Source organism: Corynebacterium ulcerans (assembly GCF_900187135.1).
Classification (GTDB): domain Bacteria; phylum Actinomycetota; class Actinomycetes; order Mycobacteriales; family Mycobacteriaceae; genus Corynebacterium; species Corynebacterium ulcerans.
Genome location: NZ_LT906443.1, coordinates 288357 through 346027, shown reverse-complemented (window position 1 = coordinate 346027; position 57671 = coordinate 288357). Strand labels below are relative to the sequence as shown.

48 protein-coding genes (2 of these 48 cut by a window edge) are annotated in these 57671 nt (G+C 52.4%); 38 read left to right on the top strand and 10 right to left on the bottom strand.

Annotated elements, in window-relative coordinates; genetic code table 11:
- The 29 genes from CKV68_RS01490 to secG all read left to right on the top strand — a co-directional run.
- Positions 1–626, top strand: the 3' portion of a protein-coding gene (locus CKV68_RS01490; protein WP_013911608.1) for an aspartate carbamoyltransferase catalytic subunit. 316 nt of this gene lie to the left of the window's left edge; only the last 626 of its 942 coding nucleotides appear in the window; its start codon lies off the left edge, out of view; it ends in the stop codon at positions 624–626.
- Positions 627–643: 17 nt separating this feature from the next.
- Positions 644–2002, top strand: coding sequence for a dihydroorotase (locus CKV68_RS01485; protein WP_013911607.1), 1359 nt, complete (start codon positions 644–646; stop codon positions 2000–2002).
- A gap of 101 nt (positions 2003–2103) precedes the next feature.
- Entirely contained in the window at positions 2104–3336 is a 1233-nt protein-coding gene (gene carA / locus CKV68_RS01480; RefSeq protein WP_095075464.1) for a glutamine-hydrolyzing carbamoyl-phosphate synthase small subunit, read from the top strand.
- Positions 3337–3357: 21 nt separating this feature from the next.
- Positions 3358–6720: a carbamoyl-phosphate synthase large subunit gene (gene carB / locus CKV68_RS01475; protein ID WP_013911605.1), complete on the top strand. Its 3363-nt coding sequence runs from the start codon at positions 3358–3360 to the stop codon at positions 6718–6720.
- A 21-nt stretch (positions 6721–6741) separates the two neighbouring features.
- The gene (gene pyrF / locus CKV68_RS01470; RefSeq protein ID WP_038619955.1) at positions 6742–7566 is read left to right on the top strand and encodes an orotidine-5'-phosphate decarboxylase; all 825 of its coding nucleotides are present in this window, start codon (positions 6742–6744) and stop codon (positions 7564–7566) included.
- A gap of 352 nt (positions 7567–7918) precedes the next feature.
- Positions 7919–8242 (top strand): integration host factor, actinobacterial type, encoded by a 324-nt coding sequence (gene mihF / locus CKV68_RS01465; RefSeq protein WP_013911603.1) that lies wholly within the window; start codon positions 7919–7921, stop codon positions 8240–8242.
- Positions 8243–8245: 3 nt separating this feature from the next.
- The gene (gene gmk / locus CKV68_RS01460) at positions 8246–8821 is read left to right on the top strand and encodes a guanylate kinase (RefSeq protein WP_014525831.1); all 576 of its coding nucleotides are present in this window, start codon (positions 8246–8248) and stop codon (positions 8819–8821) included.
- Between the two features lie 121 nt (positions 8822–8942).
- Complete coding sequence (rpoZ, locus tag CKV68_RS01455) at positions 8943–9221, top strand: DNA-directed RNA polymerase subunit omega (RefSeq protein WP_013911601.1); 279 nt, start codon at positions 8943–8945, stop codon at positions 9219–9221.
- Positions 9222–9326: 105 nt separating this feature from the next.
- Positions 9327–10565: a bifunctional phosphopantothenoylcysteine decarboxylase/phosphopantothenate--cysteine ligase CoaBC gene (gene coaBC / locus CKV68_RS01450; protein WP_095076212.1), complete on the top strand. Its 1239-nt coding sequence runs from the start codon at positions 9327–9329 to the stop codon at positions 10563–10565.
- 183 nt (positions 10566–10748) lie between these two features.
- A complete protein-coding gene (metK, locus tag CKV68_RS01445; protein WP_014525829.1) occupies positions 10749–11978 on the top strand; it encodes a methionine adenosyltransferase in 1230 nt (409 codons plus the stop codon).
- Between the two features lie 66 nt (positions 11979–12044).
- Positions 12045–14090 carry a primosomal protein N' gene (locus tag CKV68_RS01440; RefSeq protein WP_095075463.1) on the top strand — a complete coding sequence of 682 codons (2046 nt, stop codon included), beginning with the start codon at positions 12045–12047 and terminating at the stop codon, positions 14088–14090.
- A gap of 127 nt (positions 14091–14217) precedes the next feature.
- On the top strand, positions 14218–14727 hold the full coding sequence (def, locus tag CKV68_RS01435; RefSeq protein ID WP_013911596.1) for a peptide deformylase: 510 nt from the start codon (positions 14218–14220) through the stop codon (positions 14725–14727).
- A 42-nt stretch (positions 14728–14769) separates the two neighbouring features.
- Positions 14770–15711 (top strand): methionyl-tRNA formyltransferase, encoded by a 942-nt coding sequence (gene fmt / locus CKV68_RS01430; protein ID WP_014525827.1) that lies wholly within the window; start codon positions 14770–14772, stop codon positions 15709–15711.
- The gene (locus tag CKV68_RS01425; protein WP_014836447.1) at positions 15708–17222 is read left to right on the top strand and encodes an RsmB/NOP family class I SAM-dependent RNA methyltransferase; all 1515 of its coding nucleotides are present in this window, start codon (positions 15708–15710) and stop codon (positions 17220–17222) included. The genes fmt and CKV68_RS01425 overlap by 4 nt, the downstream gene beginning before the upstream one ends.
- 83 nt (positions 17223–17305) lie before the next feature.
- Positions 17306–17980 carry a ribulose-phosphate 3-epimerase gene (gene rpe, locus CKV68_RS01420; RefSeq protein ID WP_013911593.1) on the top strand — a complete coding sequence of 225 codons (675 nt, stop codon included), beginning with the start codon at positions 17306–17308 and terminating at the stop codon, positions 17978–17980.
- A gap of 13 nt (positions 17981–17993) precedes the next feature.
- The gene (gene ribD / locus CKV68_RS01415; protein WP_038622741.1) at positions 17994–19055 is read left to right on the top strand and encodes a bifunctional diaminohydroxyphosphoribosylaminopyrimidine deaminase/5-amino-6-(5-phosphoribosylamino)uracil reductase RibD; all 1062 of its coding nucleotides are present in this window, start codon (positions 17994–17996) and stop codon (positions 19053–19055) included.
- Between the two features lie 136 nt (positions 19056–19191).
- Entirely contained in the window at positions 19192–19833 is a 642-nt protein-coding gene (locus tag CKV68_RS01410) for a riboflavin synthase (RefSeq protein WP_095075462.1), read from the top strand.
- Between the two features lie 16 nt (positions 19834–19849).
- Positions 19850–21196, top strand: coding sequence for a bifunctional 3,4-dihydroxy-2-butanone-4-phosphate synthase/GTP cyclohydrolase II (locus CKV68_RS01405; RefSeq protein ID WP_329786522.1), 1347 nt, complete (start codon positions 19850–19852; stop codon positions 21194–21196).
- A 12-nt stretch (positions 21197–21208) separates the two neighbouring features.
- Positions 21209–21682: a 6,7-dimethyl-8-ribityllumazine synthase gene (ribH, locus tag CKV68_RS01400; RefSeq protein ID WP_013911589.1), complete on the top strand. Its 474-nt coding sequence runs from the start codon at positions 21209–21211 to the stop codon at positions 21680–21682.
- A 204-nt stretch (positions 21683–21886) separates the two neighbouring features.
- Entirely contained in the window at positions 21887–22453 is a 567-nt protein-coding gene (locus CKV68_RS01395; protein WP_013911588.1) for a PH domain-containing protein, read from the top strand.
- Positions 22454–22461: 8 nt separating this feature from the next.
- Positions 22462–24489 (top strand): excinuclease ABC subunit UvrC, encoded by a 2028-nt coding sequence (gene uvrC, locus CKV68_RS01390; protein ID WP_095075461.1) that lies wholly within the window; start codon positions 22462–22464, stop codon positions 24487–24489.
- Between the two features lie 123 nt (positions 24490–24612).
- Complete coding sequence (rapZ, locus tag CKV68_RS01385) at positions 24613–25476, top strand: RNase adapter RapZ (RefSeq protein ID WP_171483483.1); 864 nt, start codon at positions 24613–24615, stop codon at positions 25474–25476.
- Between the two features lie 13 nt (positions 25477–25489).
- Positions 25490–26518, top strand: a complete 1029-nt coding sequence (locus tag CKV68_RS01380) for a gluconeogenesis factor YvcK family protein (RefSeq protein WP_014525821.1) — start codon at positions 25490–25492, stop codon at positions 26516–26518.
- Between the two features lie 111 nt (positions 26519–26629).
- Positions 26630–27619: a DNA-binding protein WhiA gene (gene whiA / locus CKV68_RS01375; RefSeq protein WP_013911584.1), complete on the top strand. Its 990-nt coding sequence runs from the start codon at positions 26630–26632 to the stop codon at positions 27617–27619.
- Between the two features lie 384 nt (positions 27620–28003).
- The gene (gene gap, locus CKV68_RS01370) at positions 28004–29008 is read left to right on the top strand and encodes a type I glyceraldehyde-3-phosphate dehydrogenase (protein WP_014525820.1); all 1005 of its coding nucleotides are present in this window, start codon (positions 28004–28006) and stop codon (positions 29006–29008) included.
- A gap of 166 nt (positions 29009–29174) precedes the next feature.
- Positions 29175–30389, top strand: coding sequence for a phosphoglycerate kinase (locus CKV68_RS01365; RefSeq protein ID WP_038619942.1), 1215 nt, complete (start codon positions 29175–29177; stop codon positions 30387–30389).
- Between the two features lie 113 nt (positions 30390–30502).
- Positions 30503–31282, top strand: a complete 780-nt coding sequence (gene tpiA / locus CKV68_RS01360; RefSeq protein ID WP_013911581.1) for a triose-phosphate isomerase — start codon at positions 30503–30505, stop codon at positions 31280–31282.
- Positions 31283–31398: 116 nt separating this feature from the next.
- On the top strand, positions 31399–34218 hold the full coding sequence (gene ppc / locus CKV68_RS01355) for a phosphoenolpyruvate carboxylase (protein ID WP_095075460.1): 2820 nt from the start codon (positions 31399–31401) through the stop codon (positions 34216–34218).
- A gap of 108 nt (positions 34219–34326) precedes the next feature.
- The gene (gene secG / locus CKV68_RS01350) at positions 34327–34563 is read left to right on the top strand and encodes a preprotein translocase subunit SecG (RefSeq protein WP_013911579.1); all 237 of its coding nucleotides are present in this window, start codon (positions 34327–34329) and stop codon (positions 34561–34563) included.
- 64 nt (positions 34564–34627) lie between these two features.
- On the opposite strand, the gene pgl is transcribed toward secG, so the two are convergent.
- The 5 genes from pgl to tkt all read right to left on the bottom strand — a co-directional run bounded on the left by pgl (position 34628) and on the right by tkt (position 41440).
- Positions 34628–35338, bottom strand: a complete 711-nt coding sequence (gene pgl, locus CKV68_RS01345) for a 6-phosphogluconolactonase (protein WP_095075459.1) — start codon at positions 35336–35338, stop codon at positions 34628–34630.
- An 18-nt stretch (positions 35339–35356) separates the two neighbouring features.
- Positions 35357–36316 carry a glucose-6-phosphate dehydrogenase assembly protein OpcA gene (locus CKV68_RS01340; protein ID WP_014525815.1) on the bottom strand — a complete coding sequence of 320 codons (960 nt, stop codon included), beginning with the start codon at positions 36314–36316 and terminating at the stop codon, positions 35357–35359.
- A gap of 62 nt (positions 36317–36378) precedes the next feature.
- A complete protein-coding gene (zwf, locus tag CKV68_RS01335) occupies positions 36379–37944 on the bottom strand; it encodes a glucose-6-phosphate dehydrogenase (RefSeq protein WP_231910470.1) in 1566 nt (521 codons plus the stop codon).
- Between the two features lie 204 nt (positions 37945–38148).
- On the bottom strand, positions 38149–39231 hold the full coding sequence (tal, locus tag CKV68_RS01330; RefSeq protein WP_095075458.1) for a transaldolase: 1083 nt from the start codon (positions 39229–39231) through the stop codon (positions 38149–38151).
- Between the two features lie 115 nt (positions 39232–39346).
- The gene (gene tkt, locus CKV68_RS01325) at positions 39347–41440 is read right to left on the bottom strand and encodes a transketolase (RefSeq protein WP_095075457.1); all 2094 of its coding nucleotides are present in this window, start codon (positions 41438–41440) and stop codon (positions 39347–39349) included.
- 362 nt (positions 41441–41802) lie between these two features.
- Here tkt and CKV68_RS01320 point away from each other — a divergent pair, with 362 nt between their 5' ends.
- On the top strand, positions 41803–42735 hold the full coding sequence (locus tag CKV68_RS01320; RefSeq protein ID WP_095075456.1) for a heme o synthase: 933 nt from the start codon (positions 41803–41805) through the stop codon (positions 42733–42735).
- A gap of 140 nt (positions 42736–42875) precedes the next feature.
- On the opposite strand, the gene CKV68_RS01315 is transcribed toward CKV68_RS01320, so the two are convergent.
- From CKV68_RS01315 to mptB, 4 genes are all read right to left on the bottom strand, one after another.
- On the bottom strand, positions 42876–43874 hold the full coding sequence (locus CKV68_RS01315) for a COX15/CtaA family protein (RefSeq protein ID WP_038622736.1): 999 nt from the start codon (positions 43872–43874) through the stop codon (positions 42876–42878).
- Between the two features lie 96 nt (positions 43875–43970).
- On the bottom strand, positions 43971–44771 hold the full coding sequence (locus CKV68_RS01310) for an ABC transporter permease (protein WP_095075455.1): 801 nt from the start codon (positions 44769–44771) through the stop codon (positions 43971–43973).
- 1 nt (position 44772) lies between these two features.
- The gene (locus CKV68_RS01305) at positions 44773–45729 is read right to left on the bottom strand and encodes an ABC transporter ATP-binding protein (RefSeq protein ID WP_014525810.1); all 957 of its coding nucleotides are present in this window, start codon (positions 45727–45729) and stop codon (positions 44773–44775) included.
- 18 nt (positions 45730–45747) lie between these two features.
- Positions 45748–47586, bottom strand: coding sequence for a polyprenol phosphomannose-dependent alpha 1,6 mannosyltransferase MptB (mptB, locus tag CKV68_RS01300; RefSeq protein WP_095075454.1), 1839 nt, complete (start codon positions 47584–47586; stop codon positions 45748–45750).
- A 344-nt stretch (positions 47587–47930) separates the two neighbouring features.
- On the opposite strand from mptB, the gene CKV68_RS01295 reads away from it, so the two are divergent.
- From CKV68_RS01295 to CKV68_RS01260, 8 genes are all read left to right on the top strand, one after another.
- Positions 47931–48704, top strand: coding sequence for a helix-turn-helix transcriptional regulator (locus CKV68_RS01295; protein WP_095075453.1), 774 nt, complete (start codon positions 47931–47933; stop codon positions 48702–48704).
- A complete protein-coding gene (sufB, locus tag CKV68_RS01290) occupies positions 48701–50155 on the top strand; it encodes a Fe-S cluster assembly protein SufB (protein WP_013911567.1) in 1455 nt (484 codons plus the stop codon). The genes CKV68_RS01295 and sufB overlap by 4 nt, the downstream gene beginning before the upstream one ends.
- Positions 50156–50160: 5 nt before the next feature.
- Positions 50161–51342: a Fe-S cluster assembly protein SufD gene (gene sufD / locus CKV68_RS01285; RefSeq protein ID WP_095075452.1), complete on the top strand. Its 1182-nt coding sequence runs from the start codon at positions 50161–50163 to the stop codon at positions 51340–51342.
- Positions 51343–51455: 113 nt separating this feature from the next.
- Complete coding sequence (sufC, locus tag CKV68_RS01280; protein WP_013911565.1) at positions 51456–52214, top strand: Fe-S cluster assembly ATPase SufC; 759 nt, start codon at positions 51456–51458, stop codon at positions 52212–52214.
- Entirely contained in the window at positions 52211–53500 is a 1290-nt protein-coding gene (locus CKV68_RS01275; RefSeq protein ID WP_095075451.1) for a cysteine desulfurase, read from the top strand. Before sufC ends, CKV68_RS01275 begins: the two co-directional genes overlap by 4 nt.
- Positions 53497–53946 carry a Fe-S cluster assembly sulfur transfer protein SufU gene (gene sufU / locus CKV68_RS01270; RefSeq protein WP_014525806.1) on the top strand — a complete coding sequence of 150 codons (450 nt, stop codon included), beginning with the start codon at positions 53497–53499 and terminating at the stop codon, positions 53944–53946. Before CKV68_RS01275 ends, sufU begins: the two co-directional genes overlap by 4 nt.
- The gene (locus CKV68_RS01265; RefSeq protein WP_038618532.1) at positions 53943–54422 is read left to right on the top strand and encodes a metal-sulfur cluster assembly factor; all 480 of its coding nucleotides are present in this window, start codon (positions 53943–53945) and stop codon (positions 54420–54422) included. The genes sufU and CKV68_RS01265 overlap by 4 nt, the downstream gene beginning before the upstream one ends.
- A 110-nt stretch (positions 54423–54532) precedes the next feature.
- Entirely contained in the window at positions 54533–56164 is a 1632-nt protein-coding gene (locus CKV68_RS01260; protein WP_095075450.1) for an ABC-F family ATP-binding cassette domain-containing protein, read from the top strand.
- A 200-nt stretch (positions 56165–56364) separates the two neighbouring features.
- Here the strand turns inward: CKV68_RS01260 and CKV68_RS01255 are convergent, their stop codons facing one another.
- Positions 56365–57671, bottom strand: partial view of a DUF5979 domain-containing protein gene (locus tag CKV68_RS01255; protein WP_095075449.1) — the 3' portion only. 1081 nt of this gene lie beyond the right edge of the window; the window shows 1307 of its 2388 coding nt (coding positions 1082–2388); its start codon lies off the right edge, out of view — the gene reads right to left on this strand; the stop codon is at positions 56365–56367.

Here is a 57671-nt window from a genome sequence, read left to right as displayed (position 1 = left end):
ACCCTTCTTCCGGTGCAGCCCAACAATTGGCGCAGTGGGTTGCGCCGGAGGGACAAGGACCCAGCGTTATTAATGCCGGCGACGGTTCTCACCAGCACCCCACGCAGGCGCTTCTCGACGCCCTCACGATTCGGCAGCGACTCGGAAACATTGAAGGGCGCAAAATTGTCATTGTGGGGGATTGCCTTCACTCACGTGTTGTTCGTTCCAACGTAGACCTGCTCACTTGCTTGGGGGCAGAAGTGGTGCTTGTTGCACCTCCGACGCTACTGCCCTCGGGCATAGAGCAATGGCCTGTTCGTTGCTCATACACCATGGACGACGAGATTAAAGACGCGGATGTGGTGATGATGCTTCGCGTGCAGCAGGAGCGTATGCATGGCGGATTTTTCCCATCGCATCGCGAATACGCAGCGTTGTATGGCATGTCTAAGGAACGTGAGTCACGGCTGCAAGATCACGCAATTGTTATGCACCCCGGACCGATGCTGCGAGGTATGGAAATTAACTACGCCGTCGCTGATGCCCCGCGCACAGCGGTGCTTCAGCAAGTAAATAACGGTGTGCACACTCGCATGGCAGTTCTGTTTACCCTCATTGCCGGTACGAATACCCCCGGTTTCTAAAAGGAGTTTGGCTCGAAGTGACTACCCCTAACGACTACCCAGAGACTGGACAACTTGCTCCTGCCCCAGAGCGTACTCTTCTACTCACCAATGTTCGCCCCTATGGTGAGGGCGAACCGACCAGCGTATTTATCTCTCATGGCACGATCACAGCTATAGGGGATGACGCACATAAGCACTCCGCAGATGACGTTGTCGATGGAGAAGGCAATATTCTTCTGCCAGGCCTTGTGGATATGCACGTTCATCTACGTGAACCAGGGCGCGAAGACACAGAAACGATTGCGACCGGTTCCGCAGCAGCAGCTAAAGGCGGCTTTACCGCAGTTTTTACTATGGCCAATACTCTTCCGGTGTTGGATCAGCCGATTATCGCCGAATCAGTATGGGCTAAGTCGCAACAGATCGGTTTATGCGACGTCCATCCTGTTGGCTCAATAACAAAAGGACTCCAAGGCAAAGAGCTCACTGAGTTTGGCATGATGGCAAATTCAGACGCCAAGGTTCGCATGTTCTCGGACGATGGAAAATGCGTTGATAACCCGCTTATCATGCGTAGGGCCGTGGAATACGCCAAGGGAATGGACGTTCTCCTGGCCCAACACTGCGAAGATCCTCGTCTGACCGATGGTGCTGTGGCCCATGAAGGAAAGATTGCTGCTGAGCTTGGTCTTGGTGGCTGGCCGCGCGTTGCAGAGGAATCCATTGTTGCCCGCGATGCTATCCTGGCTCGTGATTACGGCGGCAGAATGCATATCTGCCATGCCTCTACTGAAGGCACCGTGGAGCTGCTTAAATGGGCAAAATCTCAGGATATTCCGCTGACTGCGGAAGTAACCCCGCATCATCTTTTGCTTACCGACGAGCGCCTACGCACCTATGACGGCGTTAACCGAGTCAATCCGCCGCTGCGGGAAAATCGGGACACACTGGCACTGCGAGACGCGCTTTTGAATGGTTTTATCGATTGTGTTGCCACAGATCATGCACCGCACGGATCTGAAGATAAATGTTGCGAGTTTGAGCATGCCAAGCCAGGGATGCTAGGGCTTGAAACGTCGTTAGCGATCATTGCACAGATTTTTGTGGATAGTGGCCTTGCTGACTGGAGGTTCGTTGCAAAGGTTATGAGTGAGCGGCCTGCAGAGATTCTGCGTCTTCCTGGCCACGGGCGGCCAATCGCAGTGGGAGAACCAGCAAACTTGACTGTGGTCAATCCACACATGCCTTGGACTGCGCATGGTTGCGATATGGCTTCCAAAGCGGACAATACCCCCTTTGAAGGGATGGAGTTTAGCGCCAAGGTGACCACCACGATTCTGCGTGGCCGACTGACCTGCATTGATGGTCAACCTGCGGGCCCGCGATCCGTCTAGAACTTTAGCGTTCTCTGATTTGCTACCTCAGGTTCGGCAAAGCACGTAAATCTGAGGTAAGCAGGGGTACAGCATGCTCCCCCAAAATTTTTAAAGGGAAAATGACCACAACTTATTCACCCCAGCGCGATTATCGCGGTGCGGACATAAATACAGCTAAGAAAGGCGACACAGTGACGTCGACGTTCCAGAATCGATCCGAAGCCGTCCTTGTTCTTGCAGACGGACGCATCTTCCGAGGTCAATCCTTTGGCGCTTTAGGGACCACGCTTGGCGAAGCCGTATTTACTACTGCGATGACTGGTTACCAAGAGACCATGACCGATCCTTCCTATCATCGCCAGATCGTTGTATCCGCGGCACCTCACATTGGTAACACCGGATGGAATGATGAAGACAGCGAGTCTTATGGAGAAAAGATCTGGGTTGCAGGACTAGCGATCCGAGATCTTTCTCACCGTGTTTCCAACTGGAGGGCTTCTCGCAGCCTTGAAGAAGAGATGCAGGCTCAGAATATTGTCGGAATCTCCGGACTAGATACCAGGACCATCGTCCGACATCTCCGCAATTTTGGCTCGATCTCGGCAGGCATTTTCTCAGGGGAGGACGCTGCTCGGAGCCCTGAAGAACTCGTAGAGATTGTTAAAGGACAGCCGAGCATGGCTGGTGCTGATCTTGCCGGTGAAGTATCAACCGATGCACCGTATGTGGTCGAGGCAGAGGGGGAGACCACGTTTACAGTGGTCGCCTATGACATGGGCATTAAAACAAATACTCCTCGAAACTTTGCGGCGCGGGGCATACGGACAATCGTGGTTCCAGCCAACACCCCATATCAGGAGATTGAGGGATACAACCCTGATGGTGTGTTTATCTCCAATGGCCCTGGTGATCCTGCTACCGCAGACGTTATGGTGGGGATCGTCCAAGAAATTCTTGAGCGCAAAATCCCGCTATTCGGCATTTGCTTTGGCAACCAGATCCTTGGGCGGGCCTTAGGACTGAAGACCTACAAGATGAAATTCGGGCACCGAGGGATTAACGTTCCCGTCCTCAACCACCTCACCGGGAAAATCGACATCACAGCGCAAAACCATGGTTTCGCGCTAGAAGGCAAAGCCGGAGAGACATTTGAAACTCCGTTTGGTGATGCACACGTAACGCATACGTGCCTTAATGACGACACTGTAGAAGGCGTTGCCTTGGGCAACGGCCTTGCTTATTCCGTTCAGTATCACCCCGAAGCAGCCGCTGGTCCTCACGATGCAAACCCGCTGTTCGATCAGTTTGTTGAACTGATGTCCACCCACAACTCCGCTGTTACTGCGAACTAAAACCAGGAAGGTTTTTAAAATATGCCTAAGCGTACTGACATTAAACACGTCCTGGTTATCGGATCTGGCCCTATCGTTATCGGTCAAGCCTGCGAATTCGACTATTCGGGCACTCAGGCATGCCGGGTGCTTAAAGAAGAGGGTCTTCGTGTGACCCTAATCAACTCCAATCCGGCGACTATCATGACGGATCCAGAGTTTGCAGACCACACGTATGTTGAGCCTATCCAGCCGGAATACATTGAAAAGATCTTTGAAAAAGAGATGGCTGAAGGCCATCCGGTTGATGCCGTGCTTGCCACGCTAGGTGGTCAAACCGCACTGAATGCGGCTATTCAACTTGACCGTCGTGGATCCCTGAAAAAATATGATGTGGAGCTCATTGGCGCTGACATTGATGCGATCGAACGCGGCGAAGATCGACAGAAATTCAAAGATATCGTTGCTAAGGTCGGCGGAGAATCTGCTCGTTCTCGTGTGTGCCACAATATGGATGAAGTCTATGAGACAGTTGAAGAACTCGGTCTTCCAGTGGTGGTACGTCCTTCCTTTACCATGGGTGGGCTTGGCTCCGGCTTGGCATTTAACCAAGAAGACTTGGAACGCATCGCTGGTGGTGGCTTAGCAGCTTCCCCCGAGGCGAATGTCTTGATCGAGGAATCGATTTTAGGGTGGAAAGAATACGAGCTTGAATTGATGCGTGATGGCGCGGACAACGTGGTTATTGTCTGCTCCATTGAAAACGTCGACGCACTGGGTGTTCACACAGGAGACTCCGTAACGGTCGCGCCTGCGCTTACCCTCACAGACCGCGAGTATCAGAAGATGCGCGATCAAGGTATCGCCATCATTCGGGAAGTCGGCGTAGATACCGGCGGCTGCAACATCCAATTCGCGGTGAACCCGGCAGACGGTCGATTGATCACCATTGAGATGAATCCGCGTGTGTCTCGTTCCTCGGCTTTGGCTTCAAAGGCCACGGGCTTCCCGATCGCAAAGATTGCAGCGAAACTCGCTATTGGTTACACACTGGATGAAATCACTAATGACATCACAGGGGTCACTCCTGCAGCTTTTGAACCGACGCTAGACTACGTAGTGGTGAAGGCACCACGTTTTGCCTTTGAAAAGTTTGTGGGTTCTGATGACACCCTGACGACCACGATGAAATCAGTCGGCGAGGCTATGGCTCTGGGACGCAACTACATTGCGTCGTTAGGCAAAGTCATGCGTTCTTTGGAGAACAAGCAGGCAGGTTTTTGGACCACCAGCGATGAGGCTTTTGCAGGGGAGCGAGCACAAGACGTTGATGCAGTGCTGGAGGATCTGAAACGTCCTACGCAAGGACGAATTTATGACGCAGAACTTGCGCTTCGTCTGGGCGCTAGCATCGAGCAAGTCCATGAAGCCTCAGGGCTTGACCCATGGTTCCTCGCAGAGCTGCAAGCGCTTGTGGATTTCCGTGAGGAGCTAGTCGCTGCACCAGTTCTCGATGAGCCCTTGCTACGTCGTGCGAAGTTCCTGGGGCTGTCCGATAAACAGATTGCTGCTCTGCGTCCGGAGTTTGCGGGGGAAGACGGCGTGCGTCGTCTGCGCTGGTCTCTAGGCGTGCGTCCTGTTTTCAAAACAGTAGATACGTGTGCTGCGGAGTTCGAAGCTACTACTCCGTACCACTATTCCGCCTATGAATTGGACCCGAACGCTGAGTCCGAGGTTCGCCCGCAGGTAGAAAAAGAGAAAATGATTATCCTGGGTTCGGGTCCGAACCGGATTGGTCAGGGTATTGAGTTTGACTATTCCTGTGTCCATGCCGCACTTGAGCTCTCACGCGTGGGCTATGAAACAGTGATGATTAACTGCAACCCTGAGACTGTTTCTACTGATTATGACACTGCGGATCGTCTTTACTTTGAGCCGTTGACCTTTGAAGACGTCATGGAGGTCTACCACGCAGAGTCTCAATCCGGCACGGTAGCAGGAGTTATTGTCCAGCTAGGTGGGCAAACTCCGTTGGGACTAGCAGAGAAACTGAGAGATGCGGGGCTTCCTGTTATCGGCACCAGCCCAGAGGCAATCGACCTGGCCGAGGACCGTGGCGAGTTTGGAAATGTCCTTAAAGCCGCGCAGCTGCCTGCACCGGAATTTGGCACGGCTACCTCGTTTGAGGATGCCAAAGAGGTTGCCTCTCGGATTGGCTATCCAGTGCTTGTGCGTCCTTCCTATGTCCTAGGCGGCAGAGGAATGGAGATCGTATATGACGAAAAAGCGCTGCATAGTTATATTGATCGGGCCACAGAGATCACTAGCGATCACCCAGTTCTTGTGGATAGATTCCTGGATAACGCGATTGAGATCGATGTTGACGCGCTATGCGACGGCGAACATGTCTATCTCGCCGGCGTGATGGAGCACATCGAGGAAGCCGGAATCCACTCGGGCGATTCTGCTTGTGCGCTTCCACCTATGACCCTGGGCGCAGAAGATATTGAAACCGTAAGGCGCTCTACTGAGGCGCTTGCACATGGTATCGGTGTGCGAGGACTGATGAACGTCCAATACGCTCTCAAAGACGACATCCTGTATGTCATTGAGGCTAACCCTCGGGCATCGCGTACAGTCCCATTCGTTTCAAAGGCCACAGGAGTGCCACTTGCTAAGGCAGCAGCTCGCATTATGGCTGGGGCGACAATCCCTGAGCTGCAACAAGAAGGGATGATACCCACAGACTTTGATGGAGGCTCTTTACCGGAGCATTCTCCTATCGCAGTCAAGGAAGCTGTGCTGCCGTTTAACCGTTTCCGCCGGCCAGACGGAAGCATGCTTGACACGCTGCTGAGCCCAGAGATGAAATCCACTGGTGAGGTCATGGGGCTCGCAGATAACTTCGGTGCGGCCTACGCTAAGGCAGAACAAGCCGCCTTCGGGGCGTTACCTACCTCTGGCACGGTCTTTGTCTCGGTAGCTAACAGGGATAAAAGGACGCTCATTTTCCCGATTCAGCGCTTGGCGTCGTTAGGCTTTAAAGTGCTGGCAACATCCGGTACTGCGGGGATGCTGCGTCGTAATGGCATTGAGTGCGAGGTTGTTCTCAAGCAGACGCAGGCGAGGGAAGCTGCAGAGCAAGGCGATCTGGGTGGTCGTCGTTCGATCGTTGACATCATCAACGCGGGTGAAGTCGATCTCATCTTAAACACGCCTGCCGGCTCATCTGGTGCACGCCATGATGGCTACCAGATCCGTGCAGCGGCGGTTTCTGTGGGAGTTCCGCTGGTAACCACAGTTCAAGGTGTTACGGCTGCGGTGCAGGGCATCGAGGCGCTGCAACAAGGCGAGCTCAGCGTGCGTCCACTGCAAGAACTAGATCATTCATTGAGTGGAAAGTAAGACACAGTGGAACAACCACAGATAACTTTCGGTGAGCGGCTTCGGCGTGCTGGAATCGCTCACGGCAGGCTATGCGTAGGCATTGACCCACATGCAGCTTTGATGGAGCAGTGGGGACTGTCTTCGGATGTCCGGGGCTTAGCGACGTTTACGGAGATCTGCGTGGAGGCTTTTGCAGGAAATACTGCGCTGGTAAAACCGCAGGTTGCCTTCTATGAATCCTATGGTTCCTCGGGATTTGCCATTTTGGAAGATGCAATCGCGCATTTGCGCGACGCTGGCACCTTAGTGCTTGCCGACGCCAAGCGTGGAGACATTGGATCCACAATGGCGGGTTATGCCAGCGCATGGCTAAACGATGCGTCACCGCTGTGTTGCGATGCGGTGACGGTGTCTCCCTATCTGGGATACGGTTCGCTGAAACCAGTAGTGGACATTGCAGAGCAGAAAAACCGAGGGGTCTTTGTTTTAGCTGCGACATCTAACCCCGAAGCGCGTGCGTTGCAAGACCAGCAGGATGACCAAGGGCGAACGATATCTCAGCAGATCGTGGATTCAGTAGCTCAGACTAATTCTAGGCATGCTGAGACTGGTAGCGCCGGAAATATCGGAGTAGTGGTGGGAGCAACCCTTGCTAAGCCTCCACAGCTGTCTCAACTCGCTGGTCCTGTCCTGCTCCCCGGCGTGGGAGCACAGGGGGCGACAGCGGAGGATATATCGCGGATTACTGAGGGCATAAAGGACCTTGCTTTCCCAAATATCTCTCGTGCGATCCTTGCACAGGGCCCGTCGGTGGAAGCTCTTAAAGAAGCAACAGCTCTCGCCGTATTAGATTTTAGAGATTAATGTTTTCCCAGCTAGTGGGAGTTTGAGAGACTGCAGGTTGCCATTTGGTGACCTGCGGTTTTTCACCTTTTTAGGTTGATTACCTAGACTTTTGCAATCGGATGCTAGACTAAACCGGAAATCAACGCGGTGTCGCGGGTTTTAGTATGTTCCATCGCAGTGTGGTGGATGACTAAAGCTCATTGGATGCGGCACTGGGATTGAATTTTTCAGTGTGGCGCTTTCAAAGAAGCTGAGCAAAATTTTTTGAGAGTGTTTGTGCAGTGGAGACTTCAAGAAATGTGTATCGTTGATTGCCGGCGCATATAGCGTCACAAATCCCCAATAATAAATTTCGAATCGGAGGAACCCCGTGGCCCTTCCCAAGTTGACCGACGAGCAGCGTAAGGAAGCCCTCGCTAAGGCTGCTGAGGCCCGCAAGGCACGTGCAGAGCTGAAAGAACAGCTCAAGCGCGGTGACATCACGCTCAAAGAGGTACTGAATAAGGCATCTTCTGACGAGATTATCGGCAAGACCAAGGTTTCCGCTCTCCTCGAGTCTCTTCCTAAGGTAGGCAAAGTTAAGGCCAAGGAAATCATGGAGGAGCTGGAGATTGCTCAGACACGCCGCCTGCGTGGTCTTGGCGATCGTCAGCGTCGCGCTCTGCTTGAGCGCTTTGGCTTCTCCGAGGATTAATCAATGACAGGCGATAACCCAAAAGGTCGGCTAGTCGTTTTAGCTGGACCATCTGCTGTGGGGAAGTCCACGGTGGTTCATCGCCTTCGCGAGGAAGTACCGAACCTCTACTTCAGTGTTTCGATGACCACAAGGGCACCGCGTCCCGGTGAAGTTGATGGTGTGGATTACTTCTTCGTGACTCCCGAGGAGTTTCAGTCTCGTATCGACGGTGGAGATATGCTCGAATGGGCAGAAATCCATGGTGGATTGCAAAGGTCTGGAACTCCCGCGGGGCCTGTGGAAGACGCGTTGTCAGCCGGCCGTCCTGTGCTGGTTGAAGTCGATCTTGTTGGTGCTCGTAACGTCGCGGCGTTGAAGCCCGATGCAGAGACCGTTTTCCTAGCTCCGCCATCGTGGGAAGTCCTTGTGGATCGTCTTACTGGGCGGGGAACGGAGCCTGAAGACGTGATCAAGAGGCGGCTAGAGACTGCACGTCAGGAGCTAGCATCCCAGGATGAGTTTAAGCACGTTGTAACCAACGATAAGGTTAATGAGACGGTCGCTGAGATTCGGGATATCCTGCTCGGGTGTTGCTAATCTCCCGTTTCGGGTATGCAGCAGGAACCGTGGCAACGCCGCAGAATGAAACCTTGAGGTTTTATGCGGCCTAGTACAGCACAACTACCAAGCTTTTTAAGAAAAGGTGTCAGTGAGCAACGTGACCAACGTTACTGAGAACAACGATGGCGTTTATGATGCGCCAACCGGCATTACCGCTCCGCCGATCGACGATCTACTGAAGCGAGTATCGTCGAAGTACGCATTGGTGATTTTCGCGGCAAAGCGAGCTCGCCAGATCAATAGCTACTACCAGCAGGCGGACGAAGGCGTCTTCGAATTCGTTGGTCCTCTGGTCACGCCTGAGGCTCAGGAAAAGCCGCTGTCTATTGCACTTCGCGAGATTGAGCAGGGACTGCTCGATCACGAGGAAGGCTAATAACCACCGCGGTGTAACCGCTCTGGTTTGCTCTTACTTAGACCCCTTTACCTCCGGTTTCGGTGTAAAGGGGTCTTCTTCAATGAGAAAGGTCGGGTGCTTTCCGTGTCTAAACCTCGGAAGGTTGTAGTAGGTATCGCTGGGGGAGTCGCAGCGTATAAGGCTTGTCATGTGGTGCGAGCTTTTAAAGAGCTTGGTGATGAAGTACGAGTAGTACCTACCGCGAATGCATTAAAATTCATCGGCGCTGCGACACTGGAAGCATTGTCGGGGAACCCCGTTACCGCCAGCGTTTATGATCGCGTGGATGAAGTACAACATGTGAACGTCGGCAAGCAAGCAGATCTTATCGTTATAGCTCCTGCCACTGCGGATCTTCTCGCACGAATGGTTGCGGGCCGTGCCGACGATCTCCTCACGGCTACGCTGTTGGTTGCTACATGCCCTGTGGTTGTAGCGCCAGCTATGCACACGGAAATGTGGCTGCATCCAGCGACTCAAGAAAATGTTCGTACTCTCCGACGTCGAGGAATTAAAGTTCTTGACCCAGCGCATGGTCGCCTTACTGGGGCCGACTCGGGCCCTGGTCGGCTGCCCGACCCCCAGCAGATCGTCGATTTAGCATTAGCTGTGTATGAAGGCGCTGACCTGCCTCGGGACTTAGAAAACCGTAAAGTGGTGATCTCTGCCGGAGGAACGCAAGAACGGATTGATCCGGTGCGCTATATTACCAATAGCTCTTCAGGTCGCCAGGGATTCGCATGCGCGGAAATTGCCGCACAGCGAGGGGCGGAAGTTGTGGTAGTTGCAGGGCGTACTGATGAATTACCTGTGCCGTTGGGGGCGCGCGTGATTCGCGTTGCTTCTGCGCGGGATATGCATGAGGCGTGTATGGCTGAAGCTACGGATGCGGATATTGTGGTGATGTCTGCAGCTGTTGCGGATTATCGACCAGCGTCTGTGGCACCTTTGAAATTAAAGAAGGGCTCTGCTGATGCTGCGCTATCTCGTATAGAACTGGTGGAGAATCCCGATATTCTTAAATCCCTAGTAGAAGCACGGCACGATAGTCAGATCAAGGAATCAGCGGTTATCGTGGGGTTTGCTGCAGAAACAGGGGATTCCTCACATAGCGCACTCGATTTTGCTCGAGAAAAAATCTTGTGTAAAGGCTGCGACCTTTTGATGTGTAATGAGGTCGGGGAGGGGTTGGTCTTTGGGGAGACACGTAATCGAGGCTTCTTGCTGCATTCTTCTGGCGACTGTCAGGAAATTCCCGATGGCTCTAAACTACGTGTGGCTTCTAACATCCTGGATGCAGCAGTGAAAAATCTTGGTCAATGACGTGTGGCGGACTAGACCAGCCTGGTAACACCAGTAAGGTTCGTCTCATTCTTCGGGCTTGTCTTGTTAGACAGCTTGGTCTATATTATGTGTCGGATATAGGCGATTAGGAATCGTCTTGTGAGCGCACACCAGTTGTTATGGCGTAACGCCTTCAGCACTCTTAGGTAAGGACAAAACTTAGTGACTCAACACTCTCAGGCGAAGCTTCGCCTGTTTACCAGCGAATCGGTGACCGAAGGCCACCCAGACAAAATCTGTGACGCTGTTTCAGACACGATTTTGGATGCGTTGCTCACCGTCGACCCTCACGCACGTGTTGCGGTAGAAACCGTAACCACAACCGGTCTGGTCCACGTGGTTGGCGAGGTTCGGACATCGGGATACGTTGAGATTCCCAAGCTTGTCCGTGACAAACTGATCGAGATCGGATTCAATTCTTCCGAGGTCGGCTTTGACGGTCGTACCTGCGGAGTAAGCGTTTCCATCGGTGAGCAGTCCCAAGAAATTGGTGCAGGCGTAGATCAGTCGCATGAAGTGCGTTCTGGTTCTCAAACGGATGAGGATGATCAAGCAGGTGCTGGCGATCAGGGGCTGATGTTCGGTTATGCAACCAAGGAAACCGCCACTTTGATGCCGCTGCCCATTGATCTGGCACACCGGTTGTCCCGTCGTTTAACGCAGGTTCGTAAAGAAGGTATCGTGCCAAACCTGCGTCCTGACGGAAAAACACAGGTCACCTTTGCCTACGATGAGGCCGGGAAACCAGTACACCTGGACACCGTTGTGGTATCTACGCAGCACGATCCACAGGTCACCCAAGAATGGTTGCACGAGCAGATTCGTGAAAACGTTGTTGATTGGGTTCTCCGTGACGCCGGAATCGCTGGAAACCTAGCTGATAACGAGTACACGCTGTTGGTTAACCCCTCAGGCTCCTTCATTGTTGGCGGCCCTATGGGTGACGCTGGTTTGACTGGCCGCAAAATAATCGTGGACACGTATGGAGGAATGGCTCGGCATGGTGGCGGAGCTTTCTCCGGAAAAGATCCGAGCAAAGTTGACCGATCTGGCGCCTATGCAATGCGGTGGGTAGCCAAAAACATAGTGGCGGCTGGTCTTGCCGATCGAGCAGAAGTCCAAGTTGCTTATGCGATTGGTCGCGCTAAACCCGTGGGGCTCTATGTGGAGACCTTCGGTACCGCGCACGCGGAGCTTACTGATGAAAAGATTCAGCAGGCAGTGCTAGAGGTTTTCGACCTGAGGCCGGCCGCGATTATCCGCGATCTAGACCTATTGCGCCCCATCTATGCTGATACCGCAGCATATGGACACTTTGGTCGGGATGACCTAGATCTGCCTTGGGAAAAGACCGACCGAGTGGACGCTCTGCGCTCGGCTGTGGGCTTCTAGTTCTCTCATGTTTGTGTAGAGAACCTTCGAGTGGTTTACCCACTCCATCACAATCGTGGAGTCAGAATGTATGATTTCCACATGCCTAAGACCCGTGAACCTGCTCCGCATTTGCCAGTGGCACGGGTCTTACCTCTTTTGGGTATTGCTCACCTCGATCGTCCTTTTGAATACCTCATTGACTCGACACAAGACGCAATAGCTCAGCCGGGGGTGCGAGTGAGAGTCCGCTTCGGAGGGCGCTTAGTGGATGCTTTGCTGCTTGAGCGGACTTCGGATCAAGAGCACGAGGGCCAACTTAAATGGTTGGAACGCGTAATCTCTCCGGAAAAAGTCTTCACCCCAGAGATGCGGAAGCTTGTCGACGCCCTAGCTGTCCGTTACGCCGCGGTCACGTCGGATCTTATCCGTGCTGCTCTTCCCTCACGTCATGCAAAGGCTGAAGAATCTGATACGGCTCAGCCGTGGGAAGACTTTGGCGAGGTAGAAGAGCCAGATTTATCTGCATGGGCTACATATGTGCACGGTCAGTCTTTTGTGGATGCGATAATTTCTGGCAAAACTGCCCGTGCGGCGTGGCAAATTACTCCAGGGGACGATTGGTCAGCCGCCATATCAGCATTAGCAGCTAAGGTGGCCAAGGATGGCGGCGGAGTGCTCATCGTGGTTCCTGATCAACGTGACGTAGACAAGATGGAACAGGCGCTACGTAACCACGTTTCCGCGAAACACATCACTGTGCTTACATCTGCACTTGGACCGCAGGCCCGTTATCGTAGGTTTTTAAGCATTCTCCACGGCCAAGGTCGATTGGTAATAGGGACCCGCAGCGCGGCCTTTGCGCCAGTGGCCAATCTTGCTTTGGCAATCATAAAAGACGATGGGGATGAGAACCTTTCTGATCCTAGAGCTCCGTATGTTCATGCTCGCGAGGTTCTGACTACTCGGGTGAGCCAACAGCAGTGTTCATTGCTGATAGCAGGGCATTCGCGCACGGCAGAGACCCAGTTGTTGGTCGAATCCGGATGGGCGCATGATCTTGTGGCTTCTCGTGACCGAATTCGCGCCCAGATGCCAAGGATTCGCGCTATTGCCGATTCGAATAGCGCATTAGAACGCGACCCTTTGGCGTTTTCCGCACGGATGTCCTCTACCGCGTTTCAAGCATTACGAGCAGGACTTCAACGCGAAGAACCAGTGTTGATTCAAGTACCGCGCAAAGGATACGTTCCCACGCTTTCTTGTGGAACATGCCGTTCTCCTGCCAGGTGCAGACACTGTAATGGTCCTTTGGAGTTGCCCTCCGGCTCAGAGATGAATGGGATGGGGGCTTTACCCACATGTCGTTGGTGTGGCCGTCCGGATTCGCATTATCGCTGCCCACAATGTGGTTCAAGCAAGCTTCGTGCCGTCGTGCTGGGAGCTGAGCGAACTGCTGAAGAAATAGGTAGGGCTTTTCCCGGAGTAAAGGTGATTACCTCTGGTGGGCAAAGGGTTATCGACTGGGTACCAAACGAACCCGCTTTGGTCGTGTCCACTCCCGGCGCTGAGCCAAATGTTATGGCGGGGCGTTACGGTGCTGCTGTGTTTTTGGATGCTTGGGCTTTGATCGGCCGACAGGACCTTCGGGCAGGAGAAGATACGCTCGCTAAATGGGCGGCTGCGGCGACGTTGGTTGCCCCGCATGACGTGGGTGGAGAAGTTATCATTGCGGCGGATGCTAGTTTGCCGCAGGTTCAAGCCCTTATCCGATGGGATATGGTCGGTGCTGCCCATCGAGAACTGCTGGAGCGACGAGAAGTACACTTCCCACCTGCGGCGCATATGGCGGCTATCGATGGAGCGCGCACTGCGTTGGATGCTTTTCTTTCGTTTACTCATTTGCCGCCCCACGCTGAGATTTTAGGACCAGTCGATCTACCTCCAGGAAGTAAACTCCCTGGTGAATATGATGAACGTGAGTATGGTCCGCCTCAGCGAATCTTGATTAGGACCCCACTGGCCGGGCGTAACCAATTAGGTCAAGCCTTACGTGCTGGGCTAATTGAACGTGGGGCGCGTAAGGAAGAACTGCCGCTTCGCATTAAGGTAGATCCCATTAAGGTGGGATAAAGCTTACGCAGCCCTGCTACCTTAAGTAAAAGGATGCTGGCGAGCGTCGACAAGCTTCATTGCACCATGGCGCAGCTAGCAAAAATTTTATGTGAACCTACTGAACTTAAAAAGGAACTGTATTCTCTTGACCATTCGTGACATCAGATTTTTTGGCGATCCGGTCCTTACTACACGCGCAGATGAAGTAACCGTCTTTGACAAGGGTTTGGAAAACTTGGTCAACGATATGCTTGAAACAATGGACGCGGCAGGTGGTGTAGGACTTGCCGCCAACCAAGTGGGAGTGACCAAGAGAGTATTTGTTTACGATTGCTCGCATATAGAGGACGGTCTGCGAGGCCACATCATCAACCCAGTATGGGAGCCTATCGGGGAGAACACTCAACTAGGGCCAGAAGGGTGTTTGTCGATTCCTGATGTTCAGGAAGACACAGTTCGTTTTGAGACAGTGAAAGTCACAGGTCAAGACGTGTCCGGAAAAACTTTTTCTATGGTGGCCTCCGGTTTGATGTCACGCTGTATCCAGCATGAGACGGACCATCTCGACGGGATTTTGTTTCTTAAAAGACTTGATAAAGAACACCGTAAAGAGGCGATGGCAGCCATCAGGCAGTCTGAATGGTTCAACGCTTAACTGAGACAATTCAGTCGGATCAGCATACTCAAGAAGGATAAAATGCGTCTTATATTTGCGGGGACTCCAGAACCCGCAGTCGTTGCTCTGGAAAAATTACTCGCCAGTGATCACGAGGTGATCGCGGTCCTCACTCGCCCGGATGCGCCCAAAGGACGAGGGAGAACTCTACAGCCCTCTCCTGTTTCTGCGCTTGCACAACAACACGGGATAGAAATACTCACCCCAACCAGCATCAAGCCTGGAACCCCCGATGGGGAAGCTTTCCGCGCTCGGCTGGAAGAACTATCCCCGGACTGCGTCCCCGTAGTTGCCTATGGCAATTTGATCACGCAAGATCTGCTCGACGCAGTACCTCACGGGTGGGTTAACCTTCATTTTTCCTTGCTTCCCGCGTGGCGTGGAGCAGCGCCAGTGCAATCGGCCATTCGCAATGGAGACGCCGTCACCGGTGCTACAACATTCCGCATAGACCAAGGGCTAGACACCGGTGACATTCTGGGTACTTTGAAAGAACCCATCAACCCCACAGACACCTCAGATGATTTGCTCACTCGTCTGGCCTATGCCGGCGCGGACTTGTTGGTAAAAACGATGGACGACCTGGCAGCAGGGAAAGCAGAACCACGGCCACAAGTTGGCGAGCCCTCATACGCTCACAAGATTCTCACTGACGATGCACAAATAAAGTGGGATGCGACCGGCGCAGATATCGACCGACTCATCCGCTCAGTCACTCCTGGCCCTGGTGCATGGACAACGCTGGACGGCCAACGCTTTAAACTTGGCCCCGTCACGTATATACCCGCGGAGGAATGCTCAGCAGCGGCAGGGGAGATCGTGATCGAGAAAAATCGAGTTCTAGTAGGTACCCATCACGGATGCGTGAAGCTAGACATGATCCAGCCTCAGGGAAAGAAAAGGATGCAAGCATCGGATTGGGCCCGTGGTCTACACAATAAGGAAGGACTGAGGTTCGAATGAGCCAAGGAGGATTTAGATCTCGATCGCGATCTGCAGGAAAACCTAATCCTGATAGAACTGCGGGCAGAGAACCGAACGCACAACGCACCTACGGGCAAAAAAAGCGACCGCAGAGCAATCGCAGATCCGGGGGACGTGCTCAGGAAAACCGTGCCCCACAAGGCGGATTCCGGAAACTATCCGGAGTTGATACCGCGCGAAGCGTCGCTTTTCATGTTCTCCACCGCGTAAGCTCAGAGAACGCCTTTGCCAACCTCACTCTGCCCAAACTGCTGAACAAAGCCAACGTGCACGGCAGAGACGCTGCCTTTGCCACTGAACTGACTTATGGAACATTACGTACAGTAGGCGTACTTGACGCGTTGATCGGGGAGTGCTCATCACGGGGACTGAATACGATTCACCCTGAGCTCTTGGATGCGCTACGCCTTGGCGCTTACCAGCTGATGTACATGCGAGTGGAACCCCACGCGGCCGTAGACACAACAGTCCGTATCGTAGAAGCTCTAGGGCACGATAAAGCCAAAGGATTTGTTAACGGAATCCTGCGCACCATTTCTCGGAGCACACCCGCAGAATGGATGGATCGACTCGCACCGCAGAGCGAAGTCGCAAACATTGCATTCCGTACCGCGCATCCCGAATGGATAGCACACAGCTTCTCACGCGTCGTGGGACTGTCCAACCTGGAAGAAACACTTCGAGCAGACTCAGATCGACCGATCGTGCACTTGGTGGCTCGCCCCGGCGAGATTAGTGCATTAGAACTATCGCTCATCACCGGAGGAGAACAAGGCAAATACTCGCCTTATGCCGTCTACCTTGAAAGCGGTGATCCTGGCGAACTAGAACCCGTTCAACAACAACTAGCAGCCGTGCAAGATGAAGGAAGCCAACTCATCGCACGCGCCCTAGCAGAAGCACCCGTTGACGGAACTGATACTGGTCGCTGGCTGGACCTCTGTGCAGGACCCGGAGGCAAGGCAGCACTACTCGGCGCACTCGCGCGTATCGACGCCGCCCACGTAGACGCCATAGAGATCTCCGAGCACCGCGCGCGCCTTATCGAAAAGACCGTTGCCGGCCTGCCCGTCCGAGTAAAAGTCGCTGACGGACGCAACCCAGGCCTCAGCGATGGATACGACCGCGTCCTCGTCGACGCTCCCTGCTCAGGGCTTGGAGCTCTGCGTCGTCGCCCCGATGCTCGCTGGCGCAAACAGGAATCAGATATCACTGAGCTGGTCCCGCTCCAAAAGGAACTTCTCGCCTCAGCATGCACACTCGTCCGTCCTGGCGGTGTTGTGGTGTACTCAACCTGCTCACCAGATCTACGCGAGACCCGCGACATCGTTGACCATGCGCTCACTCATCTAGGAATGGTGGAAGAAGACGCAGCTGCTTTGGTGCCTGAGATGTCCCACACTGGAGAATATAAATCCGTTCAGATGTGGCCCCATCATCATGGAACCGATGCCATGTTCTTTGCTGTGCTGAAAAAACCAAGTGTATAAATCCATTTTTCACACCTGGATTGGCCGCCCCGAATAGTGCTTCTCATTTCTTGCTGCTTAGGTCGTAGCTAAGATACTGAGTTATGACTACAGAAGCGCGCCAACCCATTATCGCTCCGTCGATCCTTTCCGCTGACTTTTCCAAGTTAGGGGAAGAGATCGCAGAGGTGTCACACGCCGATTGGATCCATGTGGACATTATGGATGGCCATTTTGTCCCCAACCTCTCTTTTGGTGCGGACATCACCAAGGCCGCACATAAATCGACGGATCAACCTCTTGACGTCCATCTGATGATCGAAAACCCTGAGAAATGGGTAGATAACTACATCGATGCTGGCGCTAGCTGCGTGATCTTCCATGTAGAAGCCACCTCCAACCCCAGTGCACTGGCACAACACATCAGAGAACGAGGCGTTCGCGCCGGGTTCTCTTTGCGCCCTGGCACGGCTATTGAGCCGTATCTTCCACACCTGGAGGAGTTTGATCAGGTTTTGGTGATGAGCGTGGAACCTGGGTTCGGTGGGCAAAAATTTATGCCTGATCAGCTTGAGAAAGTTCGGACGTTGCGTCAAGAGATCGATACGCGAAATCTAGACGTCATTATCGAAATCGATGGCGGAATTTCCGCAGAGACCATAGCGCAGGCTGCGGAAGCCGGTTGCGATGCTTTTGTGGCTGGTTCGGCGGTATATAAGCACAGTGATCGCAATGCTGCGATTGATGAGCTTCGGGAATTGGCGCAGCGTGCACGATAACAAGAGAATTGGCTTGCCCTTTGGATTGAATAGTCAAGGGGCGGGCCTTTTTGCTGAACACAGAGATCTCACTACTTATGAGCTTTCTGCGTCAGTCATGGCTGGTTTATACGCAGCAGTTGAACAAGGAGAAAAAGCCCAGGGATCGACGAGTCCTAACCCACCAGTAGGGGCCGCCGTGGTTTCTTCGCAAGGAGACATCGTTGGAGTTGGATGTACCCAACCAGTAGGAGGTCCGCATGCTGAAGTCATGGCGCTTCAAGCGGCCGGCACTGCTGCTCGTGGTGCCACGATTATGGTGACACTGGAACCTTGCCAGCACCAAGGAAGAACTGGCCCTTGTACACAAGCTCTCCTTGACTCAGGAATCGCTGAGGTCATCTATTGCCTTAAAGACCCAGGTGGGAAAGAAGGCGGTGGGCACGAGTTTTTGCAGAAAAATGGAGTCCGCGTTACTTTTTTGGATTTGCCGATTCGGGCTCTACGCCCCTGGCTACAGGCTCAGCACTTACAACGCCCCTATGTAGTGGGGAAATCGGCTCATACGATAGACGGTTTTATTGCAGCAGCGGACGGCACCTCTCAGTGGATTACTGGTGAAGCAGCACGCGGTTATGCAACTAACCAACGGAAAATGTTTGACGCAATTGTCGTAGGAACCGGAACTGCTTTGGCGGATAACCCGAGGCTTACCGCGAGAGACCCTAAAGGGAAAGAGCTTCTATCTCAACCTCTTCGTGTTGTCGTCGGCTCGCGAACACTACCTGAGAACGCACACCTCAATGATCCGACTGTCTTGAAGTTTTTGGATCTGGATGAGGCTCTGCACAATCTGTGGGACAGAGGATGCAGGTATGTGCTTTTAGAAGGAGGCGCAGGGCTTATTGCCTCAGCATTTGAGAGCGGCGTTATTGATGAATTTCATGATTATTCCGCACCGCTATTCCTAGGGGCGGGTAGGAACGCTCTTGCTCGCAGCATTTCTCCCACTCTGAGTGATGCCACGCACATGCACACGCAACGGGTAGAGCTACTGGGAGAGGACGTCCTGCGGGTCTTGGTAAGACAGCAATAATTCAAGCTCCAGGAACAAGACGCTTTTCGCGGAGCCGTGTGGTTGGCGGCCTTTCTGGGGGGTAGTTCAGAATGCGTGGGGCGTCGATAAGCATTTCGTAGTACAACAATCGTGAATAAGAGAATGAAAGGGAAAAATGTTTAGCGGAATAGTAGAAGAAGTCGGTACTGTGGCAGCCCTGGAGGAGCTATCGGATTCCGTTGTTCTTTCCATTGCAGCGCATAAGGTGCTTGAAGGCACGTCGTTGGGGGACTCCATAGCGGTGAATGGGGTGTGTTTGACTGTTACTGATATCCAAAAAGGCTTTTTTAGCGCGGATGTCATGCAGGAATCACTCGTACGTTCGTCTTTAGGGGAGCTTACGGTAGGGGCACCGGTTAATCTGGAACGCGCATTACGTGCAGATGGGCGTCTCCACGGCCATATCGTCCAAGGTCATGTGGATGGCACTGCGGAGTTGATAGCGCAAGAACAATCAGAGCATTGGACTGTTCTGCGGTTCACACTGCCTCAAGAGCTGTCTCGCTATGTAGTAGAAAAAGGTTCGATTTCTGTGGACGGAACCTCGCTTACCGTCTCCGGGTTAGGGGAAACCGAGGGGAATCATTGGTTTGAAGTATCCCTTATCCCTACTACTTTGCAAGCCACAACACATGGACAGCGTCAGCTGGGTGACCGTGTGAACCTCGAAGTAGACGTATTAGCCAAATATGTGGAGCGGATGCTCACAGCGCAAGCGGTTCCCCCGGCGAGCATCGTGAACCTGGACGCGCGCTAGAGTTATCATCGTGACTATCCATATCGACACACCCGGTCAGACAGCTCACGATAACGCTGAATACTCTGATCGCGTCCGCCTCGACTCCGTGGATACTGCGATTGCGGATATTGCTGCGGGGAAAGCCGTTATCGTCGTTGATAACGAGGATCGTGAAAACGAAGGCGATATTATTTTCGCTGCGGAAAAAGCAACGCCTGAGCTTGTAGCTTTTATGGTCCGATATTCTTCGGGATACATCTGTGCGTCTTTGACTGGCAAAGATTGTGACAGGCTAGGGCTTCCTCCGATGGTCGCCCATAACCAAGATGCCCGAGGAACTGCATATACGGTAACCGTGGACGCCAACACGGGTTCTACCGGAATTTCCGCTACTAGCCGGGCACATACCATTCAAGCATTGGTGGATCCTGCTTCAACCCCAGGAGACTTTACTCGACCAGGACATGTGGTTCCGCTACGAGCTTTACCTGGTGGCGTTCTTGAAAGGCCTGGACACACGGAAGCGGCTGTTGATTTAGCCCGACTAGCTGGTTTACGCCCCGCGGGTGTGTTGTGTGAAGTGGTAAGCGAGGACGATCCCACCGACATGGCCCGGGGCCCTGAGTTGCGTCGATTTGCAGATAAACACGGCCTATCCCTGATCTCCATTGACCAGATGATCGAGTGGCGTACACAACATGACCCAGTGAAGCTCTATAAAGACCCGGCGGGTACGGATGCACAGGTTGTCACGCCGATAGCCGAACGGGTGACATCTACCCGGCTGCCCACAGACTTTGGATTTTTCACGGCCGTGGGATACCGAGCCCTATCTGACGGAGTGGAACACGTGGCACTCGTGGTCGGTGATATCGCTGATAATGACGGCGCAGATGTCCTCGTTCGTGTCCACTCGGAATGCTTGACGGGAGATGTGTTCGGGTCCAGGCGTTGTGATTGTGGTCAGCAACTTCATGCATCGATGGCAATGGTTCAGGAAAAAGGGCGCGGCGTGGTGTTATATCTGCGAGGCCAAGAGGGTCGGGGAATCGGCTTAGCTGAGAAACTACGGGCATATCATCTTCAAGATGGTGGGGTAGATACCGTAGACGCGAACCTTGCTTTGGGCTTGCCTGCAGATGCCCGTGATTATGGCATAGCTGCTTTTATCCTGCATGACCTGGGTGTGCAGTCAGCTAACTTGTTGAGCAATAATCCCAGCAAGCATGAGGGCTTGACTCGTTACGGCTTGGAGGTATCTGGTCGGACGCCTGTAGAAGTTTCAGTGAATGAAGACAATCTTCGCTATTTGACCACAAAGCGGGATCGGATGCGTCATGATCTGCCTTGGATTGAAACGTATGTGAATGAGCACGAGTAATAAGGAAGCTTTATGAGCAAAGAGGGACTACCGGATATTACGCATGTCGACGCTACAGGCTTGACTATCGGCATCGTTACATCGACATGGAATGAAGAGATCTGCCAGAGATTGCACTCAGAAGCGATCGCAGCAGCACAACGGTGCCATGCACAGGTGATTGAGCGTCGGGTGATAGGGGCGTTAGAACTCCCGATAGTGGCGCAACGTTTGGCTAAGCTTTGCGACGCCGTCGTAGCGTCAGGATGCGTCATCCGCGGTGGTACGCCCCATTTTGACTATGTCTGTGATTCTGTAACTCAAGGGCTTACCCGGATCGCTCTTGATGAGCAGACTCCCATCGGCAATGGTGTGCTGACTACAGAGAATGAAGACCAAGCCAGGGATAGGGCTGGGTTTGAAGATTCTGTAGAAAACAAGGGAGCAGAGGCTACCGTGGCAGCTCTCCATACAGCGGTGGTACTTCGTTCTTTAGACGGTGCCTAAAACTGTCGCGGGAGTATGGTAGAGCGATAAGGTAAAATCTTTCTAAATATGGTGAAAAGAAACAGCTGAGCAGCCAACGAGTAGGTGGCTGGCTATGCAACCGAGTAGGATGTTCAGCGATTCGTGTAAGGCAGGTAAGAGTGCTAGATTGCCTGCTTCGCTGATCGCCGAAAACAATGTTGAGAAGGTCGTGGAGAACGTACAGTGGACGCACAGTCGGAAGAAAATGTGAAACTGGGTAGCCCGAACTCCGAGGCACGATCTGAACGTCTCACTGAGGCGGAGATTCACCAGTATGTCGCACAAGATGCGCCGTTGACTACGACCAAACCTTGGGAGCAGGTGGTCACTTCCCGAAAGCTAAAAATATGGGCTTGGGTGAGTGCTGTTGTTGTTCTTGGGCTCCACATTTTTTTGGCAATCGTCGTCGCAATCGGAGATACCGGTACGACTGTCACATTGATTGATCAGTGGGGTTATCTTCTCGTCGGAGTTGTTTTCGCTGGACTCTTTTTCTTAGCTTTATCTCGCCCCCGTGTTCGAGTCAATGAAGACGGAGTCGATGTACGTAACTTCATCGGGTCTCGATTCTATCCATGGGTTTTGGTGTATGGTCTTAATTTTCCAGAGGGAAGCCGCATGGCGCGACTTGAGCTTCCTGACTTTGAATACGTCCCGCTTTGGGCTTTCCAATCTGCAGATGGTCTTGAAGGGCTGCAAGCTGTAGAACGCTTCCGAGCGCTTGAAGCAAGCTATATGCCGGAAGATTAAGGCGCATCGTGGCTGATCCTTCAACGTATCGTCCCGCCCCTGGTTCCATCCCTACGGACCCAGGGGTATATAAATTTCGTGATTCTCATGGCCGGGTAGTGTACGTGGGAAAAGCGAAGAATCTTCGCTCACGCCTGTCTAATTATTTTCAGGATTTATCTGTACTGCATCCGCGTACTCGACAGATGGTAACCACAGCATCGTCTGTGGAGTGGACCGTGGTAAGCAGCGAAGTTGAAGCGCTGCAACTGGAATATACATGGATTAAGAAATTCGATCCTCGCTTCAATGTGAAGTATAGGGATGATAAAACCTACCCAGTCCTTGCTGTTTCCGTGGGAGAAAGGTTCCCTCGGGCATTCTTCTACCGTGGTCCGCAGCGCAAAGGTATCCGCTATTTCGGTCCTTATTCTCATGCTTGGGCAGTGAGGGAAACCTTGGATCTATTAACACGAGTGTTTCCTGTCCGAACGTGTTCAAAAGGGGTCTTTAATAGACATGACTCTTTAGGACGTCCTTGCCTCTTGGGCTATATAGACAAGTGCTCTGCTCCGTGCGTCGGCAGAGTGACTGAGCAAGAGCATCGCGATATTGTCAACGGATTTTGTTCGTTTATGGCCGGGAAAACAGATGCAGTGGTGGCCTCTCTCAATTCGCAGATGCTTACAGCTGCCGAGGATCTGGATTTTGAGCGCGCAGCACGGCTGCGGGATGACCTGCAGGCTGTACAGAAGATCACGGAACAACAGGCCGTGGTGTTGGGTGATGGTACCGATGCTGACGTTATAGCAATAAGCGCAGACGATCTAGAAGCTTCCATTCAGCTTTTCCACGTTCGTGCGGGTCGAATCAAAGGGCAGCGCGGGTGGATCGTAGAGCGCACGGATAATTCGAAAGAGGAGCTACAAGAACTGCTACAGGCTTTTCTTATCCGTTTCTATTCAGATGCAGTGCAGTTGGAGGAGGAAACCAGCAAAGAAGAGGCGAACGTTGTACGGCGTGGGGTAGACCAGTTCTCATACGTCGATGAACATTTAAGCTCCTATCAACTACGAGGAAGCATGGTCCCTAAAGAAGTCCTTGTAGAAATTGAGCCTTTGGATATGGAGCACACCAAAGTAGTTCTTTCACAATTGCGTGGGAGTTCGGTAGACCTACGTGTACCGGTGCGTGGTGATAAGCGGGCGCTCACGGAGACTGTGCATGCGAATGCAGTGGAAGCACTGCGCCAGCATAAGCTTAAACGAGTTGGTGACCTTACTGCCCGTTCGGCGGCGTTGCAGGAACTGCAGGAAGCGCTATTTTTGGAAGAAGCACCGCTACGGATTGAATGCATTGATATTTCGCATATCCAAGGAACAGACGTCGTCGCCTCTCTCGTTGTTTTTGAAGACGGTTTGCCCAAGAAATCCGATTATCGAAGGTACAAAATCAAGGATGCCGCGGGCGATGGGCATTCGAATGATGTGGCTTCTATTGCAGAAGTCGTGCGCCGGCGGTTCATCCGGCATAACAAGGACAAACTCGTTGTTCCGGAGGCCGAAGAATTTGATGGTTCGACTTTTTCAGATGAAACGGTGGAACACAGTAAAAGGTTTGCATATCCGCCGCAATTATTCATTGTCGATGGTGGTGCGCCACAGGTGGCGTCCGCTGATGAGGTCTTTGAAGAGCTCGGAGTACATGACGTTGCCTTGGTTGGCATCGCGAAACGCTTGGAGGAACTGTGGGTACCTCAAGACGATGAACCAGTCATTCTTCCGCGTAATTCGCAGGCCATGTATCTCATCCAACAAATACGAGACGAAGCACACAGGTTTGCCATTACGTTTCATCGTCAGCAACGCTCTAAGAGGATGCGTGCTTCTGCGTTGGATGGCATCAAAGGCCTAGGTCAGGCACGGCGAAGCGAGCTGGTCAAACACTTTGGTTCGGTGAAAAAATTGAAGGCTGCATCAGTCGAGGACATAGCCGCGGTTAAGGGATTCGGCCCACGGTTAGCTCAGAACGTATTTGATGCTCTGCGAGCAGAATGACTTCGAGCACAACCCGAATCTGGAGAATCACTTCTGCGGCTTATCAAACTAAGACAACGGAGAAGGTATCTCGCTACACTGGCCTTTGTGAATGTAAATGTTAAAACTGATAAAGAACCACAGATGAAGATTCCTCCTGTCGTTATTACGGGGCTTTCTGGTGCAGGACTGAGTTCCGCTGCCCGCGTCCTAGAGGATATGGGCTGGTATGTTGCCCAAAATGTTCCTTCGCAGCTGGTCGTTGATTTTGTACAGTTGTGCGCTGACCCGCATTCGCCAGTAGACAAAGTCGCTTTTGTCTCAGATGTCCGTTCGCGCGAGTTCAGCGGCAGTCTTGAGCAAGTGATCACGGATCTCTCCGAGCTCGGTTTAAATCCGCTTGTACTTTTTATGGATGCGCGTGATGACGTACTCATTAAGCGCTTTGATAATTTGCGTCGTACTCATCCTTTGCAAGGAAGCGGCACGTTGTCCATCGGCATTGAGCGTGAACGCGAAATCATGAATGAGATTAAAGAGTCTGCCGATTTAGTTATTGATACCTCGGATTTATCTGTACATGACCTGCGACGTTCTATTGAACTAAACTTTGCGGGTATTGCTACAAAGATCCAACATGTCACGGTGCAATCCTTTGGATTTAAGCATGGATCGCCACGCGACACGGATGTGCTTGTCGACGTTCGATTCCTCCCGAACCCCTTCTGGATCCCAGAGCTTCGGCCATTCCGTGGCGTGGATAAGCCAGTATCTGATTACGTCCTTGCAGATGAAGGTGCAAAAAAGTTTTTGGACAATTTCATCACGATGCTCTTGGACATGCAGCCTGGGTTTAAGCACGAGGGAAAGAATTTTATTACTGTTTCCATAGGGTGCACAGGCGGACATCACCGTTCAGTTGCCATCGCTGAAGAGATCGGCCGCAGATTACGCGAAGTTCCGGACCTTGACGTGAGTGTGTCGCACCGAGACATTCAACGAGGGTAGGCGAGGCAGGAGTATGGCATCTCAGAAAGTATCTGACTCTATCCCTGTAACAGATAGTAAAGGCCTCAAAGTAGCAAGCCTTGGTGGTGGACATGGGTTGTTCCAAACCCTACGGGCTGTAAGGCTGCTTGAGCCCTCTTCGATTGACGCAATCGTGACCGTTGCGGACGACGGAGGCTCTTCTGGCCGCATTCGCAGAGAACTAGGTCAAGTTCCCCCAGGTGATCTAAGAATGGCACTTGCGGCTCTGGCCCCTTTCGATGAGGAAGGGCATGTGTGGGAGCAAACACTCCAACACCGATTTGGCGGACATGGTGCCTTGGCTGGTCACGCGGTGGGAAACTTACTGATCGCGGGGCTTTTTGCCACGCTGGGATGTGAGATCAAGGCATTAGATGTCGTCGCAAAGCTTATTCGCGCTGAGGGGCGCGTCTTACCAGTGTGTGCGGAAGCCCTTGATATCGCGGCAGAGGTTTCTGGGCTCGATGAGGACCCTCGCATAATGCGTGAGGTTAGAGGTCAGGTGGCTGTGGCATCAACCCCGGGAACGGTTCGTCGTGTGCGACTCATACCCGAACGTCCGCGTGCCACGGAAGAAGCGATAGCCGCAATTAAGCAGGCAGACGTGGTCACTTTAGGGCCGGGATCATGGTTTTCTAGCGTAATACCGCATCTTCTTACCGACGGTGTTCCTGAAGCTCTAGAGGAAACACAGGCTGTGCGAGTGATAGTCCTCAACCTCACAGCAGAACCAGGGGAGACCGCGGGTTTTAGTGCTGAACGCCATCTGCATATCCTTGCGCAACATGCACAAAGTTTGCGCGCGGATGTTGTTGTGGTGGAATCACAGATGCTTCCTAATAGCGCAGATCGCAAGCACCTGGAGCGTGCTGCTCAAGCACTCGGTGCGCGCGTTGCTTTTCATGATCTCAGCGAGATTGATCAACGCGGACGGGTTATCCATCGGCATGATCCAGAAAAATTGGCACGTGCATTGCGCTTAGAAATAAGCAGAGAAAAAGCAATGAGCATGCCGTCGTAGGCATAGTGCACCCGTAATCTAATGCTTGATAGAAACAGGCTAAGCTAGCACTTTGTTTCCTTAGCTGCTTTTGTAAACAAGATTTGACTCACTCACAAGGATGGAGAATCCGTGCCCAACCTTTCGGACCAGGCTAAAGAAGAACTCATCAAAGTATCGGTGCCTCGGCAATCAGCTCGTATTGCTGAGCTGGCAGCCGTGATCCGCTTTGCGGGTGCTATCGACGCTGTGGCTGGACGAGTCGTTGTGGATATTGAGGTAGGCGAGGAGGCGCTGGCCCAAAGGATTGCTGCTGAGATCAAAGACCTATTTGGTGTGGAATCACAGGTACTCGATTTGGGTCCTGTGAATAGCAGTAGGAAGGCACCGCGGCAGGTCATTCGGGTAGCAGACAACGCTGATAATCTCATTCGTAGAGTGGGGTTAGTTACCCGAAGTGGGCATCAGGTTCGAGGTCTTCCTCCGCACATTATTGCAGGATCTATTGCCGACTCAGAAGCCGCATGGCGAGGCGCCTTCCTGGCGGCTGGAAGCCTATCCGATCCCGGTAGAACTTCCGGTTTGGAAGTTGCCTGTCCCTGCCAGGAGGCCTCTTTGGCATTGGTGGGGTGTGCGCGTCGGCTTGGTTTATCTGCAAAAACCAAAGAGACTCGCGGCGTGGAGAAAGTAGTGATTCGTGACGGAGACGCCGTAGGTGCTCTGTTATCACGCATGGGCGCACATGCTACGAGGCTCTTGTGGGATCAAAAGCGGCAACGTAGGGAGTCCCGCCCCGTGGGAAACCGGCTGGCTAATTTTGATGATGCGAATCTGCGACGTTCTGCGCGGGCTGCTGTCGCTGCTGCTGCTCGTGTGGAGCGTGCCATGGCGATTCTCGGGGATGATGTTCCTGATCATCTTGCGCAGGCCGGGCAACTGAGGGTGCAGCATCGTCAAGCTTCACTAGAGGAGCTTGGCCGATTAGCAGACCCTCAGATGACCAAAGATGCGGTCGCTGGCCGCATACGCCGATTGCTCTCTATGGCTGATAAGCGTGCGGAAGAACTTGGTATGCCGGATACTTCGGTAGCGGTTACAGACGATCTTCTTGATGAGGTTTAGCGCGGTTAAGCACTACAACTTCCCAATGTGACTAGTATTACATTGGGGAGTTTTCTTCTTTCCTGTCTCAACAAACTGAGGTAAATGTTTGTGGGCTATACCCCTCCGGTTAGGGGGTATTCTCCCAGCTCTGTATGGATGTAAACGGGCAAGACCGCAACAGAAACAACATTTCGTCCCATATTGCCCCCTGTAAAGGTGGGGTGGGGTTGCTAAAAATAGTGGTCGAGGTGAGAGAAAACATCTGCAAGTTTCCGATTGTGTCGGTACACTATGAAATCGAGGTTGTAACGGGCATGAAAGTGGAAATTTTCGGACATATTCGGAAAAGAACACATGGCTCTTCTTCCAAACACGATCACTCTATTGTGAGGAGATAAAACAGTGACGATTCGCGTAGGAATCAACGGCTTTGGCCGCATCGGACGTAACTTCTACCGTGCTCTGACCGAGCGTGGTGCTGACGTTGAGGTCGTAGCTATCAATGACCTTACGGACAACCATACGCTTTCCCACCTTCTTAAATACGACTCTATCTTGGGTCGTTTGGGCAAGGATGTTACCTACGACGATGAGTCCATCACGGTCGATGGCCACCGCATCATCGTCACTGCAGAACGTGATCCCAAGGACCTGAAGTGGGGCGAGTGGGGCGTAGACATCGTTATTGAGTCCACCGGATTCTTTACCGACGCTCATGCTGCTCAGGCACACATTGATGCTGGCGCAAAGAAAGTTATCATCTCTGCCCCTGCAAAGAACGAAGACGCCACCTTCGTTGTCGGCGTTAACCATACCGACTACGATCCAGCTAACCATCACATCATTTCTAACGCTTCTTGCACCACCAACTGCCTGGCACCTATGGCGAAGGTCTTGGATGAGAAGTTCGGAATTGAGAACGGTCTGATGACCACCGTTCACGCTTACACCGGCGATCAGCGTCTCCATGATGCTCCGCACCGTGATCTGCGTCGTGCACGTGCTGCGGCACAGAACATTGTTCCAACATCCACGGGCGCTGCAAAGGCTGTTGCGTTGGTTCTTCCTCAGCTGAAGGGCAAGCTTGATGGTTACGCGCTTCGAGTTCCTGTGATCACCGGATCCGCAACCGACTTGACCTTCTACGCTTCCAAGGAAGTTTCTGTTGAGGCAGTCAACGCTGCAATCAAGGAAGCTGCCGAGGGTGAGCTCAAGGGTGTTCTTGCTTACACCGAGGACCCAATCGTTTCCACCGACATCGTGACCGATCCTCACGCATCGATCTTCGATTCTGGCCTGACCAAGGTTATTGGCAACCAGGTCAAGGTTGTTTCTTGGTACGACAACGAGTGGGGTTACTCCAATCAGCTCGTTACCCTGACCGAGTATGTCGGCGAGCGCCTCTAAGCTTTCGATATAGAGTCAACTTGGCTCATTTAACCCTGTAGCCCGGGGTGTGCCTCCGTGGTGCACCCCGGGCTATTTTGGGAGCATCATGCTTTGGTAGCGTGCCTATATGGGGCTGTTCATTCAAACGCAGCACCGCAGCACAAACGACGAAACGGAAGAAGCAATGACTGTAAAGACCTTGAAAGACCTGATAGCTGAAGGCGTGGAAGGACGGCATGTTCTTGTACGCTCGGATTTCAACGTTCCGCTTAACGACGCACGAGAGATCACGGATGCCGGTCGCATTACTGCATCACTGCCTACCATCAAGACGTTGATCGATGGCGGCGCTCGCGTGATCCTGATGGCGCACCTCGGACGTCCCAAAGGCGAAGTGAATGAGAAATTCTCCCTTGCTCCGGTTGCAGAGGCCCTATCAGAAGCATTGGGACAGTATGTGGCCTTGGCTGCTGACGTTGTTGGTGAAGACGCCCATGAGCGCGCTAATGGTCTTAATGACGGCGACGTGCTCCTGCTGGAAAACGTTCGTTTTGATCCTCGGGAAACATCTAAAGACGAGGCTGAGCGCGGGGAATTTGCAGATCAGCTTGTTGCGCTAGCAGCAGAAAACGGTGCATTTGTGTCGGACGGATTCGGCGTGGTTCACCGAGCACAGGCATCAGTCTACGATGTGGCCAAGCGTCTTCCTCATTACGCCGGCACGCTGGTAGAGAAAGAAATCACTGTTTTGCAGAAGGCAGTGGAGTCCCCAGAACGTCCTTACGTTGTGGTACTTGGTGGCGCCAAGGTCTCCGACAAGCTTGGCGTTATTGAAGCTCTCGCCGCTAAGGCAGACAAACTCATCATCGGTGGCGGAATGTGCTACACGTTCCTCGCTGCGCAGGGCATCAATGTGCAGAAGTCGCTTTTGCAGGAAGACCAGATCGAGAATTGTCAGCGTTTGCTGGAAGAGTACGGAGAGAAGCTCGTTCTTCCAGTGGACCTCATCGCAGCAGACACCTTTGCAGCAGATGCAGAGAAAACCGTGGTGGCTCTCGACGGAATCCCAGAGGGCTGGCAGTCACTTGATGTAGGGCCGGAAACTGTAAAGCGCTATGCAGAGGTTTTGTCTACAGCTAAGACCATCTTCTGGAATGGCCCAATGGGCGTCTTTGAGTTCCCTGCATTCGCCGAAGGAACTCAAGGCGTTGCGGAATCCATCATTGAAGCGACCACGCACGGTGCATTCTCTGTTGTAGGCGGCGGTGACTCTGCTGCTGCAGTGCGCCTATTGGGACTCGACGAGGACGGCTTCAGCCATATTTCTACTGGTGGCGGAGCATCTTTGGAATTCCTGGAAGGCAAAGAATTACCTGGCGTTGCAGTCTTGGAAAGCTAGTTTTACATCTTTTTAACGCTTGATGTGGTGCAGCTCAAATAAAAGTCCATAGCCTGCACCACTAGTTTTCTAGCGGGTCAACACTGATTTTGTAATAGAAAGGAACCTTTCGAATGGAACGTACGCCGCTCATCGCTGGTAACTGGAAGATGAACTTAGACCACTTGAAAGCTGTGGCAACAGTTCAGAAGCTAGCCTTTGCACTTCCTAAGGAGTACTACGAGAAGGTCGATGTTGCAGTTACCGTACCTTTTACGGATCTGCGGTCTGTTCAGACTGTAGTTGATGGCGATAAGCTTCAGATCACCTACGGTGCCCAAGACGTATCAGAGCATGAATCAGGTGCTTATACCGGCGAAATCTCTGCAGATATGCTTGCAAAGCTCGGTTGCACATGGGTTGTCGTTGGACACTCGGAGCGTCGTGAATACCATGGCGAGTCCTCGAAACTTGTTGCTGCGAAGGCTAAAGCAGCGCTGGGCAAAGGCATAAGCCCGATCGTTTGCGTCGGTGAGCCTTTGGAGATCCGGGAAGCTGGCACTCACGTAGATTTTGTCGTCGAGCAAACCCGTGAATCGCTTGCTGGTCTGACCGAAGCCGAACTAGCTAAGACCGTTATTGCTTATGAGCCGGTGTGGGCAATTGGCACTGGCAAGGTCGCTTCTGCGGCTGATGCTCAAGAAGTATGTAAAGCGATCCGTGGTTTAGTTAAAGAACTTGCAAATGAGGAAATCGCTGAAGGCGTTCGTATTCTTTACGGTGGCTCTGTAAAGGAAGAAACGGTCGCAGAAATAGTCGGACAGCCCGACGTAGACGGTGGTCTTGTTGGTGGCGCTTCTCTCGACGGTGAGGCATTTGCCAAACTTGCTGCTAACGCAGCGACTGGTCTTTAGAAAAGCGACCTTTAAAAATAAGCAGTGAGCCTTTATCGCTCACCTTCTAAAAGAAAGCACCGTCATGATGAAGTGGCGGTGCTTTTGCACTGTATAACGTGAGGAGCTTAAGCTTCATGCCTGTAAAAGCTACGTCTGCAGGTCCACTATCCGAACAGCTTGTTGAGGATATACGCTTTCTAGGTGCACTTTTGGGGGAGGTGATCAAAGAACAAGAGGGAACGGCAGCCTTTGACCGAGTCGAAGCAGCGCGACAGCTGGCTTTTAAAATCTCGCGCAAAGAGGCACAGGTTGAAGACTTAGTATCACTGCTCAAAGATATTTCAGCAGCAGATGCGATATCGATTATTAGAGCGTTTAGCCATTTTGCGTTGCTAGCAAACATGGTGGAGGACTTGCACGATGAACTGGGTAGACTCCGGCGACAAGAAACCGGTGAAGAAGACCCAGATTCAACTTTGGGTGCGACCTGGAAAAAGCTTGCTAAGGCTGGAGTAACGAGCGAAGACGTGTCCGTTTTACTCGGTAACTTTCAAGTTGCCCCGGTGCTTACCGCTCACCCTACGGAAACCCGTAGACGTACGATTTTTGATGCGCAAGAGCATATGACTACTTTGCTCAAAGAACGTCATGCGATTCTGAGCGCAGATCCGAATGCGCTGACGGTTACGCGTCTTGAAGAGAATACTCGTCGGATTCGCCGGTGGCTGACTCTCATCTGGCAGACCGCGCTTATCCGGGTGGCCCGCCCTAGGATTGAGGACGAGGTAGAAGTTGGATTGCGATACTATAAGCTCTCCTTGCTTACTGCGATCCCTGAGATCAACAAGCAAGTGGCTGATCATATCCAGCGAGAATATGGTGTTAGCTCTGAAGATGCTTTGCGGTCGCTATTCATTAAACCTGGAAGCTGGATCGGTGGCGATCATGACGGTAACCCGTATGTCACTGCGGAAACTCTGCACTATGCGACGACACGAGCAGCCGAGACTGTATTAAAGTTTTATGCACGCGAACTGCATCAACTTGAACATGAGTTATCGCTGTCGGATAGGTTGACTGATGTGAGCCCGACTCTGCGCGTGCTTGCTGATTTAGGACATAACGACGTCCCATCGCGGGTCGACGAGCCTTATCGCCGTGCCGTCCACGGTGTGCGCGGTAGAGTACTTGCTACGTTAGCTTCTCGGATTGGTACAGAAGCGGTAGAAGGCTCGTGGTATGCCCGTCATGATGCTTATTCTGATCCAGATGAGCTTGCAGCAGATTTGGATATCATTGATGCTTCCTTGCGGAGAACGCATGATGAACTCATCGCAGATGATCGCTTGTTGCGCATCAGGACAGCGGTATCAAGCTTTGGTTTCCATCTCTATTCGATGGATTTGCGCCAAAATTCTGAGAGCTATGAGGATGTGCTTACCGAGCTCTTTGAGCAAGCCCACGTAACCAAGCACTATCGCGAATTGGACGAGAACGAAAAGATTCGCGTTTTAACTGCTGAGCTATCGTCACCGAGACCCCTTATACCGCGCGATGGTGCGTCATATAGTGAGGTAACCCAGCGTGAGCTCGACATTATTGCTGAGGCAAAGCGTGCAGTAGATGCTTTTGGTGCAATGATGATCCCACATTCGATTATCTCGATGGCAGAATCTGCGAGCGATATCCTCGAACCGATGGTCCTCCTGAAAGAATTCGGATTAATCCGCATTCAGGAAGGACAACTTACCGGACACATTGACGTCATACCGCTTTTTGAAACGATCGATGATCTGCAAAATGGTGCCAAGATTCTCCAAGATCTATGGCGGATACCGTTGTATCGCAGTTATGTGGAGCAACGAAATAATCTTCAAGAGGTCATGCTTGGCTATTCCGATTCCAATAAAGATGGTGGCTATCTCGCCGCAAACTGGGCTCTGTATGCTGCCGAAACTGATTTAGTAAGCATGTGTAAACAACATGGTGTAGCGCTGAGGCTTTTCCATGGCCGCGGTGGAACCGTAGGACGCGGCGGCGGCCCCTCTTATGACGCTATCCTTGCTCAGCCACATGGTGCTGTGCAAGGCAGTGTACGTGTTACAGAACAAGGTGAGATCATCTCAGCAAAATATGGTTCTGTGGGTGCGGCTCGTCGTAACCTAGAAGCCTTGGCCTCAGCCACGCTGGAGGCGTCGCTGCTTACAATCGATCAGGTAGAAGAGCAATATCCTGAGGCGTATGAGATTATGGGTGAAATCTCACGCTTGAGTCAGCGAAAGTATTCGAGGCTTGCGCATGAAGACCCTGGATTTATTGAGTACTTCACATCCTCCACACCTTTGGAAGAGATAGGCGACCTTAACATCGGCTCGCGTCCTTCGTCGCGAAAACAAACCCAAAGTATCGACGATTTACGCGCAATTCCATGGGTGCTCAGTTGGTCCCAGTCCCGTGTTATGCTGCCCGGCTGGTATGGAGTAGGCAGCGCTTTGCATGAATGGGTAGAAAAAGGCTGTGTGCGCACAGCGGAACTCTCAGCAGATGAGCGCCTTGCTATTTTGCAGAAGCTTAATGATTCTTGGCCGTTCTTTTCTTCTGTGCTGTCTAATATGGCGCAGGTGATGAGCAAAGCTGAGATGCAACTTGCGAAGCTCTATTCGGGATTGGTAGCAGATCAGGAAGCTGCAAACAGAATATTTGCTGATATTTCTGCCGAATTCGATCTCACTAAGACGATGTTCCTCAAGATCACCGGCTTCTCGGGGCTTCTCGACGACAACCCGATGCTTGCACGGTCAGTTCGCTCGCGTTACCCGTATCTGTTGCCGCTTAATACACTGCAACTCGAAATGCTACGTAGGTATCGCGAAGGTGATACTGATCCGAAGGTGGTGCATGGCATTCGCCTAGCTATGAACGGCTTGGCTACCGCGCTGCGAAATTCTGGCTAGTTCTTAGCGGTTGAAAGTGAGTTCCTGGACTTGGGTGGTGTATAGTTGCCTCGAGAAAAGGAACTCTAGTTCTGATAAAAGTACTTTTGTTAACAATTAAGGAAATTCATGGCACTTGCACTTCAGATCATTTTGGTCATCTCTTGCGTGCTGATGACCGTGTTCGTGCTGCTACATAAGGGCAAGGGCGGCGGACTTTCGAGCCTCTTCGGTGGCGGCGTTCAGTCGAACCTGTCTGGTTCCACTGTGGTGGAAAAGAACCTTGACCGAGTCACTATTTTCATGGGCATCATCTGGATCGCCTGCATCGTAGCTTTAAATCTGATTCAGGCTTACGCTCGCTAATAGTGAGATAGCACGAAAAAGCGTCGGTAATCATCTACCGACGCTTTTGTCTTTTCAATGTTGCTTAAGGGGCAGCATCCTGAGCAACAATGAGTAGGGTCTCTTGTATGCCGCGTGCGCCTGCGGCCGGCCAATCAAGCGGATTCGCTCCAGCGGCCACATGATGAGCAGCCTCGGCCTTTTCAGCTCCTGCAACAAGTAGCCAAACACGTTGCGAGCGGGCGATTGCTGGGAACGTAAGAGTTGCTCTTTCCGCTGGAGGCTTGGGAGAGTCGGTTACCGGAATGACCAAGCGAGTTTCTTCAACGGCAGCTTCAGTATGGGGGAATATCGAGTTGATATGCCCTTCGCCTCCCATACCAAGCAGATGGAGATCAAACCCTTGAGGCGCGTAGTTGTGAAGTACCTGTGTGTATTCTTCTACAGCATCAGAGAGCGTAAGCTCTCCCAACCGATACCCATGGATGTTTTCTTCAGGGATATCGATATGATTCAGTAGTGCTTGACGTGCCTGGCCCTCGTTGGACTCAGGGTCCGTGACTGGCACATTACGCTCATCTCCAAAAAAGAGATGAACGCGTGACCAGTTGATGGGGGCGTCGACAAGCTTTTCTAGCATTCGGATACCTGCACCGCCACCAGTAAGAACGATGCGCACCGTGCCATCGCCGGTAACACCGCCATCTTTCGCAGCGGATTGGCACAAGCCTACAATTTTTTCAGCTGCTGCTGAGGCGATGGCGTCGAGGTCAGATACTGGACAAACAGTAACCATGAAGTCCCTTTTTTGAGGTTAGATGGTGGGGTAGCTGATTCTACTGAGACCGCGAAGCGCTCGCGCATACGCTGCGTCGGGGTCGAGGTGTCTTAGCTCTTCTGCGAGGCAATCTGCCTGACTGCGTCGGTTAATAGCGACAAGGGCTGCCTCGCGTCCCGGGACCGTAACAGAAAGTGTTTGCTCGTCTTCAAGAGCTTCCACAATCACAGTGCCAGATGGGCGTTCAAGTTCGATCCTACGAATTGGGATCTCCGAGAAACCATCAGCATCAAAGGGAACAGATTCACCTTCAGTATTGAATCGCTGAACCGAAACACCAAGGCGTTCCGAAAGCCACCCTGCGGCAAGATCGACGCTAGGGCAATCAGATTCACCATAGAGGCGGATACTTTGGATTGGCTCATGAGGAGGCTGGTCTAGCGTCGATGCTAGAACTCCGCGCCACGGGGTCAAGCGAGCCCAGGATACATCCGAATCACCTGGAGCATAGTGGTTGCGTCGGTTGTAGAGAGCGTCCACCGGTGGGTCATAATGCGCGTCGGTGATCCTGCGTTGCGCAATTTTTCCGATCGGGTCCTCGCTGGGATTTATCGGTGCGGAGGTAGGCCACCATGCGACGATTGGAGTATCCGGAAGCAGCAGGGGAGTAACCACGTGCACCAGGTGTTTGGCCACACGTCCACGAAGTCGGATCAAGATTATCTCTGAGGCTCCGGCATCGCCGCCGATGCGGACCTCTGCGTCGACCTGAGAGTCGCCTTCTACTGGTCCGGTGATTAATACGATGACGCGGGAAGGATGCTCCCGTGAGGAATCGTGAGTGGCATTTGTGATTGCCGTAATATCATCCGACTCTTTGGCCACCACAATAAGGGTCAGCACTCTGCTAGTAGTGACTTGTCCGCCTTTGTCGCGGAGGCGGACGAGGGCTTTGGAGATCTCGCGTGTATCGGTATCGGGAAGTTCAAAGATCACTTCAGCGTCTCTTTTCTAAAAGGAAATGCGTATACAGGGAAACGGAATACAACTGACACTGGTTAAGGTCTGCGCCATGCTCGATCTACCCGCTCTAACATGCGGTCTGCTGAAGCCGGACCCCATGTTCCTGCCGCATATTCCTCTGGCTGCCCGCGCTCTGCCCAAAAATTAAGAATGGGGTCCAAAATATTCCAGCTGAGTTCAACCTCTTCATTTGTGGGGAAAAGGCTGGCCTCATCCAGGAGCGCATCTAATATCAGGCGCTCGTAGGCCTCGGGAGACTCCTCGGTGAATGCTTCGGAATAGGAGAAATCCATATTCACATCGCGGACTTCCATTGCCGAGCCTGGAACTTTAGAACCAAATCGCATCAACATGCCTTCATCCGGTTGAACGCGAATAACCACAACGTTTTGTCCTTGGGAATGGCGTGTACCCTCGCTGAAAGGCTGGTGGGGAGCATCTTTGAAGACCAAAGCGATCTCAGTGACACGTCGACCTAGGCGCTTACCGGTACGCAGATAGAACGGAACACCGGCCCAACGACGAGAATTGATCTCCAAAGTGCACGCTGCGTAGGTTTCTGTGGTTGATTGCGGATCAAAACCGTCTTCCTCGCGCAGGCCCTTGACCAACTCTGAACCCTGCCATCCGCTGGCGTATTGGCCGCGTGCGGTCGTCTTGGCAAAAGGACCAACAGGACGGGTTGCGCGTAAGACCTTGATTTTCTCTGCTTGCAGTTGCTGTGGAGTGAAATCAATGGGTTCTTCCATTGCCACGAGGGCGAGAAGCTGAATCAGGTGATTCTGAATAACGTCGCGAGCTGCTCCGATACCATCGTAATAGCCAGCACGGCCACCTAGTCCGATATCTTCTGCCATCGTAATCTGCACATGGTCTACATAATGCGAGTTCCACAATGGGTCAAAGAGTTGGTTTGCAAAGCGGAGAGCCAGAATGTTCTGAACAGTTTCTTTTCCTAGATAGTGATCGATACGGAAGACCGATTTTTCCGGGAAAACTGAGTTAATCAGGGTGTTGAGTTCGCGTGCTGACTCTTGATCGTGTCCGAATGGTTTTTCCACGATCACTCGGCGCCATGAATTGCCCTCAGCTTGAGCCATGCCGGAGCGCTGCAGCTGGTGACAGACATCGGAGAAATAATCCGGTGGCACGGATAGGTAGTAAGCCCAGTTTCCGGCGGTTCCTTGTTCCTTGTCTAAACGACTCAAGAGTGTGGCAAGATCATCAAAGGCTTGATCGTCGTCAAAGTTTCCGCGGGCAAAATGAATTCCCTCGGCTAGCCTCGACCAGACGTTTTCACGAAACTCCGTACGTGCACCAGCTTTTACTGCCTCGTGTACGTAGTCTTCAAAATCTTGTTTAGACCATTCCCGACGGCCATAGCCTACTAGGGCAAAACCCGCAGGTAACAGGCCACGGTTGGCAAGATCATAAATCGCGGGAAGGAGTTTTTTCCGCGCCAAGTCTCCGGTTACTCCGAAAATAACCATGCCGCTTGGCCCGGCAATCCGCGGAAGACGTTTGTCCTCAGAATCACGAAGCGGGTTAACCCAAGGATTCACCGCTGTAGGGGCCTCGGTTTGGTCTTGGTGTTCGGATATACCGAAGCCAGTAGTGTCTTCTGAAGTCACAGGTTCAATCACGTCCCTAGATTCTACCTACAAAGTAACCATTGCCATATAGTTCGTGATGTAGACAGTCAAAACAAAGCATTAGTGGTGTGGAATTTGTAACGTGGGATACGGAAAAATCGTTCCTGTGTGTCTTGAGGAATCCCGTATCCCACGCTCTTAATCAGATGGTGCTTAGCTCAAGCGAGCTTTCATAGAATCGAGTAGTTCGTCCCATGCCGCTACGAATTTATCGACGCCTTCTTGCTCCAGAACCGCAAAAACATCCTCGAAATCGACGCCGGCTTGAGAAATAGCAGAGAATGTCTCTTCAGCTTCCGTCGCGGTATTCGTCAACGTGTCACCTGCGCCATCGTTGGCCTCTAGTACCGCGTCAATGGTTGCTTCTGGCATAGTGTTGACGGTATCTGGACCTGCGAGCTCTGTGACATACAGCGTAGGGGAGTAGTCGGGGTTCTTGACCCCAGTGGATGCCCAGAGTGGGCGTTGGATATTTGCGTTTTCAGGGAGCTGCGCTGCGGAAAAGAGCTCTTTGAAAACTGCGTAGGCACGACGTGCGTTGGCAACGCCAGCTTTGCCGCGCAAAGCTAAAGCCTCGTCCGTTCCGATGACTTCCAGTCGTTTGTCTACTTCCGAGTCCAGCCGTGAGACGAAGAAAGATGCCACAGAATGGATTGCGGACACATCCAGACCATTGTCTGCTGCTCGGTTGATGCCTTCAATGTATGCGGCGATAACCTCGCGGTATCGGGCTACGGAGAAAATAAGAGTGACGTTAACGCTGATGCCTTCCGCGAGCGCATCGGCTATCGCGGGTAGTGAACCAGCAGTTGCTGGAATTTTGATCATGACGTTGGGACGATCTACTTGCTTCCACAGCTCTCGTGCTTGCGCGAGGGTAGCTTCGCGATCTTCAGAGATACGAGGATCTACTTCGATACTTACCCGCCCATCGACGCCGTGGGAAGACTCATAAATCTCAGCAAAAATATCGCATGCTTGCTGCACGTCTTGGATGCTCATTGCGTAGACAGCTTCGTCGACGCCAACAGCGTGAGCCTTAAGATCCGCAATCTGTGCGTCATAAGCGGTGCCTTTGCTCATAGCCGCAGCAAAGATTGCTGGGTTGGTTGTCACACCGACGATGGACTTAGTGGTGATGAGCTCGGAGAGATTTCCGGAGGTAATGCGTTCACGTGAAAGATCGTCTAGCCAGGTAGAAGTTCCTGCTTGTGCGAGTGCATCGATTGCATTCATGTTGAGTACCAATTTCTTTGTGAAGGTGGGGGGCCGAAACGAGTGTGTAAGCCGCATACATCTATGAGGTTGTATGCGGCTTACACATAATCAGTTAATTTTGATGAAATTAACTCTAGGCGTTCAGGGAATCGTGCGCAGCTGCGACGACGGCATCGGTGGTGATACCAAATTCTTCAAAGAGCTTTTCATAAGGAGCAGATGCGCCGAAGTGCTCTAGAGACACTGCACGTCCGCGGGTACCGAGGTGCCTGTACCAGGACAACGCGAGGCCAGCTTCAACAGAGACACGAGCAGTAACCTCAGCAGGCAAAACGGATTCTTGGTAGTCCCGGTCTTGTTCCTCGAACCAGTCAAGGCAAGGAACGGAGACTACCCGAGTGGCAATGCCTTCTGCTTCTAGACGCTGAGCAGCTTCAACTGCGAGCTGAACCTCGGATCCGCTGGCCATCACGATGACGTCAGGAGTAGCTTTGGATGCTTCCACAAGGATGTAAGCGCCGCGCTGGACTCCCTCGCGTGCCTTCTCCTTGGTGCCTTCCAAGACCGGAACATTTTGGCGGGTCAACGCGAGGCCTTTAGGGCCTTCCTTGTACATCAGCGCAGCGCGCCATGCTGCTGCTGTTTCATTAGCGTCGGCGGGACGCAGCATGGATACGCCAGGAATTGCTCGGAGCGCAGCCATCTGCTCGATAGGCTGATGCGTAGGTCCGTCTTCTCCCAAACCGATGGAATCGTGGGTCCATACGTAGTAAGCGTCAGTTCCCATGAGAGCCGCGAGGCGAACTGCCGGACGCATGTAATCGGAGAAAATTAAGAAGGTTCCGGCGTAAGGCCGTGTAGGACCATGAAGTGAGATTCCGTTGACGATCGCACCCATGGCGTGTTCCCGGATACCAAAGTGCAGGTTACGTCCATAAGGATCGGTTGACCACGTATCAGTGGTGATAGATGTAGGACCGAAAGATGGCTCGCCTTTGATCACTGTATTGTTGGAGCCTGCGAGGTCTGCGGAGCCGCCCCATAGCTCGGGCATGGTCTTGCCTAGAGCCTGAAGCGTAGCCTCGGAAGCCTTACGGGTAGCCACTCCCTTGCTGTCTGGCTCCCAGGTGGGCAGCTCGGAGTCGAAGCCCTCAGGGAGCTCTCGGCGTGAGAGACGATCAAACAAGGCCTTGTTTTCTGGGTTTGCAGCAGCCCACGCGTCGAATTTCTCCTGCCAAGCTGCGCGAATATCTGCGCTGCGAGCAGAAAGTTTACGCGTGTGCTCTATGACGCTCTCGGCTACATCGAAGGTTTTCTCAGGGTCGAAGCCCAAAACTTCCTTTGTTGCGGCAACTTCTTCTTCACCTAGAGCTGCACCGTGAACAGCTCCACTGTTCATCTTTGTCGGAGCGGGATACCCGATCACAGTGCGAAGACGGATGAACGTGGGGCGCGTGGTGTCTGCTTTGGCTTCCGCTACAGCTTTTTCGATGGACGCGATATCCTCGCCGCCCTCGATTTCAATGACCTGCCAGTTGTATGCACGGTAGCGATCCACAACGTTTTCATTGAAAGCGATTTCCGTGTCTTCCTCAATAGAGATGTGGTTGTCATCCCAGAAAACAATGAGGTTGCCCAGTTGTTGCGTTCCGGCTAGTGAGCTTGCTTCTGCAGTCACGCCTTCCTGCAAGTCACCATCAGAAGCAATGACGTATACATAATGATCGAAAGGCGAGGTTCCTGCCTCTGCCTGAGGATCGAAAAGCCCACGCTCGCGTCGAGAAGCCATAGCCATACCAACTGCAGACGCTAGGCCCTGTCCTAGCGGGCCCGTGGTAATTTCCACGCCCTTTGTATGGCGGTATTCCGGGTGTCCAGGAGTAAGGGCGCCCCACGTGCGTAGGGCTTCCAGATCATCTAGCTCTAGACCAAAACCGCCTAGGTACAACTGAATGTACTGGGTGAGCGAACTGTGTCCGCAGGACAAGACAAAGCGATCTCGGCCAGTCCATTCGGTATCAGCAGGATCATGGTGCATGATGCGCTGGTAGAGGGTATAGGCCAGAGGCGCCAAGCTCATAGCGGTTCCGGGGTGGCCTGATCCGCACTTTTGGACGGCGTCTGCCGCGAGCACACGTGCGGTATCGACTGCCAAGGTATCTACCTCAGACCAGTCGTCAGGGTAGTGGGGGGTTGTCAAAGCCTTGAGCTCTGGAGACAAAGTCACGTAGTCCGTCCTTAAAATCGCGTAGGTCTTTGTTGTTAAACCAAAGGAAGTACATAAGGGGTCAAAGGCCCTTAAACTTTTGTTACCTCTTCCTACCTTAATAGCGATAATTACCCGGGAGGGCAATGAGTGTGAGTTATTTGGCAGAAGCAAGGGAAAAGTTGTCATCAGAGGAAAGCTTTTCGACGTTTCTCTTCAACCCCACAATCCACATAGCATTGGGCCGTCACCTCCACCTATGGGGTGTCGATGTGGGGAAAAAACGAATGGACGCTAGACTTGTGGGGCTACACGCTTGCTGTATGAGAACTAGCCGGTGATGGCACATCCTGTTTTACGCATATTTCTGTTGGAGGACTCCCTTGGAGAAGATCAAGGCCTATATCGCGCTGACAAAGCCAAGGGTCATTGAGCTCCTATTGGTTGCAACAATTCCAGCCATGCTCCAAGCGGATCGTGGACACAGCAACATTGGGCTGATTCTGCTTACTCTTTTGGGTGGTTGGATGGGAGCCGCGGCTGCCAACACCTTTAACATGGTCGCCGACTCGGACATCGATCAGAAAATGGGGCGCACGCGCGCACGACCGTTGGTCAAACATACTGTGAGCAATCGACATGCCAGCATCTTTGCCTGGATCCTCACGGTGACGAGCTTCCTGTGGCTCTGGTTACTATGCGATTCTTTGCTCGCAGGTTTGTTTGTTATGTTGACAATTTTCTTTTACATTTTTGTCTACACCAAGCACCTCAAGCGTAAAACCCATCTCAATATTGTGTGGGGTGGGGCGGCTGGCTGCATGCCAGTTGTGGTCGGCTGGGCCGTGATTACAGATAATGCACCGGTAGGAATCCCCGCGCAATGGTGGCAAGCGATCGTCTTGTTCTTGATTATTTTCTTCTGGACACCTCCACATACATGGGCATTAGCCATGAAGTATAAGGATGACTACGCGCGAGCAGGCGTCCCGATGCTTCCCGTAGTCAGAGAGCCCGTGGAAGTGACACGCCAAATCGTGTGGTACACATGGGCGACTGTGATCACAACGTTCCTCATCATTCCTGCGGCAGGTTGGATTTATGGGAGCATAGCTGTGGTCTCAGGAATCTGGTTCCTCATTATGGCGATCCGGTTGCACCAAGGCATTAAAGCCGGTGGCGAGGTCAAACCACTCAAGCTGTTTATTCTTTCCAACAATTATCTGTCGATACTCTTTGTGGGCTTGTCGCTTGATGCAGTCTTGGGACTAGAAACTGTTGGTCAGATGCTGGGGTGGACAACAACCTTCTTCTAAGAAAGACCCTCTTGCATCTTATGCTGAGGAGATAACGCAGTGAGATTACTCGATGTTGAGAGGCTCATGTAAAAAGCGAGGTGCTGCAAAACCACTGTAGTGGTCTGCAGTACCTCGCTTTTCTCTATGCAGTAGGATTGCTACATCTTATTCAGCAGGGCCCGCTTGTGATCTCCAGTGGGCGAACCGGTGACGTAGTCCCCACCATTGACGCGTTGGATACCCGATGCCCAAAGCAGAGAGCTATAAGCAACGACGACAGAGCACATGCCAATGTGAACCGGAACTGACCAACGAGGCACACCGAGTCGGTATTGAATCACCCCGATGACGGCTTGAATAAGGATCATCAAGATAAGCATCCAGCTGAGTTTTTGCGAACGCTTTGGCGCTAACTGTAGGACAAGTCCGGCCGCGAGTAGCACGGTAGTTGCCAGGTAAACATACATAGTCCAGGCGTGGACGTGTGCAATCCAGTCGATATCTACGTTAAGTCGGCCTTCCATGCCAACATTGCTATCACCAGAGTGCACGCCTGCTCCTGTGGTCATCGTTCCTGTTACGAGAACGAGAGTCAGCAGCGCTGCGCCCAAAGCAGCAAGTCCACGCAGCGAGCTTGGGTAAGCGCGTTCAGGGGTGCCGTCGTCAGGCTCTGAGATACGAACATACAAAATAGCCGCGAGCCATACTAGGAGCACCGATGGCAAGAAGTGAATCGCAACCGCCCACCACTTAAGATCCAAGTGGACAGAAATACCGCCAATGACGGCCTGCACGATAATGCCAATACCCTGGGCTAGACCGTGAATAATGATTTCTTTTCGCCGATGAGCGGAAACAATGGAAACAAAAAGGGAAACAGCAATGGCAACAAGAACAAATGTCAGAAGCCTATTGCCGAACTCGATTGCCTGATGAAGCCACGGGGCAGCGCCTTTAACCGGGACAAGCGAGCCAGGGTGGCAATTAGGCCACGTATTGCAACCTAACCCTGAGCCGGTAACTCGAACAATCGAACCTGTCACCGTGATCGATCCTTGGGCTACAAGGAGCGCCATAGCTAGCGCACGTTGCGTAGAAGTCTTTGGGGCGAGAGTACGGAACCATTCCGCCTTGGCTGGTTTGTCAACGGTAGTCACGGCGTCAAATTCTACCGAGTACATAGAGATTAGGCGATTTTATTGAGATAACTTCGGCGTGTGATGCGCCACCTCAACGCTTTTGTAGGGAAATAATTATCCAGAAAATTTAAACCAGCGGTTAGCCATAACAGAACCGAGCGATAGCCAACCTAGCAAAATGATTACATCTGTGGTGGGGAAGGAACCACGAAAACCTGAATAGAGGCCGTCAGACAAGGCTACAGACGGGATTAACTTTAGCCACGTGGTTGGCTCAGCAGAACTCTGAAACAAGATATAAGAGGCGACTCCGACTAATACAACCCAAATTAGGTTAGCCAGGCCCAGAACCAGCTCGGAAGATAGAGTTCCGCCCATCAACAGACCGAGGGACGTAAAGGCTGCAACGCCTATAAAAAAGACCAGCAGGCCTATAACAATGCCTGTTGCTGTGGACGTCCACCCTAAGGCAAGCGCTACTGCCCCGAGGACTACTATCTGGATGAAACTGACCGAGAGAACACCCAAGACTTTGCCTGAAACGATCGTCCATGAGGGAACGCCGCTCGCGCCAGTTCGCTGGAGGGCGCCGTAACGACGGTCAAATGCCAGGGAGATGGCTTGACCGGTAAAGCCCGAGCTCATGGAGGCGAGGGCAAGCATCATGGGAAAGCCCTTGGTTAGGGGATTGGGATCGTCGAGAAGCGGTAGATACGCCAGCGCTAAGAGCATTCCGAGAGGGATAATAAAGCTGAGAAGCTGCTGCTCTCCGTGCCTTAGAAATAATTTGGCCTCGACAAACCCCTGTGACCACACCATGCGTGCAACGCTGGCTCGTTGCGGGTTAGGGGTGAATGTTCCCGGAGGGAAAAAATCAGCCGAAAGTGCGCTTTCTTGTTGGGAAGGTGGTGTCACGTTAACTCCTCAGCTCACGACCGGTTAAATCTAAAAATATGTCCTCAAGGCTTTTTGTCCTGGTTTCCCAAGACGTGATAAGGACGTTTTCTTTTGCGGCAGCTGCAGAAAGCCTAGCGAGGGTATCGGGTGATAGATCGCCAGTGAGGCCGTAATGAAGCGGCTTGATTTCCTGTACCCCAAGGTCCTTGAGGGGGGCGCTGCTTAGAGGAAGAGCTGTCGAGGTAGAAAAGACTGCGGAAGTTCCGCTCTTTTTACTCGTGCGGAGCTCCTCTGTGGTCCCTTCTGCGACCAATTGCCCTTGATTTATAATCGCGACTCGATCTGCCAGTGCCTGAGCCTCATCCATGAGATGCGTAGTGAGGATGACTGTGACACCATCCGCTTTAAGTGAACGGATGAGTTTCCAAACGACCAGGCGGGATTGAGCATCCATTCCGGCGGTGGGTTCGTCGAGAAAAACGAGCTGTGGTCTACCAACTAAGGCGAGAGCTAGGGATAACCGTTGCTTTTGCCCACCTGAGAGGCGTCGATACGTGGTGGTGCGGTGCGAATCCAGGCCTAGTACGTGAAGCAACCAGTCTGTGTCGAGTGGGTCTTTGCTATAAGACGCAGTGAGGTTAAGCATTTCCTGTACGCGAATGCCTGAATAGGAGCCCCCTCCTTGCAACATTATTCCGACTTTTTGGCGCACAGCATCTGGGTGCTTTGCTGGATCGATGCCAAGCACGCGGATACTGCCTGAAGTTGGTTTTTGGAAACCCTCACACATTTCAATGGTGGTTGTTTTGCCTGCACCGTTGGGGCCTAGGAATGCTAAAACCTGGCCTGGGTAAGCCCGAAGGCTTAAACCTGCAACGGCTTCCTTCGTGCCAAAACGCTTGACCACTTGAGTTAACTCAAGAACAGGGGAAGAAGACGCAGTTGGCTCGGAAGAAGTCGAGTTGAACGTAGTCACATGAGAAAGTGTAAAACATCAACGCCGAGCGCGTTTAAACGACCACCATAGGAGGAATAAAAGAACGGACAAACCAAGGGCTGATGCAAAGTAAATCGAAAGTACGGTACTGGGAGGTAGAGAAAGCCCTCGGGGCAGGACAAAGAAGGAGAGCAGTGCTGAATATAACGTGACTCCCATGCGGAAGAAAGCCCTATTGGCCCATGCTGATAGCGGAAGAATCGCCCATAGCATGTACCAAGGATGAACCACAGGGAAGAAGACAACCAAAACAAAAGTTGCAACCCCAAGGCCACCGATCGCGGGTATGCGCCCCCAATATGTTGCGAGCAGCATTCTGAGCATGAATACACCCGCTAGTAAAATTCCGCAGCCGCGAGTTATTTGCAACATAGCCTCTGTCTGATCTCCGAGTCCCAGCAGCATGCCAAACCATCCGGCGGCAACGCCAACGGCAGTAGAGAGAGACATCCAACTTCGAATCGCTACAGCACCACCTTGCGCGTGAACCCAGCCAAGTCCTATGCCTGAAACAAAAGTTATGACAAGAATGGAGAGTGTTAGGAGTGCAATTTGAATGCCCACGGCGCATGCCAGGGAAAAGCTATGACTACGCTCGCGGAAACGGAAAGAGCGAGCGATGGCCATCCCTGTGAAGCCGAGACCAATAAACCCGGTTACTTTCACCATGCCTGCGCATGAAATTAGTAAGCCAGAAGCGCCGATATAAAGTGCTGCATGTCTGAATATCCCGACTCTTAAGTAGTTGCAGCCGCGTAGTCCAAGCTCAAAACCGGCTAGAAGAAGCCCTAAGAGGATGGCTTCATTATGGATGCCGCCAACCAGATGCAAAATAGTCAAAGGGTTCAGTATCCCCAACCATAAAGCCGCTTGAGGTGCCACCCTACAACGTGTTGCAAGCCGGGAGATGGCCCAGCCTGCAAGGGCGATACCGGCGATAGAAAGGGTGCGGTGCAGAAATACTCCCCAGGCGATGCTGTCTCCGGTGATGTGGCTGATGAGGGACGCTAGACCTAATGCCACAGGGCCATAGGGGGAAGGGGAATGAGCCCAAATAAAGGGGACGCTGCGGGCGAGGGGATGATCAGTGCCTAAAAGATCTATCGGGCCTGCAGAATAGGGGTCGAGGCCCATCCGGACTATTGCGCCATTGGCTAAGTATGAATAGATGTCTTGGGTGAACATAGGGGCGCTGAGAAGTATGGGGAGGCTCCATGCTGCAAATGTTCGCCAGAGCAAAGACATGCTTACTATTCGAGCATCATCCCCTTTGTTGGTCTGTCGGGTCCTTGATGGGAGAGCTCCTGTGAATGGTGCTATGAGAAGCCAGGAGATAACGAGGAGTGCTACGCCAATAAAACAAACGATCATTGAGCTTTGAAGCATCCGGGCCATAATGGACCCGCCGATAAAGCTTGTGTATGGATTGTTGACTACTGGGAGTGCCCCCGCTCCGAGCGCTCCGAAGCCAAGTAAAAGGGCTCCCAATGCTCCCATCCACCTGAACATTGCAAACCGGCGTAACTCTGAAAAAGTTAAGTCTGAAGCGGCGCGCTCTCGCGGAAAGGCTACGGGAATGTTCTCTGCTTTATGTTTTGGCGGCGCTGCAAGGTCCAAAAGATCGGCGCCAGTGACGGTATTAATGAGGGCAGAGCCGCCTTGATAGGGGTGGTGTTCACCCAAGGTTGGGATCTTTGATCCGTCTTTTAAATCTGTGTGATGCGGCGACGCACTTTGTGCAGATATATGAAGCTCGGCAGAACGTGAACCGGGTAGGCCTAAGGAAGGCAACTCATCGCGTAGAGACTGCCAAAGTTTATGGGGATTGAGCTTCACAGCGTAAATACTAGCGGTAGAGCCGTGGTCGGGTTGGTGATAAAGGTGATAAAGAGGCGAGTGTTGGGGATGGGGCAGGGTTGGGAGATGTCCGCCGTAGTTACTTTCTTTAGATATGATTATTTCTCTGCCATCTGTAGAAAGTTTTAACTGATAAATCTAAAGATGATGGTGAAGGGGACAAAGGTTGGTTAGGGTGTGCTAACCAGCGCTTTTATGGTGGGGTCATGTTGCTGGAATGAATACCGACATATTAATGTTGCTAAATGGTGTCCGCGGATAACGTCCTGTAGGGCGATCTATCCAACGAAACTTTTGGAATGGAAGAAGGTGACACAAAGACTATGGGAACCACACCAACCATGCGGGGTTTATCGGCTTCTCGCGGAAAAACCTCAGGAAAAGTGAATCATCCTGTTACGGAAACGCGAAGTACTGATGGCGAGACTCGGCGACAGATCATGCTGGTTATGCTCAAGTCTGGCCCTGTCACCGCGACTCAACTAGGGGAAACCCTCGGACTTTCTGCAACGGGCATTCGACGCCATGTCGATATCTTGGTTGAGGAAGGCCTTGCTGAAATATCTCAGCCTAGGAAAACGGTCGGTGATAAAACTCGTGGTCGTCCTGCAAAAAGCTTCAGGCTTACAGCTGCTGGACGCGGGCAGTTTGGTCATGACTATGATTCTTTGGCTGCTCAGGCGCTAGCCACATTGAAGGAAACTGGTGGCGAAACCGCAGTGAAAGAGTTCGCACGTAAGCGCGTTGCGACAATCGTCGAGGGGGTTGAAATCCCCACGGTGGAAGATGCTGACTCTTTGGAAAAAGCCGCATCTGCTTTGGTGGAAGCATTTTCAGAGAGTGGTTACGCCGCAACGTTGACCAACGCCGCGAATGGTGTCCAGATATGTCAGCATCATTGCCCCATCGCAGGTGTTGCAGCAGAGTTCCCGGAGCTCTGCGAAGCCGAGCATGAGGCTATTGCGATGTTGCTTGGACATCATGTGCAACCGCTAGCTTCAATCGCTGAAGGTCATGACATATGCACGACCAACATTCCGATAACTCCAATTCTGACCCCCACAACTAAGACTCCCAATGAAAGGAGTGGTTCATGACTCAGGCGACGCCGAAGGCACCGAACCTTGGTGTAACTGCACCTTCGACTGACGATGAGATCATCGAGTCCATGGGCCCGTACAACTACGGCTGGCATGACTCTGACGAAGCAGGTCAGAATGCTCGACGTGGTTTGGATGAGGACGTTGTTCGCTATATTTCTGCTCAGAAGAACGAGCCAGAATGGATGCTAGAGCAACGCTTAAAGGCGCTCAATACCTTTGAGAAAAAGCCCATGCCAACATGGGGACCAGACCTTTCCTTTATTAATTTCGACGACTTTAAGTACTACGTTCGGTCGACGGAAAAGCAGGCAACAACCTGGGACGATCTTCCAGAAGATATCAAAAATACTTATGACAAGCTCGGTATCCCAGAGGCGGAGAAGCAGCGCCTTGTTGCCGGCGTAGCGGCTCAGTATGAGTCCGAGGTCGTCTATCACCAGATTCGGGAGGATTTGGAAGAGCAAGGCGTTATCTTCCTTGATACGGATACGGCTCTGCGTGAGCACCCGGAATTATTCCGCGAGTATTTTGGGACTGTAGTTCCTGCCGGCGACAATAAATTCTCGGCGCTTAACTCCGCAGTATGGTCGGGCGGCTCCTTTGTTTACGTCCCCAAGGGCGTACACGTAGAAATTCCGCTTCAGGCTTACTTCCGTATCAATACGGAAAACATGGGACAGTTTGAGCGCACTTTGATCATCGTTGATGAGGGCGCATATGTGCACTATGTTGAGGGATGTACGGCACCGATTTATCAGTCTGATTCTTTGCATTCAGCGGTCGTAGAGATCATCGTTAAAAAGAATGCTCGTTGCCGCTATACCACTATTCAGAACTGGTCCAACAACGTTTTGAATTTGGTTACTCAGCGTTCCAAAGTCGAAGAAGGCGCGACTATGGAATGGGTTGACGGAAACATTGGTTCCAAGATCACCATGAAGTACCCAGCTGTATGGATGGTTGGCCCTCACGCTAAGGGTGAGGTTCTTTCCGCCGCTTTTGCCGGTGAGGGGCAGATTCAGGACACCGGAGCAAAAATGCAGCATATGGCTCCTTACACCTCCTCAAACATCGTCTCTAAGTCTGTTGCTCGTTCGGGCGGACGGGCCGCTTATCGAGGCCTGGTGCGCGTGTCCGCAAACGCACACCATTCAGTGTCCAACGTTGAGTGCGATGCGTTGTTGGTGGATAACATCTCTAGGTCTGATACGTATCCGTACAACGACATACGTAATGACCACGTTTCTCTCGGACACGAGGCTACTGTGTCCCAGGTGTCAGAGGAACAGCTGTTTTATCTACAATCGCGTGGCATCGCAGAAGATGAGGCTATGGCGATGATTGTCCGTGGATTTGTTGAGCCAATCGCCAAGGAACTCCCTATGGAGTACGCGCTGGAGCTTAACCGACTGATCGAATTGCAGATGGAAGGGTCGGTGGGTTAACTCCGATGTCTCAGATACAACAACAGTCTCGCGGTACTGTCCACAACAATAAGGGTGATTTATTCTCGTCCTTTGACGTTAATGATTTTGACGTCCCACGCGGCAAAGATGAAGTATGGCGTTTTATTTCGTTCCGCCGCCTCCGCGGGCTTCACGACGGCACCTTTGCCCCAGCAACCGCTCCCAACGTAAGCATCACCATCCCTGAAGGAGCACAGGGAGTTACCCATGAGTCGGTGGAAAAGACTGACTCTAGGGTTGGACGCACGGGGGCTCCCATTGATCGTGTTGGTGCCCAGGCTTTCACGTCAGCAAACAAGGCTAATCTCTTGACTGTTGCTGCAGGCGCTGTGGTGCACGAGCCGATTCGCGTTGAAGTAGAAGGTAAAGGCGACGGATGCACGTCCTTTGGGCATCTGGTGGTGGAAGTCGGTACGAATGCTGAGGCTCTTATCGACCTGCGCTATACCGGTTCCGGTACGCATGCGGATAACGTTGAATTCTTTGTGGGCGATGGTGCTCGGTTGACAGTTATTGTTGATGCTTCCTGGAACGATGACGCTGTTCACCTTTCAGGACATCAAGCGGTGCTTGGACGCGACTCCGTTTTCCGCCATAACGCTGCTGTTTTCGGCGGCGAAGTCGTGCGGCTCGTTCCTCGTGTCCGTTTTACGGAGCCAGGTGCGGATGCTGAAATGCTCGGTGTGTACTTTGCCGATGATGGACAGTATTTTGAGCAGCGGTTGCTCGTAGACCATGCCGTTCCCAACTGTCGTTCTAACGTGCTGTATAAGGGTGCGATCCAAGGCGACAAGAACTCCAAACTTCCCGACGCGCATGCCACATGGGTAGGAGACGTTCTTATTCGCGCTGGTGCGCAGGGCACAGATACCTATGAGGCTAACCGAAATCTCGTTCTGACTGATGGCGCTCGCGCAGATGCTATCCCTAACCTGGAGATTGAAACAGGGGAAATCGCGGGAGCCGGCCATGCCGCAACCGTTGGACGTTTTGATGACGAGCAAGAATTTTATTTGCGTTCTCGAGGCATCCCAGAGGATGAAGCTCGTCGTCTCATCGTCCGAGGCTTCTTCTCTGAAGTCATTGGAAGAATTCCGGTGGAGTCGGTTCGAAACGATCTAGAAGAACGCATCACCGTCGAACTCAATACCCTTCAACAGCGTTAACGCTGAATCGATGGCCCCAGAGTGCAGGATAAACGTCGATAAGCCTAGCCGGGTCTTTCCCACAGCACGCTAAACATGCGCCCACAACACGAAGCGAAAAGAGAACAAACCCAATGAGCACCTTGGAAATCAAGAACCTTCATGCCCAAGTACTACCCACTGATGAGACTGCACAGCCCAAAGAAATCCTCAAGGGGGTAAACCTCACCATCAAGTCCGGCGAGACTCATGCAATCATGGGCCCCAACGGCTCTGGTAAATCTACCCTTGCTTACACCCTTGCTGGGCACCCTCGCTACGAGATCACGGAAGGCGAAGTGCTTCTCGACGGCGAGAATATCCTGGATCTAGACGTTGATGAGCGCGCTCGCGCAGGTCTTTTCCTTGCTATGCAGTACCCCACAGAAATTCCTGGAGTTTCTATGGCTAACTTCCTACGCTCTGCAGCTACCGCCGTGCGTGGAGAAGCCCCGAAGCTGCGTGAATGGGTTAAAGAGGTAAAACAGGCACAGGCAGATCTAAAAATCGACAAGGCGTTTAGTGAGCGCTCTGTGAATGAGGGGTTCTCCGGTGGCGAGAAGAAGCGCCATGAGGTCCTTCAGCTGGATTTGCTGCGCCCAAAGTTTGCGGTCATGGATGAGACGGACTCGGGGCTTGACGTAGATGCACTTCGGATTGTGTCCGAAGGGATTAATCGGTATCAGGAGAAAACCAACGGCGGCATCTTGATGATTACGCACTATAAGCGAATCCTTAACTATGTGCAGCCTGATTTCGTGCACGTCTTTGCCAACGGCCAGATTATTACCTCGGGTGGCCCGGAATTGGCCGATGAACTTGAGGCTAACGGATACGATCGCTTTCTCTCATGAGCAATACATATCTGACTGAGTCAGGAGAGCTCGATACGCAGCGACTGCGTCAAGAGTTTCCTATATTGTCGCGGTCTGTGCGCGATGGTAAAAGCTTGGTCTATTTGGACTCCGGTGCAACGTCGCAACGCCCAGAGCGAGTGTGGCGTGCAGAAGAGCGTTTTGTTTTGCACACTAATGCTCCTGTGCACCGGGGTGCTTACCAACTTGCCGAGGAAGCCACAGATGCCTACGAAGACGCTCGTACCGCGATCGCAGGGTTCGTTGGAGCGGAGTGGGACGAAATAGCGTTTACTAAAAACGCCACGGAAGCCCTTAACCTAGTCGCATACGTGCTGGGAGACCCCCGAGCCGGTGACCTCCAAGTTACGGAAGGCGACACCGTCGTAGTCACAGAGCTAGAGCATCATGCTAACTTGGTGCCTTGGCAAGAATTGTGCGAACGTACGGGTGCCACGCTGAAGTGGTACTCAGTGACCGAAGACGGGCGCATCGATCTTGACTCCTTAGAACTTGACCAGACGGTAAAAGTGGTTGCATTTACGCATCAGTCGAATGTCACAGGGGCAGTAGCGCCGGTCGCAGAGCTGGTGCGTCGTGCTCGCGAGGTAGGCGCGCTTGTGGTCCTCGACGCGTGTCAGTCGGTCCCGCACATGCCGGTAAATTTCCATGATCTTGATGTCGATTTTGCTGCGTTTTCGGGTCATAAAATGTGTGGCCCGAGTGGCGTTGGCGCGGTCTACGGAAAGAGAAAGCTACTGGAACAACTTCCACCTTTCCTTACCGGTGGCTCGATGATTTCCGTAGTGACTATGGAAAAGACGACGTTTGCAGACATTCCCCAACGATTTGAAGCCGGTACACAGATGACCAGCCAAGTGGTGGGATTGGGAGAAGCAGTAAAATTTCTGCAAGAGATAGGGATGAGTGCTATTGCGCGCCATGAGCACAAGCTCACGGACTACGCTCTCAACCGTCTGAGCAGCATTGAGGGGCTCAGCATCTACGGCCCTACAACCAATGTAGATCGTGGCTCTGCTGTGAGTTTTAAGGTCGATGGAATACACCCTCATGACCTTGGACAAGTTCTTGATGATCACGGCGTATGTATTAGGGTCGGGCATCACTGTGCGTGGCCGGTACACCGCGCACTTAATGCACAATCGACTGCGAGAGCATCTTTTTACTTCTACAACACGTTAGAAGAGATTGACCGACTCGTTGAGGCGATTGAAGCGGCTAAAAAATTCTTTGGAGTTACTGCCTCGGAAGGAGGAGCACTATGAACCTCGAGTCCATGTATCAAGAAGTGATCCTCGATCACTATAAAAATCCGATGCATGCGGGTCTGCGTGAACCTTATGAGTCCGAAGTCCATCATGTGAATCCCTCATGCGGTGATGAGATCACACTCCGGGTGCATCTTTCAGAGGATGGCTTAACCGTCGCAGACGTTTCTTATGACGCGGAAGGTTGCTCTATTAGCCAAGCTTCCACGTCGGTCATGGCGGAAGAAATCGTGGGCAAGAGCGTTGCAGAAGCCATGGATAAGCTCGAAGAATTTGAGCGGATGATTACGTCTCGCGGAACGGTAGAAGGAGATGAAGACCTTATCGGCGATGGCATTGCCTTTGCCGGAGTGTCCAAATATCCTGCGCGGGTGAAATGTGCGCTTCTGGGGTGGAAAGCATTCCAGGCTGCCACTGCTGATGCTTTAGAGGAGAAGAAGTGAACGAAGAACACGTAGAAAACAAAGCCACGGAAGAGCCAGCAGGCACCTCGGTAGAGCCCCAAGTGGAAGACCTATCTGATGGCACCGCTACCGAGGCAGCTTCTGAGGAACAATCTGATCTCGCAGCAGGTGCTTTGCGTCCGGAGCAATCAGAGGAAGACATTGCTAAAGCTAGCGATGTAGAAGAGTATCTTCGTGATGTCATTGACCCCGAACTAGGCATCAATGTTGTCGACCTCGGCCTGGTATATGACGTATGGATGGTAGATGGCGTTCACGCACACGTGAACATGACTCTTACCTCGCCTGCGTGTCCGCTTACCGACGTCCTAGAAGATCAGGCACAATCTGCAGTTGTAGGAAACAAGATCGCAGAGTCACTGAGCATTCATTGGGTGTGGATGCCCCCATGGGGCCCGCATATGATTACGGAAGATGGCCGGGACCAATTGCGTGCCCTCGGTTTCTCGGTTTAGGTTCTTAACCTAACGCGATAGCTCGCATATGTTCCCCCTGCGTCCCATGATGTGCGGGGAACAACATCCTGTTACAGGATAGGGATGGTTACTTGATATAATCCGCCGTTGTGATTGTGACCAATGATTTTGAAGTCCGCGTAGGGGCAAGAACCCTCCTGAATGCTCCTGGCCAGCATCTTCGTGTACAGCCGGGAGATCGGATCGGACTTGTTGGCCGCAACGGTGCCGGCAAAACTACTACGATGCGAATTTTGGCAGGGGAGACTGAACCCTATGCCGGCGTAGTGACTCGTAGTGGTGACATTGGTTATCTTCCGCAAGATTCGCGAGAAGGCAATATCGATCAATCCGCGCGTGACCGTGTTCTTTCTGCGCGTGGATTAGACCAAATCCAAACCTCCATGGAACGCCAGCAAGAAATCATGGAGACCACGCCGGATGATAAAAAGCGCGATGCCGCTATTCGCAAGTATTCGCGGCTTGAGGAACGCTATCATGCGCTTGGCGGTTATGAAGCAGCTGCTGAAGCAGCTCGCATCTGCGATAACTTGGGTCTTCCCGCACGGATCCTCGACCAACCACTTAAGACGCTTTCTGGCGGACAACGCCGTAGGGTAGAGCTGGCGCAAATCCTTTTCGCGGCGTCAGCAGGCTCTGGAAAATCAAGCACGACATTGCTTCTCGACGAGCCGACGAACCACCTCGATGCCGATTCTATTACGTGGCTGCGCGATTTTTTGAGCAAGCACGAGGGTGGCCTCATCATGATTTCACACGATGTAGAACTGCTTGATGCGGTCTGTAATAAAGTGTGGTTTCTCGATGCCGTGCGTGGCGAAGCGGACATCTACAACATGAGCTTTTCTAAGTACAAAGATGCGCGCGCCACTGACGAGGCCCGTCGTCGTCGTGAGCGAGCTAATGCGGAGAAGAAAGCCGCCGCGTTGAAGGATCAAGCAGCTCGACTTGGAGCCAAAGCCACCAAAGCCGCCGCAGCTAAACAGATGCTGGCACGCGCTGAAAAAATGATGGGCAACCTTGATGAGATCCGCATTGCAGACCGAGTAGCTAACATCTCTTTCCCTGAGCCAGCACCTTGCGGAAAAACCCCTTTGAACGCGACCGGGTTGACCAAGATGTACGGTTCTTTGGAAGTATTTGCTGGCGTGGACCTTGCCATTGATAAAGGATCCCGAGTAGTGGTCCTAGGCTTCAATGGTGCTGGTAAGACGACACTTCTGAAACTTCTTGCAGGCGTTGAAAGAACAGATGGCGAAGGCGGAATCGTTTCCGGGCATGGCCTGAAAATCGGCTATTTTGCCCAGGAACATGACACCATCGATCCACAAAAATCTGTCTGGCAGAACACTATCGATGCTTGCCCAGAAGCCGGCGAACAAGACCTCCGCGGTCTCCTCGGTGCCTTCATGTTTACCGGTGAGCAGCTCGATCAGCCTGCAGGGACGCTATCAGGCGGTGAGAAGACACGATTGGCGCTGGCAGCCTTAGTTTCTTCGCGTGCAAACGTCTTGCTTCTCGACGAGCCAACGAACAACCTTGACCCGGTTTCCCGTGAACAAGTACTTGACGCACTCCGAACCTATAAAGGCGCTGTGGTGCTTGTGACTCACGACCCTGGAGCGGTGCGAGCCCTAGAACCCGAACGCGTCATAGTGCTTCCTGACGGAGACGAAGACCTGTGGAGCGAGGCTTACATGGAGATCGTGGAATTGGCTTAGTCTGACTGGCGTGACTTCGCGAATAACCTCATCGGTAACACATGAGTATCAACCATTACGACCGGTGAGGGTAATTAGAAGCCTTTGATAGACGCAGTTCCTTTGTCCACGTAGTCCTTGTTTATTTTTAACGATAAAATGCTCGGTCCTTAGCTTGATGACTAAGGGCCGAGCATTTTAGTGGATTCAGTGCCTAGAAGTTATTTCTTCTTTTTAGCGTTTGTAATGTACATCATTACGCCGCCCAGGCTGACTAGGAGGACAGCTAACAAGGCGATCCAGAGCACAGAAGCACCTGTTTTTGCTAGCACACCTTTACCGCGTTCTGGCTGCGGAGCTGCAGATGATGGATGTGCTTGAGGCGTAGCCGTCGGAGCTGGGGTATTGGGGGAAGCAGTAGGTGCTGGGGGCAATACCGTAGGGACCGGGATAGGGATTGGGATAGGAATAATCGGTGGAATAGCGTGTGTCGTCTTCGTGGTGGTGGACGATGAAGACGTTGGCTCGGTGGTCTGCGTAGTGGTAGACGACGAGGACGTTGGTTCCGTGGTCTGCGTAGTGGTAGACGATGAAGACGTCGGCTCGGTGGTCTGCGTAGTGGTAGACGATGAAGACGTCGGCTCGGTGGTCTGCGTAGTGGTAGACGATGAAGACGTTGGTTCCGTGGTCTGCGTGGTCGTAGACGACGAGGACGTTGGTTCCGTGGTCTGCGTGGTCGTAGACGACGAGGACGTTGGTTCCGTGGTCTGCGTAGTGGTAGACGACGAGGACGTTGGCTCTACAGGAGGTACCACAGGGGTGTACTTATTCACTGCAGTTACAACCAATGGGGTTTTCTCGGAGCTGTTATCACGAGGAGTTACCGCGAACGGATTGTCAGAACCGCTCTTTTCATCATTGGTTAGCCAGCTCAACGAATGTGTATAACCTTCTAGTTCCACAGGCGTTTCAGTGATCTTACAAGTTGAATTGAGGGGGAGATTCTCAATTTTTACTTCCTCATCATGAGCAAGCATGTTCTCACCGCTGATCTTTGTACTCTCGTTAGCTGTGCATTCCCACTTGAACGTGAACTTCTCTGAGGTGCTTACACCCTCTACCTTTTTCTTAAGGGTGAAACTACCGGTTTGCTTTTGCTCAAATTTGTTGGTTGCAACGAGATGGACGGCTTCTTCGCTCGGGTCCTCAATCGTGATATCCACGGTTGGAGTGGAATTGAAGCTAGTGACCTTATTATCTTTGTCGATTACAACCCAAGATGTCGTAAGCTTCCGGCCTTCTTTTACCTCTGGGTCTTGTTCTTTGACTGCGCACTTTAGACCTTTATCTAAGTTGCTAACATGCACGAAGCCGCCGTGTTTTACCTTAACTTGGCCATTTTTATCCATTCCACCGGCAGCAGATGTGCACTGGTAGTCGAATGTATATTCCTTGGCCTTGTCTTCTTCTGTGCCTACAACGTTTTTCTCGATGGTGAAACCACCTTTGCTGCCGCGCCCTAGACCAC

Excerpts from the sequence above, each read along its gene's own strand:
- carA (WP_095075464.1), top strand. The coding sequence starts at position 2,104 with ATGACCACAACTTATTCACCCCAGCGCGATTATCGCGGTGCGGACATA.
- carB (WP_013911605.1), top strand. The coding sequence starts at position 3,358 with ATGCCTAAGCGTACTGACATTAAACACGTCCTGGTTATCGGATCTGGC.
- gmk (WP_014525831.1), top strand. The coding sequence starts at position 8,246 with ATGACAGGCGATAACCCAAAAGGTCGGCTAGTCGTTTTAGCTGGACCA.
- CKV68_RS01440 (WP_095075463.1), top strand. The coding sequence starts at position 12,045 with ATGTATGATTTCCACATGCCTAAGACCCGTGAACCTGCTCCGCATTTG.
- fmt (WP_014525827.1), top strand. The coding sequence starts at position 14,770 with ATGCGTCTTATATTTGCGGGGACTCCAGAACCCGCAGTCGTTGCTCTG.
- CKV68_RS01425 (WP_014836447.1), top strand. The coding sequence starts at position 15,708 with ATGAGCCAAGGAGGATTTAGATCTCGATCGCGATCTGCAGGAAAACCT.
- rpe (WP_013911593.1), top strand. The coding sequence starts at position 17,306 with ATGACTACAGAAGCGCGCCAACCCATTATCGCTCCGTCGATCCTTTCC.
- CKV68_RS01410 (WP_095075462.1), top strand. The coding sequence starts at position 19,192 with ATGTTTAGCGGAATAGTAGAAGAAGTCGGTACTGTGGCAGCCCTGGAG.
- ribH (WP_013911589.1), top strand. The coding sequence starts at position 21,209 with ATGAGCAAAGAGGGACTACCGGATATTACGCATGTCGACGCTACAGGC.
- rapZ (WP_171483483.1), top strand. The coding sequence starts at position 24,613 with ATGAAGATTCCTCCTGTCGTTATTACGGGGCTTTCTGGTGCAGGACTG.
- CKV68_RS01380 (WP_014525821.1), top strand. The coding sequence starts at position 25,490 with ATGGCATCTCAGAAAGTATCTGACTCTATCCCTGTAACAGATAGTAAA.
- CKV68_RS01365 (WP_038619942.1), top strand. The coding sequence starts at position 29,175 with ATGACTGTAAAGACCTTGAAAGACCTGATAGCTGAAGGCGTGGAAGGA.
- tpiA (WP_013911581.1), top strand. The coding sequence starts at position 30,503 with ATGGAACGTACGCCGCTCATCGCTGGTAACTGGAAGATGAACTTAGAC.
- ppc (WP_095075460.1), top strand. The coding sequence starts at position 31,399 with ATGCCTGTAAAAGCTACGTCTGCAGGTCCACTATCCGAACAGCTTGTT.
- secG (WP_013911579.1), top strand. The coding sequence starts at position 34,327 with ATGGCACTTGCACTTCAGATCATTTTGGTCATCTCTTGCGTGCTGATG.
- pgl (WP_095075459.1), bottom strand. The coding sequence starts at position 35,338 with ATGGTTACTGTTTGTCCAGTATCTGACCTCGACGCCATCGCCTCAGCA.
- tal (WP_095075458.1), bottom strand. The coding sequence starts at position 39,231 with ATGAATGCAATCGATGCACTCGCACAAGCAGGAACTTCTACCTGGCTA.
- CKV68_RS01295 (WP_095075453.1), top strand. The coding sequence starts at position 47,931 with ATGGGAACCACACCAACCATGCGGGGTTTATCGGCTTCTCGCGGAAAA.
- sufB (WP_013911567.1), top strand. The coding sequence starts at position 48,701 with ATGACTCAGGCGACGCCGAAGGCACCGAACCTTGGTGTAACTGCACCT.
- sufD (WP_095075452.1), top strand. The coding sequence starts at position 50,161 with ATGTCTCAGATACAACAACAGTCTCGCGGTACTGTCCACAACAATAAG.
- sufC (WP_013911565.1), top strand. The coding sequence starts at position 51,456 with ATGAGCACCTTGGAAATCAAGAACCTTCATGCCCAAGTACTACCCACT.
- CKV68_RS01275 (WP_095075451.1), top strand. The coding sequence starts at position 52,211 with ATGAGCAATACATATCTGACTGAGTCAGGAGAGCTCGATACGCAGCGA.
- sufU (WP_014525806.1), top strand. The coding sequence starts at position 53,497 with ATGAACCTCGAGTCCATGTATCAAGAAGTGATCCTCGATCACTATAAA.